Consider the following 57,671-nt stretch of genomic DNA (forward strand, 5'->3'; position numbering starts at 1 on the left):
AGTTAAAACCCTTCACTATAGTGCTCGACAAATTCCAGTTTATCAGGATAAATTTGGAGATTGCAATTTTAAAGTTTATTTGTACCAAACCACCAATTTTCAAGGGATTATGGTGAATATATAGTTTATAGTTGAGCTAGTTTCACTATAGAATTAACTATCGCAACAAGCTAATTTAAAGATAATTGAAGCAAAACTAAGAATACGGTACTTAAGCAACTTAATTTTTATAAAATCAAACAAAAAATTATTTTACATAAATTTAAAAATATAATACAATATTATTGGAAGCGCTACCATAGCATAAGGAGGTCTTTTAATGGCTACCATAAATGATGTTGCAAAAATGGCTGGAGTTGGTACTACAACAGTATCTAGAGTTATAAATAATAGTCCCTTAGTATCTAATGAAACTAAACAAAAGGTCTTAGCTGCAATTAATAAATTAAATTATTATCCAAGTAATTTAGCTCGTGGGCTTGCTACCTATTCAACGCATACCATAGGATTAATAATGGACAATACAATGGATAAAGTATATGCTAATCCTTTCATATATGAGGTTTTTAGAGGCATAGAAAAAAGTGTTTATGAAGGTGGTTATAATCTTCTTTTACTAGGAAAAAATACAAGACAAAATGGAAAATTAGCAGTTGAAAATGTACTTCATGGTAAAATGGTCGATGGATTAATTCTTCAAAACCATTTAATAGTATCTAATTATTTAGATAACATAGAGAAATATAAACTTCCAATAGTTGCAATAGGTAAACTTGACAAAAAATATAATATAAGCAGTGTGGATATAGATAACTTTAATGCTGGGTATATATGTGCACAGCATTTGTATGAAAAGGGATACAAAAAAATTGCATTTGCAGGTATTGATCCAAATAAAATTTTTGCTAATGACAGATATATAGGATATAAAAAATACATTAAAGAAAAGGGATTGATTCCCATTGTCCCAAATGAATCCTTTAGCAATGTAGATTCAATAATTTGTATTGATAATATATATGCATATAAAATCATGTTAAAGTGCAAGAAATTAGGGAAAAAAATTCCTAATGATATTGGAATTATTACCTTTGACAACTATCCTTTAGCTGAATATGTTGAACCACCAATCACCAATATTGAAACAGATTTATATGAAGTTGGAATTCAGGCTGGAAATGAAATATTAAGAAAACTAAAAGATAATTCAAATGATGCTAGAAGTATAAAAGTTCCTGTATCTATAAATATAAGATCTTCAACATAAGGTTTTGAAATAAATTGATATCTTATATTTTACAATAATACCTAGAGGAGGCGAATTATTTAGTTAAAATATAGGTAAATTCCGTAAAGCTTTAAATTTCAAGAGATTATCTATGGTAAAATTAAGATTTCAATTTAATAATATAAAAAATTTTTTATAAAACACTAAAAGGAGGAAAATCATGAAAAAGAGAGCTATAAAATTAGTATCTATGTTTTTATGTACTGCCACTTTAATTGGTTTATCAGCATGTAAATCTACAAGTAAAACCGATAGAAGCAAAAGTAATAGGAAAACAGTTGTTGAGTTTTGGCATTACTGGGATGGAAATAATGGTAAGGCAATAAATGAGCTTGTAAAAAAATTTAACTCAGAAAATAAAGATATAGAAGTCAAACCTGTGTTCATCCCTAATGATCAGCTTATGACAAAACTTCAAATGGCAATTACCTCTAAAACCACTCCTGAATTAGCAGCAGCAGATATATCAGGAATGGCTAAACTTAGATCATCTGGTGCCTTACTTCAGCTTGACCAATATGTAAAGGATAACAACATAAATGTAGGAAGCTTTTATCCATCACTTTTAGAATATGGAAAGGAAAATGGTAAACTTTATTCTCTTCCTGTTAGCACAAACAACCTTGCTTTATTTTATAATAAGGACTTATTTAAAAAAGCTGGTTTAGACCCTAACAAAGCACCGAAAACTTGGGATGAACTTCAATCTTATTCTGAAAAAATAGCAAATAGTATTCCTGGAACTTATGGCTTCGAGTTTTACACTCAAGTAGGTGACAATGGTGAAGGATTAACCTGGCAGCTTCAGCCATACTTATGGCAATCAGGGGCAGATTTTATTAAAAATGGCAAAGCCGCTTTTAATAATGAAAAAGGTGAAAAATCATTAAGCTTTCTAGTAAACCTAATCAATAAAAAATTAGCACCTGTAGGTTCTTGGGATGATTTTGCTAAAGGTAAATGCGCTATGGTAGTGGATGGTTCATGGATGGTCGGAATATGGAAAGACTCTTTAAATTTTGATTTTGGTACAGATATGATACCTACTCCAGCTGGTGGAAAAAACGCTACGAATATGGGTGGTGAACAAATATTTGCTTTTAATAAAAGTTCTGAAGAAAATAAGGCTGCTGCAAAATTTATAGCTTATATGACCAGCAAAAAAACACAAATTCAATGGGATGAAAAAACATTCTTTATGCCTGTAAGTAAAGAAATAGCAGCGGATGCTGACTATGTAAAATGGGTAAAAAGCACAGATGCAAGACTTATGCCTTTTGTTGAACAGCAGCAGTATGCTCATGCCAGACCTTCAATGATGCAGTATCCTGCAGCATCATTAAACTTTGCAAAAGAAATAGAAAAAGCTTATTTTGGCAAAGCAAGCGTAAAAGAAGCACTATCAAATGCCGAAAAAGCAGTTAATAGTGCATTGGATAATTAGTAAAAAGATTAATTACGTTTGAGAGTTATAGCGCAAAAATAACTCTCAAACAATATTTTATATTTATTATCTTAATAAATCAATATATTTTTATACCGATTGAGGTGATATTATGGGAAAAAGTAAGAATCAGAATCTTGTATCCTACACATTTTTGTTACCAGCAATAGTCTTGTTTATGCTATTTAGCGTTATACCCATAGTGTATTCATTTTATTTAAGCACCATGAAGTGGAATGGTTTTAGTATTGACAAAGAATTTATAGGAATAAAAAATTATATTAACATCTTTACCAATAAAAACTTTTATAATTCTCTATTTATTACAATTATCTATACAATCTTAGTAACTTTAGGAAGTATATTAATAAGTATGTTTTTAGCAAATTTATTAAATAAAGAACTGAAATTTAAATCTATTTTTAGAATCGCTTATTTTATACCAGTAATTACTGCTACTGCTGCTGCCGGCGTTGTATGGAAGTATATGCTTGATCCATCTCAAGGTATAGTTAATAAATTTTTAAACTATGTTCATATTTCATCTATTCCATGGCTCACAAATCCTTTTTGGGTAATTATATCTATTTCACTCGTTGGAATATGGAAGCGAATAGGTTATAACATGGTAATATACTTATCTGCCATGCAAAGTATTCCTAATAGTTTATATGAATCTGCCGACATTGATGGTGCTACAAAATTTGAAAAGTTTAAACATATTACGATTCCTATGTTAAAGCCGACAACTTTACTTCTTATAATAATGTGCTTTATTGATTCTTTTCAGGTCTTTGATCAAGTATATGTCATGACTAATGGCGGACCTGTTGGAGCAAGCGATGTACTTGGACTTTACATGTATAGAGAAGGTTTTGCTTCTGGAAATGTTGGTTATGCCTCTGCAGTAGGATGGGTTATATTCTTATTCATATTTATAGCTACTATTGTACAATTTAAAATAAGTAATAAAGGAGGAGAATTATAGTGAAAAAATTTGGTAGTATTTTAACTTATATTATTGTAATTTTAGGTGCTTTTATTATGATACTGCCCTTTTTATGGATGATTACTACTTCATTAAAACCCTTGAAAGCTAGTTATAGTCCTCCTTATTTGATACCACAGAATTTTGAAATAAAAAATTATATAACAGCATGGCAATCTGCTCCATTTTTAAATTATTATAAAAATAGTTTTATCGTATCAATATCAATAACGATTGGTACAATAATAATTTCCGCAATGGCAGCATACCCATTTGCAAGATTAAACTTTAAAGGCAAAAACTTTCTATTTTATCTATTTTTAGGTACAATGATGATACCATTTTATGTTGAGATAATACCTCTTTACAATATAATTCAGAAAATAGGATGGATAGACACGCGCAGAGCGCTTATAATTCCAAGACTATTTAGTCCATTTGGTATATTTCTTTTTAGGCAGTATTTTTTAACCATACCTAAAGAACTAGATGAAGCAGCAGAAATAGATGGTTGTAATAAGTTTTATATATTCTGGAAAATAATTCTTCCGCTTGCAAAGCCAGCTACAGCTTCTCTCGCAATATTTACCTTCTTATTTGGATGGAATGATTTCTTATGGCCCCTATTAGTAACTACAAGGCCTGAATTTACCACTGTTCAAGTAGGAATAGCAAATTTTTCAGGAAAATATGGCACACTATGGCCTTACCTTATGGCCGGCACAGTAACTTCAGTACTTCCTGTATTTATTGTGTTTATATTGGGTCAAAAACAATTTATTGAAGGAATGATGACTGGAGGAGTTAAAGAATGACAAGAGACATAATATATCAAATATTTCCGGACAGATTTTGCGATGGTAACGAATTAAATAATCCTCAAAACTCAAAAAAATGGAACAGTCCAGTTGACAGAGAATGTTTCATGGGCGGCGATTTAGAAGGAATTATCAGCAAGCTTGATTATATAAAAGCTTTAGGGGCTACTGCTATATATTTAAATCCAATTTTTCAGTCTCCCTCAAATCATAAATATGATACTTCTGATTATTTTAAGATAGATGATTCATTTGGAACAGTAAAGGACTTTGAGAATCTTGTTACGGAATGTCATAAAAAAAATATAAAAATTATTATTGATGGTGTTTTTAATCATACAAGTACTGAATTTTTCGCATTTAAGGACATACTAATTAATCAAGAGAAATCAAAATACATCAATTGGTATCACATACTTAATTACCCTGTTGTAGTAACAACTCCCCCGCCATATAAAGCCTGTGGAGGTGCATCATTTTTACCAAAATTAAATACTAAGAATCTAGAAGTACAAAACTATATAATCAGTATTGTGAAATTTTGGGAAGGAAAAGGCATCGATGGAATAAGATTTGATGTTCCCTTTGAAATTGAACCTTCATTGCTAAAAAGAATAAGAGAAGAAACCAAGCTTTATTTGATTGGAGAAATCTGGGGATATGGCGGAGACTACGTTCCAAGATATTTCGACGGGGTTACTAACTATCTACTAAGGGATCTTATTAAAAAAGCTGTAGTTAACCAATGCATTACTTCAAAAATGTTTGTTGATGAATGGAATACTATATATAGCATGTATGGTGATAACATAAATTCTATGGTAAATTTAGCTGGTTCCCATGATACGGAAAGAATATATACTTTATGTCAAAATAACATTAATAAAGAAAAAATTTTTTATGCCTTCTTATTTTCATTACCAGGAATCCCCCTAATTTATTATGGTGATGAGATAGGTCTTAAAGGTGAAAATGACCCTTATTGCAGAGGCTGCATGGATTGGGACAAATATAACTGGAATAAGGAAATATACAATAATATAAAAGAACTAGCTAATATTAATAATACGAATGAAGTTTTCAAAGACGGCAAGGTGAAATTAACCAGTCTAGGAGAAAGAGTTTTAATCATCACAAGATATGATAATAAAAAAAGCATAAGTGTTATTATAAATTTTGGTTTTCAATCAGAAATCATCAATGGATCAGTGATTGAACCTATGAGTTTTAAGTTTATTTAATAAAAGATTAAGCATATTTAATTAATTTCCCCATTATTTAAATATGAAAATCATCATTGAAAGACGAACAGAAGCATCTTTCAATGATGATTTTTTATTATATTTGAAGCTGATATAATTTTTTATACTGCGATTGTTTTTTCATAAGAAATTCATGTGTTCCCTCTTCAACTACCTTGCCACTATCCATAACATATATCTTATCTGCATTTTTAATTGTAAGCAATCTATGAGCTATTACAATTAAAGTTTTATCTTTGCAGGCTTTATCAAGAGAAGCTACAATTAATTTCTCCGATTCTGTGTCCAAAGCTGAAGTTGGTTCATCCAAAAGCATTATAGGTGCATTTTTAAGTAGTGCTCTTGCTAAAGCTATACGCTGTTTTTGTCCACCTGACAAATTTTCTCCATTTTTCTCAATTACAGTTCCATAGCCTTTTGAAAGCTTCATTATAAAATCATGTGCATTTGCTTTTTTTGCTGCATTTATTATTTCTTCTTTTAAAGCTCCTTCTTTTCCATAAGCTATATTTTCTTCAATAGTTGCATTAAACAAATATGGATTTTGTGGAACGTAAGCTATTTTTTCTCTAATTGAACTCAAATCACTACAATGCATATAAATATTGCCCTTATCGGCACTATAAAAACCCAATAAAAGCTTTATTATAGTACTTTTACCACATCCACTAGACCCAACAATGGCAGTCATTTTTCCCTTTCTTGCTGCTAAATTCACTCCATTTAATATTAATTTATCCTCATAAGCAAAATATAAATTTTTTAACTCTATATCAAAACTTTCATCTTTTTCATTTAATAATATTTCTTCTCCTTCCAAAGCTTCTTCCTTAAGCTCCATAAAAGCATTAAGTCTTTTTAATGAAGCTGATGACTTTTTAATGTCCTTCATAAAATTTCCAATGCTTTGAAACACATAATTTGCATTTCCCATAAGCTGTACTACTGCTGCAACAGTACCAACAAGAATATAGCCTTTATATACAATGTAAAGGGCAATAGCTAAAACTCCCATATATTGAAAGCTTGACAAAAATACATTGCTACCTTCAAATAAAGCATCAAATTTTGTAAGCTTCATTGAAACATCATAGCACTTGTCACTTTCTTTTTTATAATAGCTATATACCTTATTTTCCTTAAGAAACATTTTTGTAATCGCACTGCTATTTATTAAATCTATTATTCTTTCTGTAATTTTCCCAATTATTTTTTGCATATTATCATTTAACAAACTGATTTTTAGTGATAATAATTTGTTCACTACTATTGTAGCAATTCCAAATGTAATTATAATTAGTGCTAACTGCCACTGCATATAAAATATAATTGAAAGTGCAGTAAAACTATGTATTACTGCAAAAAAAAGCAATCTTATCTGAGTCACATATGCATCTTCAATATTATTAATATCATTAGTTAAAATTGAAATAAATTTTCCACTGTGCTCTTTATCAAATTCACTAATTTTAATTTTTTCTAATTTATTAAAAGCTGAATTTCTTACTTCATACATAGTTTTTCTAATACACAAATGTCTAATGTAAGAAGCAATAGGATCTATTATTATTCCTATAACAAAGGAGAAAGCTGCAAGTAATAAAGCCTCTCTTACTAATCCCATTTTACCATATATAATGCCATTAAATACATCTTGAGTAATAAAAGCAATTATTAAATTAAAACAAATGGAAGTCACTGCATTTTCCACTATCATTGAAAAAACATATAGTTTTTTTCTTTTTCCCATAAGAGATAAAATTTGATTTAATTCACTATTTATCATATTGCTAAGTCTCCCTTATCTGCACCAAAACTACTTTCATATAATCTTTTATATATTCCCTTATTTTCCATTAATTTTCTATGAGTTCCCATTTCTATAATGCCATTTTTATCAAATACAATTATGTTTGAAGCATTTTTTATAGTTGCTAATTTATGTGCCACAACTATTATAGTTTTATTCTTAGTTATTTTTTCTAAGCTTTCACTTAATATTGCTTCTGCCTTAGCATCTAGTGCTGCCGTTGGTTCGTCTAAAAGTACTATTGGAGCATCTTTAAGTATCATGCGTGCTAAAGCAATTCTCTGACATTGCCCACCAGAAATTCCGCCTCCCCCTTCTCCAATTAAAGTATCATAACCATTTGGTAATTTTTCTATAAATTCATGAGCATTTGCAAGTTTAGCCGCACATATTATTTCCTCCATAGAAGCATTTTCTTTTCCCACAGCTATATTCTCAGAGATTGTAATAGGATAAAGATAACTTTCCTGTGACATATAAGTTATAAATTTTCTTACACTCTTAAGGTTTACGTCTCTAATGTCATTTCCAAATATCCTTATTTTTCCGCTGCTTAAATTGTAAAAACCACATATAAGCTTTAATATTGTACTTTTGCCAATTCCACTGCTTCCAACTAAAGCTGTATAACTTGATTTGGGAGCTTTAAATGAAATATTTTGAAAAATATTATTCTTCCCATCATAAGAAAATACTGCATTTTCAAATTCAATTGGATCACTTTGAAAATTAACTTCTATATCCTTTTTATTATTTTCTTCCACTTTTAAATCCATAATTTCAAATATCCTGCTTACTGCTGGAATAGATTGTCTTGCACTTCCTATAAAGTTTAAAATAATTTCTACTGGCCCTGCAACATAAAAAACAAGAGTAGAAAATGCAAAAAGACCTCCAACTGACATTTCTCCATGAATAGCAAGGTAACCTCCATAAGTTATATATATTAACTGGGGTGCTAACTTAACTATTAAAAAAATTGGTGTTAAATATGCATTTAATTTATCAACTTTAAGCCTTTTAAATTTTATACTTTTTGAAATATCTTCAAACTTTTCAGAAAATATTTTCTCAAGTCTAAATGATTTTAAAACATACCTTCCATTAACAACATCTTGAAGTATATTATTTACCTTTGAGGAATCTTGCATTAATTTTGCTGAATAGGCTTGCGCTGGTTTATTTATTTTGTCATAAATTACAGTTGATAACGGCATTAATATGAAGGTAACTAAATAAAGCTTAGGACTAATGTAAATCATGTAAGTTGAAGCTAAAACTATTAGTACTACATTAAATAAGAACTGCAAAATTCCATTTAGAAATTGAATTAAGATTGGCAAATCATTGTTTACTCTTGAAATTAAATCTCCACTAGAATATTTTTTCAAAACATAGATCGGCAACTTCTGCACATGTGAAATAAGCTTATTTTTAGTATTATAGCTAAATAAGTTGCAAAATTTTTCTGAAAGGTATTTTGAAAAATAAGCCGTAAACATACCCACAACAGTTAATATTATTAAAAAGCACAAATAGTTAATAAAAACACTATTATTTTTATTAGCTACACCATCCATAATCTTCTGAATTCCATATTGAATTCCAACTTTTATAACTGCATCACAAAGTAAAACTATGCTGGATACAAACATAATTAGATAATATGGTTTTAAGCTTAACATAAGTCTCTTTAAATCACTTTTATTCATTTTCATCAATTCTTTCTATAACAAAATAAATATTATCCATAAATTCATTTTCATCTTTAGGGACACTTATCAAATCATTGTTCTTTAAATATTCAACAGCATACTTTTGTAAAATATCAAAAAGTGTGCAAGCATCTTCTTGGATTTCCTTTCTATCTATAGTTTTTGATGTCTTATACAATTCATTTAATACATTGCCCCATATTCTCTTAAACAAATTTACATCCATCATATTTTTTATTACTTCAATTTCTTTTTTTAGCATTCCATATTCTTCTTTACTAAAAACAGTTACATTGGATTTTAAATTTTCTCCTTGCTTTTTAATTATTTTTTTATTTAAAAGCCTATATGCGGTTTCTTCTTCATCCTTATTAAGTATATTTATATGAACGTCATTTTTTACAACTTTAATATAAAGTTTACCTTCCTTTTCTGAAAGCATTTTTTCATTTGCATTTTCCTCATAATTTATAACTTCTAATAATCCAATTCCAGGATACTTGCTTACTGTAAATTCTCTTTGTCCTTCCTTAAATATTTCTTCTTCAAAACCAAGCATACGCCACTTATTTCCATGGGGTCTCATAGGCATTTCACTGTAAATAGTTTGTTCTTCAAAAAAGTCAGATAACATTTTGGGGAAAATAATCCACATAAACCGCTTAAAATCTTTTTCATACCGTACGTATTTCAAATTATATTTTTTTAATATTTCTACTATATTTTTAGATGTAGTCTCAGCACATTCTTTTAACAATGGTTTTATTACTCTCTGGCTCTCCTTTGACAGTATAAGAAAATTCACTCTATACTTATCCTTACTTACTTTTTTCAAAATATCTTCACTTACAAGTGCTTCAATATCTTCTTCTAAGTACACTCTCGGAACTCCAAGCTCTATACTTATATCTTCAATACTTACAGCCTTATTTGCTGCATAAAGAAGAATATTTTGTTTAAGTAAACTTTTTATTTGACCTTTTAAATAAAAATTTGAATATGGAGATATAAATGTTCCTTGTATGATAACAGTTAATCTTCCAGGTGAATAGGTTTTTTCTGTATAATTCTTCATTTTTTTCATTTTCTCCTTTAACATTTTTTTAGCTTCGTGAAGCCTCCATTTTACTGTTGTTACTGGTATGTCCATTTCATCTGCTATTTCACTACATTTTTTATCATGAACATAATAACTTACCACTACTTCCCTATAACTTTTAGAAAGTAGGCTTATTTCTCTTCGCAAGAAGTTGTATTCTTCATTTTTTATAATTTTTTCATCTATATTAACTTGCGATTTTAATTTTTCTGTCCCTATTCCTTCAATATATATAACAGAATTTTTATTTTTTCTTGCAAGCCACTTATAATATGTATACCTAGCTACAGTCCAAAGCCATCCCAAAAGAGCTTCCTTACCTTCATAATGTTTAATTTTTGCATAAGATTTATAGACCTCTAAAAGTATATCCTGCATTAAATCTTCTGCTTCTACACTGTCTTCTGTTCGCTTTACTGCAAAGCCAAAGATTTTTTCTAAATTTTCATTTATAAGTTTATCTATAAATTCCTTATTAATTGTAATTTGATTTTCCATGGAAAAGTCACCTCATATATATAAAATACCAAAAAACAAAAAAAGGATAGGTATTTTAAAAAAAAAATTTAACCTATCCAAAAATTACTTACTTCTTGTCATATATAATTTTTTTTATACTGTGAACAGATAGAAAAAACTCTTCTACCAATTTAGTAATTTTGTCACCATTTTTATATCTTCGTTTTATGGTTTCATTTCTATTCTTTATATATTGCCTGTTTCCAGAGTTTTCTCCCCACTTTTTTCTTTTCTTTAATTCAGCAGGAATATAAATATATTCACCTTGAACATATTTTTGAATTTTCCTAACTAAGGTATCTGGTAAAACAGCATCTGCTTTAACATATTTCACAAAACTCAGCTCCTAATTTATATTTCAAATTAGAAGTGAAAAGCCTGTCTATATGTTCTTATCTTAGTATTAGCAAAAGTACATTAATTCAACTTGGTATAACTAATTTTAAAGAGGAAAATTTATCCATAAAAGAAAGATACGTAAAAAGCCCTAGTGTGCTAATAAATATTGGAATAGTTGGTGATTCTACTGCTGCAACAGATGCAGATAAAGTAGTCTGCATAGAAATGAAAGTTTACGATTTTCCTTTTGAAATAAATGTAGCAATTAATAACATAGCATGATATGGATAGATAAGCTAAAAAGTTGAAATAACTAACGCTGCGAAAAATCTAAAAACTTAACGCTTATCTATCTATAATTATCTCTTATTCTGGGTAGTTAAGTCTGTCCTCTGATATATTTTCAAGAACTTCAGTTAAGTACTTATGTCCCCAATATTTTGCCATTGATAAATTCATATCCAAATAATTTCCGCAGTCTTTTGCAGCAGCCCCAGGTACTTCACCTTCGAAATCTGCCATAAACTTATACATTTCTTTTAATAAATCCACGATATCGCTGGATTTATAATCTCCATGTAAAATCAAATAAAATCCTGTTCTGCATCCCATTGGTCCAAAATATACAGTTTTTGATGCATATTCCTTACTATTTCTTAAAAATGTTGCTCCTAAATGTTCAATAGTGTGAACTTCCGCTGTATTCATAACAGGCTCATCATTAGGACTTGTCATCCTTATATCAAAGGTAGTTATAACAACATCACCAAACTTGTCTTTTCTTGAAACATAAACACCAGGCTTTAATTTTAAATGATTGACTGTAAAACTTGCAATTTTCTCCATGTTAATTCCTCCTTTACATACCTGTATAGTAGCATTTATAAAAATGATTTTCAAGTACTATATATTAAAATTATTTAATACAAAAATTCTTTTAAGTCATAATCTATTTCTTATTTTTACCTTTAACAATTTTAATAAACATATACACTATTAATGATAAAATAGCTGCATATGTAATGATTTCACCAAACTGAGATACCAACGGTACTATGCTCTCCCATGAATCGCCAAACCAGTATCCAAGACCAATATATATACCCGTCCAAAAAAATTCACCAAGCAAGGCAAATAAACTAAACGCAGCTACACTATAATTTACAATACCAGCTGATGCATTCACAAATGGTCCCATAGGGGAAATTAAAAATCTCGTAAAAAAAACAGCTGATTTTCCATGTTTATTCAAATAATTACGTGCTTTTAATATCTTGGGTTCAAAATAACTATTTAATCTAGGAAACTTAATTAATAGCCTGTATCCAATAATTTTCCATAAGAAATATCCCGCACAATCACCAATCCACGCAAAAATCCATACCTCTAATACAATAAGTACTATATTAAATTCTCCAGCATATGCAAATGCTCCACAAGCTATTACTAACATAGACATTCCAATAGGAACTCCAATCCCTTGAAGTATCATTAAAATGCTCAAAAACCATATATTATAATCTCTAAAATATTGTATTAATAATTCCGTAAAGTTACTCATATATTCTACCTTCTGTAGGCTTATGTCTTGAAATTATCTTCATTAAATTTTCTTCAATTTGCTGTGGATTTTTATTATATTTTTTCGACAACTTCCAAATTGGCATATCTTCATCACCTTTTTCAGGTTTAATTTCTAAAGCTTTAAAAATATTTTCTTCTTTTATATTATGCTTTTTTGCCAGCCTCTTTACTGTCATCCACTTGTAAATACTCATATTTCCAAATTGCCTATTTTCCATCGTGGGAGGCTTAATATTTCTAATTTCTCTGTGTAACAATAAAGATTGCCTTGTTATTAAAATTATCATTATAATAATTAATATTGATAGTACACTTAATTTTTCCTTCCTGTTCATAAAGCACCCACTTCATGTTTTTTATAATTATTATAATTCATTATATAATATATTTAAAATATAAAAAATGAAATTTAATTATAATTTTATTTTTACTAAACACTTGGAGGAATAAAAATCATATCGAAAGTTGCAGAACTTGTAGTACCTTTTATGTACTATAAACTATCAATCAAAAATATTGATTATTCTTATTAAAATTATCAATTTTACTAATTTAATCTTATATGATACCATAAATATATAAGAAATATTAATTAAGGATTATCGTACTAAGACTTAATTTATACATGTTTCAAAGCACTATGAGACACGCATAAATTAATAGTTAAGTCGATAACCCTATAAGGGAAGGTGCTATTATGAATAAATTGAAAGTGGGATTAATAGGCGGTACAGGCATGGTAGGACAAAGATTTGCATGCCTTTTAAAAGACCATCCTTGGTTTGAGGTTACTGTCATTGCTGCAAGTAAAAAATCTGCTGGTCTAACTTATGAAGAGGCGGTTAAAAATAGATGGAAGATGAATGAACCTATACCTGAAAGTGTAAAGAAGTTGGTGGTTAAAGATGCTTTAAGCATTGACGAAATATGCAGTGACGTAGATTTTGTATTTTGCGCAATTTCATTAAATAAAGAAGAAACAAGAAAACTAGAAGAAGCATATGCAAAGCATGAAACACCAGTAATTTCAAATAATTCAGCTAATAGATATGCCAAAGATGTTCCTATGGTTATACCAGAAATAAATGGAGATCACACAGCGATAATTGAAACTCAAAAAAAGCGTCTTGGAACAAAAAGAGGCTTTATTGCAGTTAAACCAAACTGTTCAATACAAAGTTATGTTCCACCAATAAGTGCACTACTTCAGTATAAACCTAAAGTAATACTTGCGTGTACTTATCAAGCAATATCAGGTGCTGGTAAAACCTTTAATGACTTTCCTGAAATAGTTGACAATGTAATACCTTTTATAGGCGGCGAAGAAGAAAAAAGTGAAAATGAACCTCTAAAGATATGGGGTAAAATTGAAAATAATGAGATTGTAAACGCTGAAAGTCCAATTATAACAACTCAATGCATAAGAGTTCCTATATCTGATGGACATCTAGCTGCTGTTTTTGTGAGCTTTGAAAAAAAGCCTTCAAAGGAAGAAATACTGTCTGCCTGGGAAAATTATAAAGCTTCAGAAATAGTGACTAATCTTCCAAGTGCTCCAAAGAAGTTTTTACACTACTTTACTGAAGACAATAGACCTCAGACTAAACTAGATCGTGATTTTGAACATGGAATGGGAATAACTATGGGAAGACTTAGAGAAGACAAGGTATATGACTATAAATTTGTCTGCCTATCACACAATACTTTACGTGGAGCGGCTGGCGGCGGAGTATTAACTGCTGAACTTTTAAAAGCCCAAGGGTACCTAACCACGAAGTAACAATACTTCGCTCCCACGGTAGTGCAAGGAAAAAATTCTTCCGTAACTACGGAATTTTAGGTGTAGAAGAAAGATTTGATAATTTAATATGTGAAGCACAAGACACTATCAATTTATTATTGAAGGAAATTACTACTGTGCTAAAAAAGTGGAAAACTACTCTAACAAATTAAAACATTAGAGTAGTTTTTCTATATTTAATCATTCTTCAAAATCACAAACTTTAAGATATGTTGGAATCACAGGAGAACAAAAAAAGAAGTTTATTTACAATCTAATTTAGGATAGTTTATATACATATTAATATGCAAGATTTCATTTTAAATTATAGTAAAAAATGATATTATTATCTATATGCTTACATCGTAATTGTAAAAAATGGTAAAGTAAAAATTATTAATATAATACATAGACAAATAGTAATTTAGGGAGGATATTATAGTGGATATAAATAATGATAAGCATTATATTAGCAAAGATGTCGAAGCAGTTATTACTAGTTTTAATCAGGGTTCTATGATTCTTGAAGCAGTTCGTTCTTTGTGCAACCAAACAACACTACCAGCAAGAATTATCATAGTGGATGATGGATCAACGGATGAGAACTCCATCAATATATTGAATAATATCAAATTGGATTCCAACATATCCGTTCCAGTAACAGTACTGCAGCAGCCAAACGGCGGAGTATCTGCTGCAAGAAATACTGGCATTCGTAGGGCACAAACACCAATGGTGTTGGTACTTGATGGAGATGATAGACTTGAACCCTCGTATATTGAGCAGGTTAGCCACATATTGCGCAATAATCCATCTATGATTGCAGCCTCATCTTGGATGCATACTTTCGGAGTTCTTGATGCAACAGTTTGTCCGTGCGGAGGTAACATAGCTGCATTTCTCGCACGTAATTGTTGCCCGGCAACACATATCCTTCGGCGTGAAGTATGGAAACAGTGTGGTGGCTATGATGAGTCCATGTGCTCCGGTTTTGAGGACTGGGATTTCTTTTTAAGTATGTTGGAAACTATGCCAGATACATATATTGGAATTGTCGAAAGACCGTTAATAGACTATCGTACTGCACCTGACTCGTCAAATGTAAAAAGCATGTCGAAGCGACTTGATCTCATGCGCTTTATTATTGAAAAACATATCAATGCATATCGTGAGCATGTAACTGAAGCGATACTGGGTATTGAATCCACATCTATATCAAGGCTTTACGGATGGGAAAGTGAAATTCTCCATACGATAACTATAAAACATACTCTAAGCAAAGTATCAGATGATTTTATAGATCATCCATCGTATGGTGATGGTGGGATGGCTGCGGCAGTTCGTATTGCGTCATCTCATAAATAAGTGTCATAAGTTCCAATTTGTAGAGTTGAGGTAATATAATTTTAGATTCAGTTATGTCTTATATTTCTTATAGTGTGACTCAAATCCTACCTTTTTCATTTTTAAGGAATATGTTTAAAATATATTTAGAGTAATAATGTTCTTAATTTACCATTCTTAATTTCCGCTGGTAAATTAAGGTAATATATACCCATAATATTAATATATTCGTAACCTAATGGTGATAATTTTTGTATATCAACATCACTTATATCGTAACCAGTAATTTTCAAAGAATCAATGGCTGTTTCAATATAACGTGTATTCCACACAACTATAGCATTAACAATAAGTCCCAATGCACCTAATTGATCTTCTTGTCCTTCTCTATATGCTTGATGAAGTTCTCCTTTTTTACCATAGAATACAGCGCTTGCAAGGCTATGACGTGATTCACCACGATTTAATTGAGTTAGAATCTTACGCCTATAAGTTTCGTCATCAATATATGTAAGATTATGCTGAGTTTTATAAATACGTCCTAATCCTCCAATTGCACGCCCTAACATTGTCGGTTTTCCTCCACTTTGTAGTGTCTCAATAAGCTGAGCTGAAAAACTGTTTTACTGAAGGTGATGCTCGTTGTGATGAGCTTGGGTTAACTTGGTGATAACAAATGTTCAATTACTACGCAACCACAACATGTTTAACATAAATGGTGTAAAAGAAATTAGTAAAATAAATATGCTATAATAAGTGATATAATTAATTGGGAATGGTAGAATAATACGATTTAACGTAGGTATTGAAAATAATTTAAACATAAGAGGTGTAGAGATGAGTGAAATAAATACTTATAGAGATTTTTTAAAATCAAATATAGGGTTAACTGACAATATTTCAGATAGGGAAAAAAAGATACCACATCCACAAATACAAAAAAAACATAGATAAAAGTGATAGTATCATTAATTTACCTTCAATAAATGAATTGTTGATAAAAGATAGAGATAGTTATAACTGCATAAAAAAGAGACGAAGTAGAAGGAAGACACCCATTTAAAACATATTTAGTTATTAATAATGTAGACGGAATAGAAAAAGGTATTTACCGTTTCCTATCCTTGACAAATCAATTAATCTTCTTGTTCTATGATTAAGATTACATGGAAAAGTTAAACAAGTACACATTTGGGCAAAAATTCATTGGACAAGGTGCGGTAATATTTATATGGAGTTGTGTCCCTTATCGTTCAGAATGGGAATATAATATAAGTGCACATAAGGCTATATTACTAGACGCAGGTCATATGTGTCAAAATTTATATCTTACCTGTGAAAGTATTGGACTTGGTACATGTGCAATTGCTTCATATATGCAAAAAGATATGGATAAATTTTTAAAACTTGATGATGACGAAGAATTTGTTATCTATTTAGCACCAGTAGGAAAATATTAAAAACAATCTTTAGATAAATTTATTAATAGTGAATAGAAAAATTTAAGTAAATTAAATCATAACATTCTAACTAGACGTACTAACTCAAAAGGTAGTGCGGCTTTTTTATTCCTACTTTGTCACTGGTTACACGGATACTACCATTAACCCATAATGCATTAACTGTTTGTGAGCTGAATATACATACAAAACTCCAAGAACTAATTAATTATAAATTATGCAATCAAAAAAGAAGCCTTTATTTAAAACCACATAGCAGAAAAAATTCCTGTTGACTATGTATGGTATCATATCCTATAGGGAAAGCGGATATAGAAAAGAATTAAATTGGCTAACTAAATCAACAAATGGTAAAGGATTTAACAATGCACTGCATGTCAAATCCTTTACTTAGTTATATAACATTATTATATTCTTTATTCTATTATTTTTTCATTTGTATTTTCAACATTATTGAAAACTTGCTTATTTGCCCAAAAACTAGCCAAAGTTGGTCCCGAAATATTATGCCAAACACTGAATATTGCTGCTGGAATAGCGGATAATGGTGAAAAGAAGCTCATAGCTAAGGATACTCCTAATGCTGAATTTTGCATTCCAACTTCAAAAGCAACTGCTCTTCTTTTAGCCTCATCCATTTTCATTACTTTAGCTGCCAGATATCCAAATAAGAAACCAAATAAATTGTGAAGTACGACTGCTCCTATTGAAATTGCTGCTGTTGTTATAAGTTTTTTAGAATTGGCCCCCACAACTCCTCCAACTATTAAAACTATAGCAACCACAGATACTATAGGAAGAAACTTTACTATTTCTTTAGAAGCATTTCCTGCAACCTTATTTACTACTACACCAAGAACAATTGGCAATATAACTATTTTTGCAATATCAATAAATAGTTCCAATACTGGTATCGATACCCATTTTCCAGCTAACAAAAGTATTAAAAGAGGTGTAAACAGTGGTGCTAAAAGTGTTGAAACCGAACTTATACATACCGAAAGTGCTAGATCTCCCCCTGCAATAAAGCACATTACATTTGAAGCAGTACCACTTGGACAACATCCAACAAGTATTACTCCAACAGCAATCTCTTTTGGAAGTCTTAATGCAACGCATAAAAGATATGCGATGCACGGCATTATGATATAATGTGCTACTACGCCAATGAGCACATCTTTCGGTCTTGTAAAAACTTCCTTAAAATCTTCTTTTTTAAGAGTCATACCCATGCCAAACATTATAATTCCAAGAAGCAGCGATACTTTTGGAACTACCCACAAAAATGTACTAGGTCTAAATAGTCCTATTGCTGCAACTAAAATTACTAAAAGTGCAAAATACTTATTACATAATTTACTTATCTTTTCTATCACTTAATTAGCCCTCTTTCTATAAAACATTTCTTATTTTAGTACTGCCCCAGTATTAGCAGATGTAACTAGCTTTGCATATCTAGATAAATACCCACTTTTGATTTTAGGTTCTGGATTTACATGATTCAGCTTTCTTTTTTTCAATTCATCTTCACTTACTTTTAATTCAAGTTTTTTATTTGGTATATCTATAAAGAGCGTATCTCCTTCTTCTACAAGACCTATTAATCCACCTTCCATAGCTTCCGGTGATACATGTCCAATAGCTGCTCCTCTTGTGGCGCCTGAAAATCTACCATCTGTAATAAGGGCTACATCTTTATCAAGTCCCATTCCTGCTATGGCTGATGTTGGTGAAAGCATTTCTCTCATTCCTGGACCTCCCTTTGGTCCTTCATATCTTATTACTACAACATCCCCTTTATTTATTCTGTCTCCAAATATAGCATCAACAGCTTCTTCTTCTGAATTGAATACTCTTGCAGGACCCTCATGTACAAGCATTTCCTTTGCCACAGCAGATTCCTTAACAACACAGCCATCAACTGCAATATTCCCCCTCAATATTGCAATTCCACCTTTGTTACTATAAGGATTATCAACACTTCTTATGACCTCATAGTCCTCTACTTTATAATTTTCCACAGTTTGCCCAACGGTTTTCCCCGTAATTGTCATACATTCTTTATTAATTAGATTTTTCTTACAAAGTTCATTCATAAGGGCTGGTATTCCACCTGCCATATGCAAATCCTCCATATGATGTTTTCCACTTGGACTTAGCTTAGTTAAACATGGTGTTCTTCTACTTATTTCATCAAATAAATCTAAATTAAGTTCAATTTCTGCTTCATGAGCTATTGCTGGAAGATGAAGCACCGTGTTAGTAGAGCCTGCCATGGACATATCAACTGTTATAGCATTTTCAAAAGCTTTTAATGTCATTATATCCCTTGGTCGTCTATTGTTTTTAACACAATCCATTACGTACATGCCAGCATATTTTGCAAGTTGATTTCTCTCCCCAGTTTGTGCTAAAGCTGAGCCATTTAAAGGCAATCCCATTCCAAGAACTTCTGTAAGGCAATTCATACTGTTTGCTGTAAAAAGTCCTGAACATGAACCACATCCTGGACATGATCTTTTAGTCTCTTCTTCAAGTTCCTCCTCTGTTATCTTTCCATCACTACAAGTTCCAACCATCTCTATACATGTACTAAAATCTAAAGTTTTATTTTTTAATTTTCCTGATCTCATAGGTCCTCCACTAACTACTACTGCAGGAATATTTAGTCTTGCAGCGGCCATAAGCATTCCTGGAACAATTTTATCGCAATTAGGAATTAAAACTAGTCCATCAAAACCATGGGCCATCGCCATAGCTTCTATAGAATCAGCTATAAGCTCTCTGCTGGCAAGTGAATACTTCATTCCTATATGTCCCATGGCAATTCCATCACAAACTGCAATAGCTGGAAATTCCATAGGCGTCCCTCCTGACATAGCTACTCCAAGTTTTGCAGCTTTAGCAATTTCATCTAAATGCATATGACCCGCAACTACCTCATTTTGAGAATTTACAATACCTATAAGCGGTTTGTCAATTTCCTCCTTGGTATACCCCATTCCATACATTAATGCTCTTGCTGGAGCCGCTTTAACTCCCCTTTTAACAGAATCGCTTTTCATTATATATCCTCCTCTTGAATATTAAATTTTTTGTGATTGTTTTGAATATTATGATTACTTTTTGCAATATAATAGCTCTCTTTTAAAAAATTGCATAAAAAAACAGCCAAAACTCTCTCCTTGGGGCGAGAATCTTAACTGCGCGGTACCACCCAAACTTTTACTTAAAGCAATAATAATAGATGTGCTCATATTTTGTGGTATAAAAACAAAGATAAATTACAAGATTACTTAGATAATTGCAAAAATCTCAGAACATAATCTTTCATTTTACCCTTAATTATTTCTCTATAATAAATTCAATTTCAACTTAACAAATTTTAGTGTATGACATGATGATAATACCATAGTTGTATAATGTCAATAGTTTTTTATTATTTTTCTAAAATTATTTTTTCTACATTATATTCAAAAAAAACGTATAAAAAAAGCATAATTTTAAGCAAAAAATTATTATTTTGAAAGTTTTTAATTGTATTTATTAACATTTTTAAAATAAGAAAACGATTATATCTTATATAATTTTAAATTAATTGAATTTTTCCATAGTTTGCATTAAATTTATTTAATTTTCTCTGTTGACATAAAAAACTTTTTATATTATAGTAATTGCAAACACAAAAACGATGACGGAGACAAGTAAGCAAACATATGCTTTCAGAGAATGGGAGTTTGGTGGGAACCCATAAGCTAAAGTTTGTTGAAAATCACTCCAGAGTTGCAGACTGAAATTATTTAGAGTAAGTTGTGCCGGTAATGCCGTTATAATCATAAGTAATAATTTGGGTGGTACCGCGACAGACATTCGCCCCATAATGGGAGTTTGCCTGTCTTTTTTATACTTTAAATTTCTTTATATAAATTTCATTTTAATTTTAGTGTGTATTATAATTTCTATGTTTCAAGTTGTTCATCTATGCTATGCATTAAATATTTTTGCCTATTATATCCTTTGAAAGTTTAAGAAACGCATTTAGAGCTGGCGATATCCATTTATCTTTGTGATATAAAATTTGAGATATAATTCCAAATTCAGGGCCTGCCCAATTAAGTGCAATCATTCTTCCACTCTCAAGTTCATCCTTAACCGATACTTTAGGAAGCAGTGTTATTCCAAGTCCACTCATGGTAAATTGTTTTATAGCCTGAACACTTCCAGTTTCAAGGACAAGATTAGGTTTTATATTGTACTCATTTAAAATATTTTCAAATGCTGCTCTATAACTACAGCCTGTTTCTGTTAGTATAAGAGGTTCGTTTTCAATATCCTTGGGAAACACCTCATCTTTACCTATTAAATGGTGACCAGGATAGGCTAAAAGCACCATTTCCTCATCAAATTCAACCTCTGATATAAAATCTTCTGAATCTATTTTAGTGCCTAGAGAAAAGGCCACATCAATTATGTTGTTCTTTAAAAAATGTCTAAAATCGGCACAACTTCCGAATTTTAAAGATACTTCAACTTCCGGATAAAGTCTCCTATATTCTTTTAGTATTTCTGGAAGTCTAATTACACACAAGGATTCTGCCGCTCCAATAGTCAATGTACCTGTTGGTTTTTCATCATTAACTGCTACATTTTTAATTTCATAGGATAGCTTTAACATTTGCTTAGCATATGGTAAAAGCCTTTTTCCTTCATGAGTCATTGTTACATTTTTTCCTATTCTCTCAAAAAGCCTCACACCAAGTTCTTCTTCAAGAAGTTTAATTTGATTGGTTATAGTTGATTGAGCATAACCAAGCATATTCGCTGCTCCTGTAAAACTATGGAGCTTACTTATGGTCACAAAGGCATTAAGCTGCTTAAAATCCATATAATCACCATCTTCATCTAATTATTAAATTATATTTATCTCTTTTTATCTTTAACTGCATTTTGGTAAGTATTTATTGTTATATTCTTTAGCCAACCTTTTATACACCGTTTCATAAACCCATAACGCATTTAATAACAATAGGGTACTAGTAACAAAAAACACACTTCTTATTCCAAAATGCGAGGATATTTGTCCGCCAAATACCGATCCAGCAAATGTTCCTAAGTATTGAGCTGACATACTATAACCAAATATTCTTCCTGTAACAGCTTCTGGAGATAATTTTTTTACCAAGGTATTAACAGATGGTATTAACCCAGCTGTAGCAAGACCTAATAAGAATCTAAGCCCCATAAGCTGCCATGGACTCTTTACAAATGCTTGTGGTATAAAAAACACTCCAGCAGCAATAAGTGAGCCCAATATAACTTTTCGTGCTCCTATTTTATCAGAAAGTCTTCCAAGCCTAGGTGCAGAAATTATACTTGCAAGTCCTGAAGCAGAAAATGCTAAACCAGAAATCAATGCCACATGAGAACCATCATGTGACAACTGCTTAATATAAACTGTAACTATTGGCTCTATTGAGTAAAGTGCTAATTGCAGAACAAAAGCAGTTATAAACATTGTTATTAGTATACCTTTATCGGGCAAGATGCTCCAGATCTCTTTAGCACTCATAACCTTCTTATCTGAACGTTTAAAATCTTCCTTTACAAATATTAAAGTTGCTATAAAAACTACAACCATAAGGCTGCCTGTTATAAAGAAAACACCCTGCGGTCCAATTACTTCATCTATAAAACCACCTATTATCGGACCTAACAATGCTCCAGAAACTGAAGCTGTTGAAAGGGTTCCTAGTGCCCATCCAGCATGCTCCTTATCTGCTTGGGTTGCAATTAATGTTATACATGCTGTAGTATAGCCGGTAATTACTCCTTGCAAAAGCCTAAGTCCTATAAGCTGATATATATTAGTTGCAAAACCAGTAGAACCTATAACAATCGACATACCAAGACTTGCACGTAAAAGCATAGGTTTTCTTCCAAACTTATCTGCTGCTTTACCCCATATTGGTGAAAAAATTGCTGACACTATAAATGTGACTCCAAAAGCAATTCCAGATATCTGTTCTATACTATTAGTATTGTGTACCCCTAAATGATTCACGTATAAAGGTAATATAGGTGCAATTTGACTCATTCCAATGGCAGTTATGAACATTCCCACCCAGCAAACCACCAAATTCCTTCTCCATAATTTCATGGATATAATCCCTTCCTTCATTTGTGTAAAATAAATATATGAAAATTATATCCAAATTATAAGCCTTGAATTCCAGTAATACCATGCAATATATTAAACTTCATGGACATTCTTGCCACAAAATTCTTTTGGACTTATTCCTTCTATTTTTTTAAATATTCTGCTAAAATAAAACTCATCCTTATATCCAACAATTTCTGCAACTTCCTTTATCTTTTTATCTCCCTCAATAATAAGTTCTTTAGCCTTATCTATTTTCATTTTATTAAAAAACTCAATTATTGAATAACCCGTAGTTTTTTTAAACACCTTTGATAAGTATGTTGGAGATAAATTTACAAGCTGTGATAATTCACTTAAAGTTATCTTTTTATTTATATTATCTGTCATAAATTTTATAATTATTTTTATCTTTAAAGAATTTGAATAATTTGGTGACCTTACTTCTACAGATCTAAAAATTTTAAATAAAATTCGTTGAAACATTGTCTTAGAAACAAACTCATAACCTGGAAACTTTTCATACCAAACTTCTAGCATACTTCTCATTAAACTCTTAATACTATAATAATTATCTAAAAATTGGACTTCTCGTAATGGCAAATCGTCTTTTTCATACTTTATTTTCCACTTATTGTTGTCAAATTCTACATTAGTAAAACTAAAATGAACTGATATAAAATTTAATGGATCATTTAGATCTGGTTTAATGCAATGAAAAATATCAGGTTTTAAATATAAAAGCATTCCTTGCTCTGCCTTATACATCTTATTTGAAATAGTAACGCTGCCATTTCCTCCAGTTATAAGAATAAATTCATGGTGATTTATTTTTCTAGAAATTGTCTTTAGCAATCTATCTTTATCTGTACAGTCTCTTTTATTACAATAATGAATGCAAAATATTAAATCATTTATATTCATACTTTATTTCATCCATTCATTCCATAAGCCTTCTTTTTTTAAAAATGCATTTAAATTATTGATTAATAAGTCTATTTCTTCTAATATTTTGAAGTCACCTGCTGCTGAAAATTTCAAAATATTACCTACATTTAAATCCATATCTACTGGAACTCTAAGATCTCTTTCTCTTATAATTTTTAGTAACTTTTTCTCACCTGGATGAAGCATTTCATTTACAGCAAAAATTATATCAAAATAGCTTGCAAAAAAAGCTGCTATCCTATGATTTACACTTATAAAGTCATCTCTTTTTAACGCTTTTTCAATTTGATAATAATAGGCAGGCATTTTACTTTTAAGTAAAGGATAATTTTTCTTTAATATATTCTCCTTTAATTCTTTTGGATAGGGTACTGCACACTCATCCTGCAGCTTATTTAACTTGCCAGCTTTGTCGTATAATATAACTGAATTTTTTATATTTGACCAAAAGCAAGTTGTATATCCAGTATCAGCTTCGCATTTTACAATAGTCCTGTCTAATGAATCATTAATCCAATCTAAATTTCTATATATTATTTCAACTTGAACATTGCCCTCTTTTAATGTCCCATCATCTTCTGTCTCCCAAAACCGGTTGTCTAACTCCATATAACTGCAATACTTATCAGTTATTTTTCTTCTTTCATCTACTGATATATCTTTGCTTAAATAAACATACACATCATAATCTGAAAATTTATCGTTTGTTTTAACTGCACGTGACCCTGCTAATAAAATCCCTTCTACTTCCTTTAATTCCGAAAAATCATTAAGCATTTCAATAATATCGTTATTCATTTCTAAATCATCAATTTTTCTAATCATACTGCACCTCTTAAACATAAATATATTTTTATTATACTACAAATAATTTTAATATTTTAGGATATAATCTTAAATAAATAGTCATCAAAATATAATATTTTTTACCGAATTTTGCTATATAATTTGCCTTTTTTTATTTTTTTGTTTAAAATTATGTATAACATATATAGTTTTGTGTTCTTTAAAAATTATGGAGGTGAATATTATGTTAAATGAAAAAATATCGTTTCTATTAAATGATCAAATTAATTTTGAATTTTATTCTTCATATTTTTATCTTGATATTTATAATTATTTTATGAACAAGAATCTTGACGGCTTTGGAAATTGGTTTTTTGTTCAAGTGCAAGAAGAAAAAGATCATGCTATGTTATTTTTTAAATACATGCTCAATAATGGTGAAAAAATTAATTTAAAACCTATAAACTCATCTGATATAAAATTTGAGACCTTCTATGAACCACTTGAAGCAACATTTAAACATGAGCAAAAAATAACCGAATGCATTAACAAAATATATTCTGCTGCTTTTTCTATAAATGATTTTAGAACCACACAATTCTTAGACTGGTTCATAAAAGAGCAAGGAGAAGAAGAAAAAAACTCGGAAGATTTAATGAAAAAATTTGAATTATTCGGTAACGACCCTAAAGGATTGTATTTGCTAGATAATGAACTTAAAGCAAGGGTCTATGCCCCACCAACGCTTATAATTTAAAAGTATTGCGAAGTAACAGTATCTTGATATATTAAATGGAAACTATAAATCTAAGGTGATAATTGTCAAAATTCTAAGAAGTTTCAATAACTCGCTATCGTTCAAACAGATTGAAACTTCTAAGCCTTTTAACAATTATCACCTAAGATTTATTAGCTTTCATTTAAATCATCTCTTCAATACTGTTACTTCGCTAAACCGAAAATGCAAGGTAAATTTTTCTCCGGTTCCCTACGAAAAACACTCTATAATCACTGTTAATCAATAAATCAGTGGACAAGTTCACACCCAAAATTCCGTAGGTACGGAGAAATTTTTTCCTTGTACTGCTGAAGGAACGATTTATAGAACTTTTTTAATGTTGCAAAGCAGTATTACTTCGTAATAATTTTAAGCGGTCTCATCATCTCATTATCTTCATGATCAAGTATATGACAATGCCAAACATATCCTGGTCCTGAGGATGGATTAAATGGGAAAATATTAACTCCAGGCTTAACTAAATCTGGATCAGCGTATTGAGGTGCAAATCTAATTACAATTCTAGTAACTTCTCCAGGGTTTACCCTAATAGTATCTTTCCATCCACCCTCATTCCCATCAGGCAAAATCGGATCTCCAACAAGATATCCTTCAGTTGGAAGAACAACAGTAGGATGATTTAATGGTGGCTCTCCATTAAATTCAAGCCATTTAGTGCTGTAATCATCAACCTTAAATAATTGTCTATTTAAAATTTGAAATTGAACTAAATGCAAATGAATAGGATGTGCATCTCCAGTAAGATTTACAATTTCCCACTCTTCTGTTGAACCTACTACTGGGGTTTCAGAAACTGGTGCTGACCATTTTTGCCCATTAAGTAGGACCTCAAGCGGACCATTTTCACCAGCAACTTCAAACAAAACTAAAGTTCTTTTAGGAACATCTGGTGTAAGTTTCGGAATTACATTTAATTTTTTAGGAAGCTTTAATTTCTTAATTGGTCGGCAATTTAAAACAGTAAATTGCATGATCTTTCCTACGGTATCTGAATCTGGAACCTCACCACTTGGGAATGGTGCATTCGCTGTATTTTGAAGTATAAGCTTCTTCCCAGATGTTATTTTTGAAAAGTCGACTAATATATCTGCTCTTTCTCCTGGTGAAAGAAGGATAGAATTAAGTTTTACTGGTTCTTCTAAGTATCCCCCATCACTACCTATCTGAAAGAACTCCATATCATTAGAAAACTTGAAATTATAAAATCTAGCATTTGAGCCATTTAATATTCTAAAACGATATTCTCCTTTATCTACATTCAAATTAGGCCATGTTCTGCCATTTACCATAATTGTATCTCCAAAAAACTCTGGCTGCCAATATGGATGAATATCTGGATTAATTCCTACATTAGGAAAATTAAAAGAACCATCTATATTAAAAGTTCTGTCTTGAATTACTAGTGGAATTTCATGCCTTTTGTCCGGAAGTATTTTCCCTGGAATATCAAGTGGATTTTTAGGATCTCTTATTATATAAAATCCAGCCAATCCCATAACGACATTAAGTCTTGTAATTCCAAGAGTATGATCATGATACCATAATGTAGTTGGGTTTTGCTTATTTGGATATCTATAAAGGGATGTTATGAACTCACTTCCAATTTTATTTTCTCCTTCAGTGAACCATGCATCCGGATGCCCATCAAAAACTGAACTATTTTCTCCTCCATGAACATGAGTAACAATTGGAACTGGAATTTGAGCTTTAGTGAGTCCTGGTGGAAAAGGTGGAACAGAACTTGATTCAACCATTCCTATATTATTAGGATCTGCCCAGTGAAGTGTTGGATCTACCGGCAAAAGACTTGGTCCATTTAAATTATTAATCCACTGAACATTCATCGTTACACCTCTTACAGCTTCAAAGGTTGCTCCTGGTGCTCTTCTAAAATTATTTATTATTTTACCTGTAATCTTACTAAAAACCCTACCACCATATCCAAAAACTGTGGTCATTGGAAAACCATCTGGAAGTATTTGCTCTTTAAATTGACTTACATAAACTATATAATTATGGCTTATTATTTCGCCAGAACTAGCCTTTTTTACAACTTTAGGCATATAGACTGGAGGAATAATCAACTGACTTATAAATTTAGGTATTTTTTGGGGATCAATAGTAGTCATTTTCTTATCAAAACTCCTTTCAACACTACTTAATTATTGCAGTATTTATCTTCATGTTTAGTCTCATAATATGTTGTAAATATTTTTACTGTTACAGATTTAGGTGATAACCATCCTTCCTTAATATGCGCTATATTAAAATTTTTCTCAAAGTCTAATTAAATATTGATTTATGAAAAAAATGTTTGTATAATTATTTATTGTTAAGTTTAGTATATTTAAACTTAAAGTTTACATATACTATCAATATGAACGAAATTTTATAATTGTGTGGTGGATTATGGAAATAGGAAAGAAAATCAAAAGGCTTAGAATAGAAAGGCAGCTTACTCAAGAAGAACTTGCAAATAGATGTGAACTCTCAAAGGGTTTCATATCACAAATAGAAAGAGATCTCACTTCACCTTCCATAGCTACTTTAACAGATATTTTGGATGCCCTAGGAACTAATTTACCTGAGTTCTTCAAAGAAGATTGTGAAGAAAAAGTAGTTTTTAAAAAAGACGATATGTGTGAAACTTCAGATGAAGCTTTAAAGTACAATCTTATGTGGCTTGTTTCAAATTCTCAAAAGGATTCTATGGAACCTGTCATCCTTACGCTTAATGAAAATGGACAATATCCTGAAGATGAGCCTCATGAAGGTGAAGAGTTTGGATATGTTTTAAATGGCACAATAAATATCAAACTAGGAAATAAAAAATACAAGGTTAAATCAGGTGAGAGTTTTTATTTTAAAGCCAATGTAAATCACCAAATACTAAATCATGGGAAGAAAACTGCCAAAATTATATGGGTAAGTTCTCCTCCTTCATTCTAATATTTCAAAAGAGGTGTTTAAACTAATTATGGAAAGCGATATCATAATAAACTTAAGAAACATAACCAAGAAATACGACAACAATACCGTTCTCAATAATTTAAACCTTGCAGTAAGAAGAAATGAATTTATCACTCTTTTAGGTCCAAGCGGTTGTGGAAAAACAACTACATTGAATATAATTGCAGGCTTTGAAACACCTGATGACGGGAAAATTATTTTTGAAGGAAAAGAAATTAATTCTGCTCCCCCTTATAAAAGACAAATAAATACAGTGTTTCAAAAGTACGCATTATTTACTCATATGAATGTTTATGAAAATGTTGCTTTTGGTCTTAGAGTAAAAAAGCTTCCAGAAAAAATTATAAAAGAAAAAGTAAAAAATATGTTAAAAATGGTTGAACTTGAAAGCTTTGAAAAAAGATCAACGGATTCTTTAAGTGGAGGGCAACAACAAAGAGTTGCAATAGCCAGAGCGCTTGTAAATGAACCAAAGCTCTTACTTCTTGATGAACCACTTGGAGCTCTTGATTTAAAGCTTAGGAAAGAAATGCAGCTTGAGCTTAAAAACATTCAAAAAAAGCTTGGCATAACATTTATATTTGTAACACATGACCAAGAAGAAGCCCTTACAATGTCTGATACCATAGTTGTTTTAAATAAGGGCAATATACAACAAATTGGAACTCCTGAAGATATATATAATGAACCCAGAAATAAATTTGTTGCAAATTTTATAGGCGCAAGCAATATCATAGATGGAGTTATGTTAGATGACTATAAAGTTAATTTTTATGGAATTAATTTCAACTGCGTAGATAAAGGTTTCAATAAAAATGAAGAAGTTGACGTAGTAATAAGACCAGAGGATATAAAAATTTCAGATAAAGAAACAGGAAAACTACAGGGAAAAGTTATTTCTGTTGTGTTTAGAGGAGTTCACTACGAAATTAAGGTTGAGATAAATAATGCTATATGGATAATTCACAATACAAAACATACCATAATTGGAGAAGAAATAGGTATAAATATATTTCCTGATGATATACACATTATGAGAAAGCCTTGTAACCAGTAATGAAAAAGAAAACTTCATTATCTCAATATCCTTATTTAATTTGGAGCATAATTTTTATAGTTGTTCCTATTTTTCTCGTAATATATTTCAGCCTTACAAATAGTGACAGAATCTTTACACTAGATAATTATAAGAAATTATTTAATTCCCTATATATGTTAGTATTTTTTAACTCCATAAAATTAGCACTTATTTCTACAATTATATGCCTTCTTTTAGGTTATCCAGCTGCCTATATAGTTTCAAAAGCTAAAATTAAAACACGAAATATTTTAATGCTTTTACTTGTAATTCCTATGTGGATGAATTTTTTATTAAGAACCTATGCTTGGATGTCAATTTTAGGCAAAAACGGTATAATAAATAAAATATTTGCTTTTATAGGTATTTCTAAAGTGGACATTCTATATACAAATACAGCAGTTATACTGGGCATGATATATAACTTTCTTCCATTTATGATAATTCCTATATATACAGTTCTTATAAAGATAGATAAGGATGTAATAAAAGCTGCTTCTGATCTTGGCGCAAATAGATTTGTTGTTTTTAAAAGAGTAATTATTCCTTTAAGCATACCAGGAATAATGTCTGGTATAACCATGGTATTTATGCCTGCTGTTTCAACCTTTGTAATATCCAAACTCCTAGGCGGTGGTCAGTTTATGCTTATAGGTAACCTTATTGAGTCTCAATTTACAACGGTTGGAGACTGGTATTTTGGATCTGCTATATCAATTTTAATGATGGTTATAATATTAATTTCAATGGCCATACTTTCAAGATTTGATAATACAGAAGATGTTAAAGGAGGTGGCCGTCTATGGTAGGAAAATATATGAAAAAATTTTATTTAACCTTAGTTTATATTTTTTTATATGCCCCAATATTTTTCTTAATTATATTTTCCTTTAATTCAGAAAAATATTCCTCAAACTGGGGACACTTTTCACTAAAATGGTATAGTTCATTGTTAAGTGATGATAGAATACTTACTGCACTTTATTATACAGTTCTTGTTGCTATAGTTTCGTCAATAACATCAACAATATTTGGAACCTTAAGTGCAATATCCATAGACAAGGTGTCTGGAATACAAAAAAAGGCAATACTAAACTTCAATAATATACCAGTACTTAATCCTGATATTGTAACTGCTGTATCCTTAATGACACTCTTTATATTTTTCAAAATACCTTTTGGGTTAATTACACTGATCATATCACATATCGTATTTTCTACACCGTATGTAATATTATCTGTGCTTCCAAAACTTAAGCAGCTTCCAAAAGATATCGTGAAAGCCTCTTTAGATCTTGGGGCTACACCAAGATATACTATGCGAAAAATAATATTACCGCAAATAAAACCTGGCATAGCAGCTGGTTTTTTGTTCGCTTTTACAATGTCTATAGATGACTTTGTAATCAGCTTTTTTAATACGGGAAATGATGTCACTAACCTCTCAATTGAAATATACTCCATGGCAAGAAGAGGTATTAGTCCGGAAATAAATGCATTATCTACGCTGATGTTTTTAACCATCTTAATATTATTGTTCCTTGCAAATGGGAAAGAATTTTTATCTAAGGAGGAAAAGAAATGAAAAATATAAAAAAAATCATATCAATTTCCGCTGCACTAATGATAATTGTTTCAATGTTTACGGGCTGCAGCATAAAACCAGGTTCAGCTAAAGAAACCATTAATGTTTTTAACTGGGGAGAATATATCGATGAAGGTATAATAAAAGATTTCACACAAAAAACAGGTATAAAGGTAAACTATCAAACCTTTTCAACCAACGAAGAAATGTACCAAAAAGTAAAATCTGGCACAAATAAATACGATCTTATCTGCCCATCAGATTATATGATTGACAGAATGATTAAAGAAGATCTTGTACAACCAATTAATTTTAAAAATCTGCCTAACTATTCTAATATAGATAGCAAATATAAAAATTTAAACTATGATCCTAAAAACAAATATTCAGTGCCATATATGTGGGGAACTATAGGAATAATCTATGATAAGACTCAAATTAAAGATAAAATAGATAGTTGGAATATACTTTGGAACACAAAATATAAAGGCAAAATTTTCATGTCAGATGACATGAGAAACTCTATAGGTGTTTCACTCAAGCGTTTAGGTTTCTCTGTTAACTCCACAAATAAAGAACAAATTAATAAAGCAGCAGATGAGCTTATAAAGCAAAAACAAAATATGAATCCAGTTTATATAGGTGACGAAATAAAGGATTCTTTACGAAATGGCGAGAAACCAATTGGAGTTATTTATTCTGGAGATGCAGCTGTGCTTATGAAAGAAAAGCCTGGAAAACTTGAATATGTGATACCAAAGGAAGGTACAAATTTATGGTTTGACAGCTGGGTAATTCCCAAAAACGCTTCAAATAAAGTAGCAGCCGAGAAATTTCTTAACTTTTTGCTCGATGCAAAGGTCAATAAAAAGAATGTAGATTATATTGGCTATGGAACACCTAATAAAGCCACTTATTCTCTCTTAAAAAATGAAGAAAAAAATAACAAAGCTTCTTATCCAGATGATGCTTCTCTCAAAAATTCCGAAGTATTCACAGATCTCGGAAATACCAGAAAGTTTTACAACGATTCCTGGGTAAAAATAACTGCAAAGAAGTAAACATATAAGGGGTTTGGGTCTTCAGACCCATTATCCTTCTTAACAAAATGCTATGCTCTCTTTATATATAAGGGGTTTGGGTCTTCAGACCCATTATCCTTCTTAACAAAATGTTATGCTCTCTTTACATATAAGGGGTTTGGGTCTTCAGACCCATTATCCTTCTTAACAAAATGTTATGCTCTCTTTATATATAAGGGGTTTGGGTCTTCAGACCCATTATCCTTCTTAACAAGATGTTATGCTCTCTTTATATATAAGGGGTTTGGGTCTTCAGACCCATTATCCTTCTTAATAAAATGTTATGCTCTCTTTATGTATAAAGGGTTTGGGTCTTTAGACCCATTATCCTTCTAGAACCTTAAGTAAGCACTCTCCTAAAATTATCACTTAGATTTATTAATTTTATTTAATATTCCAAATGCTGCACATAAATAATATAATGCGAAAGCAAAAATAGGCGCTATTAACTTAACACCTATTTTTTAAGACAATTCAATTATAAATCTAATTCCATTATTCTATATAATCAAATAATAACTTTCCAATTCCCTTTCTTACATTAAGCACTATTTTTTCATTAATTACTTTAATTTCTCCCTAACAGAGTTTAGTTTTTGACTCATAGTTGACTTTTTATCTCTTCTATCATCAATTTTTATGTAAGTTTCTACTCTTTTAGCTCCATTTTCAAAAGGAACCTCATGCATTCTTCTTATAACCTCTAAAATCACATCAAGCTCTCCTTCAAAAATTGTTCCCATTGGAGTAAGTTCATATTTTATTCTAGTCTCATCCTGAAGCACCTTTTCGCAAGCTGCAACATAACTACTTAAACTTGTTGAACTTGTTCCAACAGGTACTATTGTAGCCTCTGCAATTGCCATATCAATCATTCCTTTCTTAAGTTTATTTTTGGGCTTTCACATTAACATTTCCTTTAAATCTATCTAAGCTAACTCTAAGAATGTATTCTCCGGTTTTATTTATTTTTATCTTTCTATTTCCTTTTGAATTTGTCTCAAAGTTCTTTATTACATCTTTATTTATATCAATTAATTGTATTTCTAAATCTCCCTTTTCAACCTTGGAGTCATATTTAATATTAATCTTATCACCTTTTTGTGCTGAAAAACTTACACTTGAATTTTCTGTAATCCTTGAACTGCATCTCCTACTTATACTTGCTTCAGTAGTATTACACCCTGATAATAAAATGAGCAAAGATGATAATAAAAAGATTGTAATCATATCTTTTTTCATTAATATATCCCTCATTTATATATTTATCCGATACCAATGTTACCATATTATAGAAGTATTAACAAGTACATTATGCTTTAAATATTCATATAATGCGCCATAATCAAGACCGTAAAACAACGCTGCAATCACTAAAGCTAAATACAACCTATATTGCCACACACAAAAAAGCCCCCCTTTCGGTTGGCTTTTTCCATGCTTAAAATCCAGTATTTCTGCTATTATTACTTCATCATTTTAGTAAATTATAAGCATTTACTAACCCATGCCCATAATATTCTCCAGAAGGGTCATTATCTAACTTTTCGCAACTCTTATATATTTTTTTAGATATTTCCTTCGGTCCAATATTGCCATATTTACATATTGTAAGTGCTGCTATAGCTGAAACCTTTGGAGTTGCCATAGAAGTGCCCGCAGCAAAAGCATATCCTCCATTAATGTATGAACTTAAACATAAATCATAATAATCAGATCCATCAGCATTTAAAAGATCTCCACCAGGTGCTGTTACATCTACAAAGTTTTCTCCATAATTAGAATATGAAGCTAATTTATTAGTTGGTCCAACAGCTGAAACCCCTATAACACCTTTAACAGTTCCCGGCAATTCATATCCTAATCCTTCATAAGTAAATGACTTATCAGTAGTCGTACTATTTATATAGTTTGTAACGCTTTTTTTATCATGACAATTTAGCGCTTCATTCCCTGCTGCTGCAACTACAACTACATTACGATCTATAGCATATTGGATAGCACGCTTATATATCTCCATATCTGCTAAGTCATTTCCTACTCTTTTTACCTCCCCAGTCTGAGGGTTTTTCCAAAAGCATTTTCCTTTTAATCCATAACCGCCTAAGCTTAAACTAATAACATTAACTCCATCATCTGTCGCTTTAATTATGGCAGCAACTATAATTGATGTATCAGTAGTATCTTCTTTTCCAAAAACTCTGTAAGATTTAATTCCAATATTAGGAGCAACACCTTTTATCCTTCCGTTTCCTGCTATTGTTCCAGCTACATGAGTACCATGACCATTTCTATCTTGTATGTCATTCTTATCTCCCGTTTCAGTATTATCACCATTGTATCCAGATGGCACAAAATTTTCTCCACCCAATATATTTGCCTTTAAATCAGGATGATTCTCATCTACGCCTGTATCTACTATTCCCACAACTACATTATGATTTCCAGTTCCAAGTTTATAGCTTTCTCCATTATTAGTTACTTTTTTTATATCCCACTGATATTTTTCATATAAATCTGCAGTTTCACTTGAAACACTCTTTTCTTCATTATAGTTTACAACCTTTTCAGATGGTAATTTCATTTCTAGTGAAGGAGAAATAGAATCTACACCTTCGCAATTTAAAATCTTTGGTACTAACGCATCACTACATTTAATTTTTAGAGCACCAATTTCGGGAAATTCAGAAAGAACTTGTCCACCATTTTGGGTGACTAGTTTTTCTACATCATAGTTAATACTATGATTACTGAACGTGATTGATAAATCAATATTATTAGTTGATATAGTCTCAGCATTAACAAAATAGTTAGGTTTAGCTATCATACAAATAGTCAAAACAAGTAAGAAACACAGACATTTTTTAATTTTTTTCATTTTGATCCCCCTTTATTTAGTAAATTACTAATTTTACTCTAATTATACATTGTTATTACTTATATGTAAATACATGTATTTATATTGATTATAAATACAAAAACAAAAGGGACTGGCGCATTAACAATCATTTAGTATAACATTTATAAATCTACATTCGTACATAATATTTAATGTTCATTTGTAATCCATTCATTTAGTTTTTTATAATGTTTCCTCATCATTTTCTTGTAAAAAAATTTCTTTTAAGGATTTGATTCCTTCATTCCCTGCCTTTTTCCCTATGTTTACCAAATCTTTAACATTAGAAAAAGCTCTAGCACCATATACTTCAAGCAGCATTGGCAAATTAACACCAGTAACTATATCCATGTTTTTGTTTTCAGTAACTACTCTACTTGCTGCATTAAACGGACTTCCTCCAAATAAATCTACCATAAAAAGTATTCCATCCTTGCAGTCTAATTTTTCTATTTCCCTTTTGTATTTTTTTAAAAGATCATCAGGTCCCTCACCTGGTTTAAAAGTAACCGCTGAAACATTTTCTTGCTTTCCAAATATCATTTCAGCAGATTTTAATATCTCCTGTGAAAAATCTCCATGAGTTCCAACTATTATTGCTACCATGTTTGCACCTCCAATTTATAAATGATGCCTATTTACCATTATTTTCAACAATTATTGTGCCAAGTAAGTGTATAGAAAAAATTTTTTCCCTATTTGCATTAATAAAATAACACAGAAAAATAATATTAAACATTTATTATTTTCCTGTGCTTTTAAAAAGTAAGCTATTGAATTTTATCAAATCTCTTCTGCTAAATAAAATATTCCCTCATCTGTTAATGCTGTATTTAAAGCTTTTTTTATATTACATTTAACTCTTTAATTATATTGGTCTTTTTATATTTAGCTTTTTTAGATGTCCATTATACTTTAATCCATGCTTTGTTTCCACAGAAAAACTTTTACTTTCTATTATATTCACGAGTATTTCTTCTCAACGCCCATCAATTAATTCTTCAGTTGAAATAAAAGGTCCCTTGATTTTAGGGTTTATACTCCAACAGAAACAATTATTTTATACTATCTCCAATGTTGGCCGCACTTATATGAAAACCTCTATTTGAACTTTTTTAGTATTTAGAATAATATTTTCAACCAATTCTTTTAATCTCAAAGCTGTTCCTTCCCCTGTAGAACAAACTATGGCAATAGCCTTCACTGCTTCTTCTTCAACTTTTTTTCCTCAAACTACTACTTCCTAGAGTTAATACATTTACTACAATCAGAGATAAAATATATTAAACTTAATAAAATTTTCTCACCATTCACCTACTTTGTCAAGAATAACGATTTACTTCGATAGTTTTAATTAAAGCTTAAAAAGCATGAAAATTTTATTTATAACATAACTCATTTAAAAAATAAATATACCAGCTAAAAATGATTTTAAGACAATATTCTCAATGCATGTCTATTTTGAAAAAACAAAATCAATATCTTTAACTATAATTTTATCTATATATCCCCCTTGTACCATATCGTTCATTATACTCATAACTGTATCATGTTCTAAAGGTTTCCTATATGGTCTTTCTTCTGTAAGCGCTTGATAGATATCTATGCACCCCATTAATCTTGAATTAAAATCTAGCTCGTCTCCATTTTTTCCATAAGGGTAGCCAAAACCATTTAATTTTTCATGATGGTTTGAAGCCCATTCTGTTATATCTTCGAAACCATTGATTTGTGACAAAGCTGCTCTAGTATAATAAGTATGAGATTTTATCATATAAAACTCATCTTCAGTAAGCTTTTTAGGACTGTCAAGTATACTATTGGGAATAGCAAGCTTGCCTAAGTCATGTAAATTAGCAGCAATAATGAGCTTTATTTTCTGCTCTTTATCATACTCATAATAATCAGCCATAGTAGCAGCTTTTTCTGCAATTCCTTTAGAATGCCTTCTCGTAAATTTTGACTTTGAGTCTATTATTCTTGAAAAAACATCAGTTATATTAAGTATTTCCTCTAAACTTAAATCTAAATAAAATTCATTCATTCTGCTATTTAATGCCATATCTATAAAATTATTTTTCAAATCTAGTATAAAACTTTCATTATTCAATATTTCTAAAAATATGCTGCATATTTCTGGATTAAATATTTTTCCACCCATCTCTTTTACAAAATTACATATTTCTCTTCTGTTATTAGCATCTATTTTATCAAGTTCAAATTTATTTTCCAAATAGTCATTAAAAAATATAATTTGTGATATTAACGGAATTTCAGATCCCTTAAGCCTATAAAATCCGCTTCCATCATATGCTTCATGGTGATACCTTATTATATTTTTCCTTTTCTTTAAAAATGGGTAATTCACGATATTATTTTCCCCTATTATGCAGTGATCTATTCTATGTTCTTCTTCATTTATTTCGCCTTTCAAGCTATTACTGCTTGCCTCACATATACCATTATCATGTAAAATAGCAAGTGAAACTATATCATATAAGTCTTTATTTTTAAACCCCATTTTTTCAGCTATTCTTAAAGATGCGTATGCAACTCTTTTACCATGATTTGTACTTCTTCCTCTTATATCTATTTCAACAAAATCAAGCGCAAGTGAGATAGCCATTAAAAACTGATTTAAGCTAAATTTCATAAATTATCTTTAGTGAGAGAGTATATAACAAGTACCAAACTCTCACTAAAACTCACCTCTTTTCTTTTTATACTATTTTCTATGTATAACATGTTAATAACTTTGTTGACAATTCATCCTATAAGAAGATAGCAAACCAACTTATACTTCGCATTATGCTTAATTTCTACGTTTTTTTGTGTAGGGTATCTTCTTAAATATGCAATAAAGATATTCAGAATCTCATTCTCACCATAAACAAATAATATAATATACAAGGTAATCCGATAGCAGATAGTATTGCAATTGCAGCATATACTTTTTTCTCATCTCGTAATATAAACAATAAAAACTTATACCCTAAAATACCAATCAGCCCACCCAAACAATTTAAAATTATATCATCAATATCTGATGCTCCAATGCCTGAAAGCCCCTGAATGATTTCAACAAACAAACTTACTATAAATATAAACAACAAGTTGGTTATTACTCTTTTATTATTTTTGAATAATGACAAATATGTACCAAGGGGAACAAAAATAACTATATTGCCAACCACATTACTAAAAGCAAATGCTTTTATATTCGCCGATCTGCCAGATATATATTCCATTATACTATAAAAAGGAATGAGATTAATTGACCTATGCTCCAAATGCGAAATTCTTGATAAGAACAATATTTTAATTAGCAAAAGTATATAACAAATGAAAACACCATATAAAAAAACTGTTTTAATTCTCTCTCGTTTATTCATAATACCTCCATTTTTCATTTTATCCCTGCTTATTCTCTAATATTTAGTTTATAAATGATCTTCAGGCAGTATATTTATTCACAAATCAGCGCATTCATAAATATTATGTTTATATAGTTATTTTTTAGGAGTCAAAAATAATGTTTTATTGTTTATATCCATATACTAATGCTTATAGAGCTGCATATCGTATACTTATAAATACAAATACTCACAGACTTACCTTATTTAATAATAATTCCATTTACAAAACATATACGGTTGCCACAGGAAAACCATCTACACCAACCCCTAAAGGAACTTTTAAAATAGTTAACCGTGCTATAAATCCCGGTGGTCCCTTTGGCGCAAGATGGCTTGGCCTAAATGCACCAAACGGAGATTACGGAATCCATGGTACAAACAATCCCTCTTCTATCGGAAAGAGTGTTTCCAATGGCTGCATACGAATGTTTAACGAGCAAGTTATTGAACTTAGTAGCCTTGTCCCTATAGGGACTTTGGTTACAATAATATAAAAATTGCGAAATAATACTGCTTTGTAACATTAAAAAGATTCTATGTAACCAATTAAATTTTTGTACTATATATGATATAGCTATTAAATTCTATTGTCTAATTATGTTTATTATCTCAAAATGGCATCAGCAATAAGCTTTAGATTTTCTGCAAAAACAGAAAATCATCCTTCACTCTACTTTTTACTCTGTATTTAAGTTATTTGGATCTCATAAAGTATATAGCTTGGCTTTTGCTTTTGCCATTACGTACAGTTTTATAGGTTATATTTCTTGTGTGATAACAGCTTCCATACTCATTTAACTGGTTATCGCATATATACGCATCTTTATGAGAAGAATCCGCCCACTTCATAAATATATAAGTATGATCTGGAGTTTCATTTACATTTCCAGAAGGAGCTGCAAAACAAATATCACCTGGTTGAAGCTTGTCTAAATCATAGTACTTTCTATATCCTTCCTTTTGTAAAAACTTCGTAAGCTGAGTTGTATTTCCAACGCTTTTAGGCACATCAAGTCCAGCTGCTCTAAGTGCACCAGATACAAAATAAACACAGGTATTAGTATAGCTTCCATTATTTAATCTAGCTGCCTCATCTATATTTTTTCTTCTATTAGAAGTAACACTTAAATAACTTACAGTTGCTGCGGAAATTTTTTCAAAAGATTTTCTTTTTAAATATGAACCAACTATTTTAAACGCTGCTATTACGACAATTAAAGTTAAAATTATAATAACATATTTTTTGTTATCCTTTATTTTAATCATAAATTGTTTCCTCCTCACTCAAGCATGGAAGTTCTATTTTAAAAGTGGTTTTAGAAACGTTACTTTCTACACTAATTTTTCCATTATGTAATTCTATTATATTTTTTGTTATAGCAAGTCCAAGACCTGAACCACCCGTTTCACTAGATCTTGATTTATCAACCCTATAAAATCTTTGAAAAATATATGGTATATCTTTACTCGGTATTGGCTCTCCATAATTTGTAAATTCAAGAGTTATCTTAGAAGCATTTTTATTTAATGCTATATCCATAAACTTGCTTGTCTTGGAGTATTTTATACAATTAAATATCAAATTTTCAAAGGCTCTTGCAAGATTAATGAAATCACCTAAAACATACAACTGTTCATCCGATATAATTAATCTGCACTCTATATTGGCTTTTTTAAAATTCACTGTGTGTTCAATAATTAGCTGCTTAATTAATTCTGTAACATTTACTTTCTTCTTAGAAAGCTTAATTCCATAATCATTCAAAGTTGTAAGTTCAAAAAGATTATCAATTAAAAGCTTCAATCGATTTGTTTTATTTAAAGCTATATTTGCATAAGTTCTAAGGGTAATTTCGCCATCATATTCATCATTATCTATAAGTTTTAAATAACCTAATATTGATGTAAGTGGGGTACGAAGATCATGTGAAATGCTCGTTATTAAATTTATTTTCGTTTGTTCTGCCTTCTTTTGATTCTCTAAAGCTAAGTTAAATTTATCCATAACTTTATTAACATTTTGAGAAAACCTCCCTAAATCATCTTGTGAAATATTTTGAATTCGAGTTTGAAAATTTCCATTTGCTGCAGTTTTTACAGTATTATCTATCTCTAAAAATAAAGCTACCTTTTTTCTAAATATCAAATGACAGTATATAGCCAAAATTGCAGCAAATTCAAAATACCCCATTATACTATATAGTGAACTTAAAGCATCTCGTGCTCTAATCAGTTTAACAAAAATTGAATATGAATATAATCTAAGCAGCTCTTCAACTATATTGCTAACATACTGAATTACACTTTCAGTTATAATCGTAAGTACTAATGCTATTACTAGCAGCAAAATAATTTTAAATTCCGTTCTATAGGCATCAAGTTTTTTTGATTTCATGGTTTTTTCCATAATGCACCTCTCTATTTTCACTTTAAACATGGAAGTTCTATTCTAAAGATAGTTTTTGAAATGTTACTTTCAACATATATTTTTCCATCATGTAATTCTACTATATTTTTTGTTATTGCAAGCTCCAAACCCGAACCATCCGTCTCATTATCTTCTGATTTATTAGTTCTATAAAATCTTTGAAAAATATATGGTATATCCATAGGTGGTATTGGCTCTCCATAGTTTGTAAATTCTAAAATAACTTTAGAAGCATCCCTACCTACTGATATATCTATAAACTTACTACTTTTTGAATATTTTACACAATTAAAAACCAAATTTTCAAAAGCTCTTACAAGCTTAGTGCTATCGCCTAAAATATGTAATTTTTCATCAGTCATATTAAGTCTGCACTCTATATTTGCCTTTTTAAATTTTGCTTTATGCTCTATAGCCATCTGTTTTAATAACTCTACAATATTTATTTCATTTTTAGAGATTTTTGTTCCATAATTATTTAAAGTTGTAAGCTCAAAAAGATCATCTATTAGAGCCTTTAACTTTTTTGTTTTGGTTAAAGCTATATTTACATAAATTCTAATTGTAAACTCATCCTCATCTACAAAATTTAGATCTCTTAGTATTGATGTAACTGGAGCACGAAGATCATAAGAAATACTTGTTATTAAATCTATTTTTGTCTGCTCTGCTTTTTTTTCTTGTTCCAAAATCAAACTAAATTTGTTCATAACTTTATTAATATTTTGAGAAAGCTTTCCAAATTCATCTTGTGAATTATTATGAATGCGAACTTTAAAATTTCCGTTTGCCATATCTTTTGCAATGCTGCTCATCTCTAAAAAAGCAACGACCTTTTTCCCACATACTATATGAAAATATATTATAAGAATTAAAACAAATTCTATCTTTCCAAATCTATTTATTGTAGATGTAAGAAAATCAGGGTATTTCAAATTACATAACTGTAATATATTTTTTATTACACGCCCAATAAAATCAATTAGCAAAATACCTACATATGAAGATATTAATCCTATCAGAATCATCAAAACCATTTTAAATTCAATTATATAAACATCACGCTTCTTTGATTTCATGCTCTACCTCCCACAAATAAGCTTTTAGAGATTACTTCTTCGTCTAAAACTCCAACAACTTTAATCAAGTTTTTCAATTTTATAACCAACTCCCCAAACGGTATGAATAAGCTTTTCTCCTTCAAGGCGGCCTTCAATTTTATCTCTAAGATTACTTATATGAACCATAACAGTGTTATTAGATTGAAAATATTTTTCCTTCCATACTCTCTCAAATATTTCTTCTGCACTAAAAATTGTTCCAGGACTGTTTGCTAAAAGGAAAAGTATATCAAATTCTCTTGCAGTTAAAGCAATCTGTTTATCACGTGCAAATACAGAATGAGTTGATTTTTTTATAGTTAAATCCCCTAATTGCAATAAATCGTCATCACTTTTTTTCTCATCTTTTTTATCAAATAAATAAGTTCTTCTAAGAAGAGTTTTTACACGAACAACAAATTCTAGTTCATCAAAAGGCTTTGTTATGTAATCATCTGCTCCAGTTAAAAGACCTGCAATTTTATCATTATTTTGAACCTTAGCACTAAGCATTATAATTGGTATACTAAGGCTTTGACGTATTCTTTTGCAAACCTCAAGCCCATCTATGCCAGGCATCATAATATCTAGAACTACAAGCTGAGGCTTCTCTTCCTCTACCATTTTTAAAGCCATGCTTCCATCCGCTGCTTTAATAACTGTGTAGCCTTCATTATTTAAATATATTGAAATTAAATTAAGAATTTCTTTATCATCATCAACAATTAAAATTTTTTCCTTCATTTTATCACCTCAGATAAACATCATTAAAGATAAACCACCCTGAAACTTGAAATTTATTTGTGCAAAAATGCTGTATTCTTGGCATTTTAGTGCACATGAACTTCAATAGTTAACCCAATTTATCTATATGTTAATTATAAACTAAAATTTAGCTATTATGTCTGAAGTAATTATAAACAAATCTTAAGAATTATAAAGTTTACTTTCAAAAATAAAATGGCAGAGAACATAAAGCCTCTGCTATTTTATATTACTTTAATATTAACTTATTTTTTACTAACAAATTCAACAATTGCATCTGATAAGTTACTTGCAAGGTTCCCAAGTATTTTATCATCTAACAGTCTTGCTCTATCACTGTCGTTTGTTAAAAAACCAGTTTCAACCAATACACATGGATATTTACTTAATCTAAGTACTCTAAGTCTGTCTCTGATTACTCCATCATCTTTCCAACCATCTTTGTGAACTGTATGCTTTAATACTATATTTGCTAATTTAATTCTTTCATCTTTCTGAAATCCATTTTCATCATAGTAATAAGCACCTATCCCTTGATAATTGTTAGGATTCTTTTCCATACCATTCAGATGAATAGACATGAATACATCTGGTTTATTTTTGTTAACAAAAGCCGCTATATCATTAAGTGCTTGCCCTTCGTCCTTATCTCTTGTTAAAACTACATCAATACCGCTATACTGTAAATCACCTCTCATAAGTTTCACTATTTTTAATGTTATATCCTTCTCGTGAATATTTCCAACACTTTGCCCAGGATCAATACCTCCATGTCCTGCATTCAGTACAGCCTTATATTTAAAAGGCTTTTTAACTTTACTTACTAATATAACAACCTCATTGTTATTCTTTTGATTATTTATATATACAAAATTATTACTTTTATATTTAGTTCTTATTATTAAATTATACTTCCCATTGTCGGTAGTTAAATATAAATCCTTTAAACTTGTACTCTTAACCTCTGAATTTAATTTCAGTGACACATTTTTATCAAAATTAAGTTCTAAATAACTCATCTTTTGTTTGTATGGAACATCACTAATTTTACTAGGAAGCGTTATTATATATTTTTTAAATATATCATTTTCTTCTATGTTTATATTTCCATTTTTATCTCTAATAATCTTCACACTATTTTTTCCGTTTAATAGTGAATCTCCATAAGCTACTGTTCCAACTTTTTTATATGATTTATTATCTATAATTAAAATAGCCAATAATAAAATTATAAGCAATCCAAGCACGCAAATTGATATAACAGCACATTTTTTGTTTAGTCCCTCACCACCTATTTTTAGGTTCATTTTTTTCTTCTCCCTTGTATGTATTAACTTTTTATATTTATAATTATAATATATATCCTAGATAAAAAGAAGCATTTAACTGAAAGTATAGAAAAATAATTATCTTCCATATTTTTTAGTTTATATTGTCTACTTCAATATGTAAATGTGTTAAATTTTTAATTATACTATCATTTTAAATTTAAAATTTTCCTAGGAATTATATGCATTATAGTGAATTTTACTTAATATATTGTAATATTCTATTCCAATTTCAAAAATTTTTGTTTTCTTTTTAACAATTTTGGATTATAATAAGCCTATAAAGAGAAATTCATTCAATATAGTATTTTCTCAAAAAAAATATATATGAAAATATATAATTTTGGAGGTATATATATGTTAGTATCAGTAAAAGAAATGGTAAAAAAAGCTAGAGAAGGTAAATACGCTGTTGGTCAATTTAACATTAACAACTTAGAATGGACTAAAGCAATACTATTAACAGCTCAAGAAAATAATTCCCCTGTAATCTTAGGTGTTTCCGAAGGTGCAGGAAAATATATGGGTGGTTATCATGCTGTTGTTGGAATGGTTAATGGTTTAATTAAAGATTTAAATATAACTGTTCCAGTAGCATTACACTTAGATCACGGCAGCTACGAAGGTGCTTTCAAAGTAATCGAAGCTGGATTTTCTTCAGTAATGTTCGATGGTTCTCACTATCCTATAGATGAAAACATCGAAAAGACAAAAGAAGTTATAAAAGCTGCTAATGCAAAAGGACTTTCTGTTGAAGCAGAAGTTGGTGCAATTGGCGGTGAAGAAGATGGAGTTATCGGCGGCGGTGAAGTTGCAGATCCTGCTGAATGCAAAAAAATTGCTGATTTAGGAGTTGACATACTTGCAGCTGGAATTGGAAATATACATGGTGTATACCCAGCAAACTGGAAAGGCTTAAACTTCGAAGTTTTAGCTGAAATAGAAAAAACTGTAGGCGAAATGCCATTAGTTTTACACGGTGGTACTGGAATTCCTGATGATATGATTAAAAAAGCTATATCACTTGGAGTTGCAAAAATAAATGTTAATACTGAATGCCAATTAGTATTTGCAGAGGCTACTCGTAAATACATTGAAGCTGGAAAAGACAAACAAGGAAAAGGCTTTGACCCACGTAAATTATTAGCTCCTGGCTTTGAAGCTATTAAAGCTAAAGTTAAAGAAAAAATGGAATTGTTTGGTTCGGTAAACAGAGCTTAATTAACATCATATATAATTGCAAGGAAAGGATAATTATTATCCTTTCCTTTTCTATATTCTAAGCACATTTAAATTAGAAGCTTTTTTCCTATTTAAAGATAAACCACCTAAAAATTTAAATTGGTATATTAACATCTCTAATTATTTTTTATATTCACTATTCTTTTGTTTAATTTTTATATATAATGATATACGTGTCTATATTTTAGAGGAGGTTACCAATATGAACTTGCTTTCCTTATTTTTCGATAAGAAATTTTTTAAATCCGCTATAACTTTGGCACTTCCAATAGCTCTACAAAACTTTATTTTGTCTTCTCTTAACTTAGTTGACAACATAATTATTGGTGGACTTGGTGATACTTCCATAGCAAGTGTTGGACTCGCTAACCAATATTTCTTCCTTTTAAATCTTGTGCTGTTTGGTGTAATAAGTGGTGCATCAATTTTCACCTCACAATACTGGGGAAAAAGAGATACAACTAACATAAAAAGAGTGCTCGGGCTTTGTATAATAACTTCTGTAATCGTTTCCGGTATATTTATGCTGGGTGCACTTCTTATTCCAAACTACATAATAGGTATTTTTTCTAGAGACAAAACTGTAGTACATATTGGTGGAAATTATCTTAAAATAATATGTTTTAGTTACATAGTCACAGGTATTTCATTTACTTATTCTGTTATTTTGAGGAGTATTGGACAAGTAAAAGCTCCAATGATTGTAAGCATAATTGCTCTTGGGATAAATACATTTCTAAACTTTTCTTTAGTTTATGGAATAGGGGCTTTTCATGGAATAGGAGTATATGGCTCAGCCATAGCTACCTTAATAGCTCGCTTTATTGAATTTTCAATGATGCTTTGTACAGTATACAAATTAAAGTTTCCTATTGCAGGTTCCTTTAGTGAGTTGTTCGATCTATCACTTGCCTTTATAAAAAGATTCTTCAAAATAGCTATACCGGTTATTTTAAACGAAAGTATATGGGCCTTAGGCGTTACAGTTTATGCTGCAATATATGCACACATGGGAACTGACGTAATAGCTGCCACAAATATAGCAGCTACCATAGATAGACTTTCCATGGTGGTTTTTTTCGGTTTTGGTAATGCTGCTGCAATAATGATAGGAAACAAAATAGGAGAAAAGAAAGAAAAAGAAGCATTTCTATACGCAAAAAGATTTATAATTATAAATCCAATTATAGGCGTACTTGTTGGAGTAATCATTTACACAGGAGCTCCAATACTACTAAATGCTTATAATGTTTCACCAAATGTGCATGAGTACTCAAAACAAATTCTTCATGTAATAGGCATATTTTTATGGGTTAAAGTATTTAATTATACCAATGTAGTTGGAATTCTGAGAAGTGGAGGCGACACAAAGTTTTGCTTATTTTTAGATATGGGAGGAATGTGGCTTGTTGGAGTTCCTTTAGTGGCCATCGCAGGATTATACTGGCACCTTCCTATAGGACAGGTTTATATCTTTGTGTTTATGGAAGAAGTATCGAAGTTAATAGTTGGTCTTCCTAGAATTCCCTCAAAAAAATGGATTAATAATTTAGTTGGGAAGGAAACATAAACTGGGTTTTGAGTTTAGCCCCTTACCCTTCTAAGACCGCAAACAATTTCTTTCTCTGCAACAAACATTAATAGATTTTGTATTAGTAGTAAAAACTAAGGCCTGCTTCATTTTAAAATTCAATACATATATAACTTAAAGTCCCATATTCATAATATCTTGAAAAGGCGTATAATATAATAATTTACTTACTTTTGTCAAGTAAATATGGTAAAATAATTACAGGAGGATGATGTTAATGGATAAAATTCATCTATGTCCTCATTTTGAAGCTGCATTTGAAATTCTTGGCAAACGCTGGACAGGATTAATTATACGTTCTTTATTAAGTGGTGCTAAAAGATTTTCCGATATACAAGAAATAATTCCATCTCTAAGTGCTAGAATGCTTACAGAACGATTTAAAGAATTAGAGGAACATGGAATAATTATAAGAAAAGTATATCCTGAAATGCCTGTACGCATTGAATATCAACTTACTGAGAAAGGTAAGGATCTTAAAAAAGCTATGGATGAAATTCAAAAATGGGCTGAGAAGTGGACATAAAATAATAATATTTTTGAACATTAAATAAAATCTAAACTTAAAATTCTGAAAACCATAAGAAAATTTAATTTCCATTGCCAATTAAGCATATTGAATATTCTAATGGTTTTCAAAATTTCATTATATAACATTGCTTATATTATATATTCTTACATGGTGTTTTTCTACAAAATACATTTGTTCTTTTATTTTCAATATGATAAACTATTCATATATATGCAAATTTATTAATACTGACAAAAAGGAGATTTCACATGAATTACTTTTCATTTAGTGCTATTGTATTATATTTAATTATTCTACTCACAATAGGCTATTATTCCTACAAAAGAACAAATGATATTTCAGATTATGTTCTTGGTGCTCGAAGCCTTGGACCTATGGTAACAGCTTTATCAGCCGGTGCAAGTGATATGAGCGGATGGATGCTTATGGGGCTTCCAGGAGCAGTTTACTCAACAGGTCTATCAAGTTTATGGCTTGGTGTTGGCTTAACAATTGGAGCATATTTTAATTATCTTTTGTTAGCTCCGCGTTTTAGAGTTTACACTGAACTAGCTAATGATTCTGTAACAATTCCTGACTTTCTTGAAAACCGCTTTAAAGATAAATCAAATATGTTGAGACTTGTATCTGGAATCATAATCTTAGTTTTCTTTACATTGTATGTTTCTTCAGGTGTCGTAGCCGGCGGAAAATTATTTAAAAATATGTTTGGACTCACATACACAACTGGTGTTATAGTTACCCTTTCTATAGTTGTAATCTATACATACTTTGGAGGTTTTTTAGCAGTAAGTCTTACAGACTTCTTCCAAGGTTCACTCATGTTTGTTGTATTAATCATGGTTCCTATGGTAACATATTTAAATTTAGGTATAAGTCCTGAAACTTTCGTAGCAAAGGTAAAGCATATAGATCCTTCTCTGTTTGATCTATTTAAGGGAACAAGCGTCGCATCAATTATAGGTTTTCTAGCTTGGGGACTTGGTTACTTCGGTCAGCCTCATATTATTGTACGATTTATGGCAATTAAATCAGCAAAAGAATTGAAATCTGCAAGAAGGATTGGCATAAGTTGGATGGCAATAGGTTTACTTGGAGCGATCTCAAGCGGACTTATAGGTTTAGTATACTTTACTCAAAATAAAATAACTCTTAAAGACCCTGAAACAGTATTCCTTCGTCTAGGAGCAATTTTATTTCATCCCTTTATAACTGGAATTATACTGTCAGCAGTTTTAGCTGCAATTATGAGTACACTTTCTTCTCAACTTTTAGTATGCTCAAGTTCCATAACAAAAGATTTCTATATTACATTTTTTAATAAAGAGGCTTCTCAGAAAAAACAAGTAATTATTAGCAGGCTTGCCGTAGTTGGAGTTGCTGCTGTTGCAACAGTTTTTGCTTACTTACCAAACAAGACAATTTTAAATATAGTTGGTCAAGCTTGGGCTGGATTTGGATCTGCCTTTGGTCCTGTTCTTCTAATCAGCCTTTATTGGAAAAAAATGACCAAGTGGGGAGCTTTATCTGGTATGATTGTTGGTGGACTTACAGTTATAATATGGATTGTTTCTGGTCTATCCGCATACTTATATGAGATGATACCAGGATTTACTTTTTCACTTGTATCAATAATAATTGTAAGCAATTTAACTCATAAATCTGCTATTGATATTGACAGCGAATTTAAACTTATGGAAGAAAGGTTAGCAAAGTAAACCTACGCGGGGTTTGGGCGAAAGCCCATTATCCTTCTAGAACCTTAATTAACTTCTGTTTTTATTATGTCATCAAAATTTGGTTTATTGCTACAGAAATATACACGGGGTTTTGGCGTAGCCCATTACCCTTTTTAATAATTTTTCAAAAGTATCCGTCTTCCTATAATCTACTCTTTCCATTTTCTTTTATTAAAATTTCAATGAGTCTTTAATCTATTTCTATAATTTAAACTCCTTACACACCCATATGTCCCTGTATCAATGACTCTAAATATTAATCTATCAATTTGTTTGCCAGAACACTCTAAATCGAGTCTCCTTTCACTGGCTTGCCTTTCTATACGGCACTCCAAATCATCCTCCAATATCAATAAAATATTAAAGTAGAGGCAACTTATATAAGTTTGATTAAGCCATCTTTAGATGCGTCCATTGTCACATTCATTGGTTTTACCGGTTATAAAACTAGAATATATACAAGATGGTGCAAAAATCCTAAGTAAAGGTATTTGGTAATAAAAAATTATTTGCTTGACAATTAATTTTTTACATTATACAATTTACTTAAAATATTAATTTGATTAATATATGTGCATTTTATTAGCTGTTTTATATAATTATAATTATAAAATCAGGATTATTTTTCACATTCATAATTATCCACATGCATTTAATATTGCGCAAATACTTATTCAATTAGAGGGGGACTATTCAATGAATTATCTATCAGATACAGCAAAAAACTTTCCATCATCGGGGATTAGAAAAATGTTCGAACTAGCACAAAAATATGATAACCTTATAAACTTATCTGTTGGAGAACCTAATTTTGAAACACCTGTGCACATTAGGAATGCAGCAAAAAAAGCTCTTGATGAAGGTTGTACCCATTATTGTCCTAATGCTGGTTTAAAGGAACTCAGGGAACTTATAGCTCAAAAGTATAATAAGCTACTTGATGCAAGTTACACTTATAAAAATGTTATTATAACCGTCGGGGCATCTGAAGCACTTTTTCTATCCTTAGCAACTACTTTAAATATTGATGATGAGGTCATAATTCCAGAACCTTTTTATCCAAATTACGAGGGTCCAATAGCACTAAGTCATGGGAAAATAGTATTTGTTCACCTTGATAAAAATAATGATTTTAAACTTAATCCTTGTGACATAGAAAAAGCAATAACATCAAAAACCAAAGTAATAATACTTAATTCTCCAAATAATCCACTGGGGCGTTTTATCGAAAAGAATGATATAAAAAAAATATGTGAAATAGCTAAAAAGCATAATCTAATAATATTATCTGATGAAGTTTATGATCACATAATGTTTGATGAAAATAAATTTTTTAGTCCTGCTCATCTTGAAGAAATGCGAGAACAAACTATCATTGTAAACAGCTTTTCAAAAACCTTTGCCATGACTGGCTGGAGAATAGGTTTTCTTATTGCAAATAAAGAAATTGCCACTGCAGCATCTAAACTTCAAGGAGGCGTCGTATCCTGCGTTCCTACCTTTATACAAAATGCTGCGGTAACAGCTCTTAAAAATCCCATGGACAGCAGTGACAACATGGTTGAAGATTATTATAGAAGAAGAGATATATTAATAGATGGTCTTAATTCTATTAAAGGTATTAAATGCTTTAAATCAACATCTACTTTTTACGCTTTTGCTGATATAACAGCCTTTGGACAAACTTCAGAAGAGTTTTGCACAGAACTTCTTTTAAAAGCAAAAGTAGTTTGTGTTCCAGGCTCCGCCTTCGGTGAATCTGGTGAAGGATATATGAGGCTTTCCTTTGCTAATTCAGACGAGAACCTAATAGAAGCAGTAAAAAGAATCCGTGAGTTTGTAGATAATGCGAAGTAACAATGCTTCGTCACATACACATATGCGGGGTTTGGGTTTAAACCCATTATCCTTCTAGAACAATATAAAATCACTTTTAATAATAAATTCTATAAATCTAAGACTAAAAAATCCTAAAATACTAAGATATTTCAATAACTCGCTATCGCTCAAATCTACTATCTTAGCTTGTTTTTTGCTTTGCCTTCTCGCTCTTTTTTTATGATATAATCATACACTGATGTATCTTTGGTTGGAACTCTGCACTTTATGCTTTTCATTATCTCATAACCTGTTTTTCTAAGATATCTTGATCCTCTGTCCCATAAAAATTACCTGACTGATAAGGCGGAGGATCTATTCCTGCATATGCAACAAGCGCATTGTAATTATAGTATTTCCTTACGTCTCCTACTTCTGCTATAATTCTTGGCGCTAATTTTTCTCCTACACCGTTCATATTAGATACAACATTATATTCTGGCAGTGACTTTGCAAGTTCCTTCATTTATGTTAATATTAAGTTCAAAGATATTCCAACCGAATGGATACCTTTTACCGTTTCTGAGATAATCATTTTGGTGGTTGGCATCTCAGAGGACATAGTTGTGATACTATTTTTAGCGAGAAGATATATTTCATTTGATTTCTTCTCACTAAATTGGTATCCTTCTTTTTTGCACCATTTTTCATAGCTTTCAGCAAACTTTTTTTCACTGAGCTTCTTAATATTATCATAGTGCCAGTATTTTTCTGCAAAATCTGCTGCTTTGCCTTTTGCAAAATTAGCTAAATTTGAAGCCAAAAGATATTTTTATTACAGTTGTTACAAATTCTATAATCATTGCTGATGAATTAAGAAAACAAGATAATATTCGCATCATTATTACAGGCGGCGAAATGGATGGTAAGGGAAATTGCTATGATCCATTTACTATAGAAACTATTAAAAGAATGCGTTTTGATAAAGCCTTCTTAACTTCAGCTAGTATATCTGCTGAATTTGGTTTATCTATACAGCGAAGTAATCATGTTGAATTTGTTAATGCAGTTATTAATAGTTCAAAATGTTCCGTCGGATTGTATCCTACCGAAAAAATAGGATTTGAATCGATTATAAGCATATGTGCCGCGAGTAAACTTGACATTCTTATAAATGATTGGAACACAGCTGAAGATGAATTAAAAAAATTTCAAGAGCAAGAAATAGAGATTATTGTTGTAGAAAAAAAATAATATTTTTATCAAAGTGTAAGAAAAAATGTTTAATATTGGAGGCATTTTATGGAACAATATATTATAAAGGGTGGAAAAGCTCTTCAAGGTAATGTAAAAATTAGTGGAAGCAAAAATGCAGCAAAAGGAAATGTACTAATAAAAAATGTTATTCCAAAGCATTTAGAAGCTATCTCAGCTAAACTAATTGAAATAGGAGTTAATGTTACGGAATTTGATAATTCAATCCATATTAGTGTAGATGGTCAATTAAAACATGCAAATGTAAAAACTTTACCATACCCCGGATTTACAACTGATTTTCAGCCACAAATTACGACTTTATTAGCTATATCTTTAGGTAACAGTACTGTTACTGAAACGATTTTTGAGAGTCGTTTTGGATATGTTAAATATTTAACTTGCATGGGTGCAAATATTAAAGTAGAAAATGGTACAACAGCCATAATTGATGGTGTTCAAAAATTAACTGGTGCTCAAGTATGTGCTTTAGATTTACGTGCTGGTGTTGCAATGATAATTGCAGGATTAGTAGCAGACGGATATACTACTATTCGTCAGATTGACTACATTGAACGTGGATATGAAGGCATTGTTAATAAATTATGCTCTTTAGGTGCAAACATTGATAAAATTCCATTAAATGATAAAAGAGCAATTCAAAAATTTAATTGGTTACAAAGATTCACACCTAAAATTCCGTAGGTACGGAGGAATTTTTTCCTTGCACTACTGTGAGAGTTAAGTAACAATGCTGAAGGAACGATTTAAAAAAGTCCTAATAAATCTTGGTTGAAAAATTGTAAAATGCTTAGATATTTCAATTGTCTGAACATTTTTTCAGCGAGTATAAACATATACGGGGCTTGGGCTTTGCCCATTATCCTTCTTGAACTCAAAGCAAGAACTATTTTAAAATAGCCACCAAGATTTATAGGACTTTTTTAACGCGACGAAGCATTGTTACTTCACAATATCGCTATTTTTTATGTTTTCAATGGCTTTTAAGATGTGCTCTTCATCTTGAACAAGAGCCATTCTTACAAAGCCTTCTCCTTCATCTCCAAAACTGCTTCCTGGAACGACAATAACTCCTGTCTTTTCCATTAAATCTAATGTAAACTTAATAGAAGATTGATACTTTGAAGGAATTCTTGCCCATACAAACATGCTACCTGCTGTCATATCTATATTCCATCCTATTTTATTTAGCCCGTTTATAAGTAAATTTCTTCTGGTTTCATAAGTATTTCTAACAGTATCTATGTACTCCCTTGAACCTGAAAGTGCTTTTGCTGCTACTTTTTGAAAAGGTAAAAACATGCCATAATCCACATGAGATTTTAGTGTTTTAAGCTGCTTTATCATATATTTATTTCCTATAGCAAATGCAATTCTGCAGCCTGGTATACTGTATGTTTTTGAAAAAGAATTAAACTCTATTCCAACTTCTTTTGCACCTTCAATCTCAAGAAAACTGCCGCCAATATTTCCGTCAAATACAAGTTCACTGTATGCATTATCGTGAAGTACAGCTATATCATATTTTTTTGCAAAATCGACAAGTTCCTCATAAAACTCTCTAGGCGCTATTGACGCAGTTGGATTATTAGGATATGATACAACCATCATTTTAGCCTTTTTAGCCACTTCTTCATCTATTGCATCAAAGTCTATTAAAAAATTATTTTTCTTAAGCAGTGGCATTTTATGTATCTCTGCGCCTGCAAGATATGGTCCAACAGAAAAAATAGGGTATCCAGGATCTTGGGTTAAAACCACATCACCTGGATCAATCATCGATAAAGCAACTTCTGCGAATCCACTTTGAGATCCCAAAAGAGAAGTCACCTCATCTTTTTCAATCTTAACATTGTACCTATTTTTATACCAATCAATAACAGCTAAAATTAGCTCTTCACTATCACTTATAGCATATCTGTAATTCTCAATTTTTCCAGTTTCATATTGAAGTTCTTCTACAACATGTTTATCCGGAGGTATATCTGGAGTTCCAATACTAAAATCAATAACTTCTTTACCACTTGAAATAAGCTCAAGTTTTTTATCATTAAGTTTCGTAAATATAGCAGAAGACAATGCTTCCATTTTTTTAGAACAATACATTTTGTTCTCCCCCCATGTATTCCTTAAATTTATTCTGCACTCTTAAGTGATTCTACCATATCTATTTTATCAAATCTATTGTACATTGCCAAATTTACAATAATGGAAAATAACATTGTAAGTAAAATAGAATATACAAAATATATAGGGCTAATTGTTCTCAAAAACATCATCACATCAGTTTCTGCTGTTACAATAACAAAATTCTGAAGAAATATTCCAAAGAATATACCTACTATACTTCCAATAGCCGTAAGTATTATGTTTTCTCTGTATATATAAGCCGCAAGTTCATTGTTGTAGAAACCTAAAAGTTTTATGGTAGCAAGTTCTCTTCTTCTTTCATTTATATTTATATTTGTCAAATTGTATATTACTACAAAGGCAAGAACTCCAGCAGCCGCTATTAATATAAGTACAACTGAATTTATACTCTTCATGCTCTTGTTGGAATCAAATTGTACATTATTCTTAAAACTTACTGAACCTACATCTTTAATTTTTGATAGAATTTTAGAGGTATTATTTTGTGAATTTGTAGAAGTACTTTTTAGCAGCCCATAAAAGCCATTAAATTTAGCTTTTTCACCTGATATTTTTTTATAGTACTTAGGACTTACATAAATATAATGTTGTATATAATGTTCTGTCACAGCGGATATTTTAACTTTCATGGTCTTACCATTAACCATTACATCAAAAACATCTCCAACCTTTTTTCCTGTAAGTTTCGAAAGCTTTTCTGTAACAATTACCCCATCATCAGAAAGTTCCAGAGCCTTATTTTTTTTGTTAAGTCCTATATACTTGTTTAGTTCATCTTTGTTTTCTGGCACAACCATATACGCATCCATATTGCTTGAATTCTTATTTTTTACAGTTACATTTTTAGAATAAGTGAATAACTCTGATTTTATGTTCGAATCTTCTTTTAATTCGCTTTTTATTTTTTCTTTTTTTGCGTAATCAATTTCATTTTTTAAATTAGTCTGAATATCATATTTATAAATATTAGTGAATTGTTTTTCTACTGCACCTCTTATTCCGCTTTTAAGTTCAAAACCTGTTATCATAAGCCCAGTGCATGCTGCAATTCCTATAACCGTCATAAAAAGCCTTTGTTTGTATCTAAATATATTCCTTGCTGTAACTTTTCTTGTAAATTTTAATCTATTCCATATAAATGTAATTCTCTCAAGCAATATTAACTTTCCTGCTTTAGGCGGCTTTGGTCTCATAAGAGATGCTGGAACCTCTCTTAATTCCTCCATTGTTGATGCTACTGCTGCAACTGTAGTGAAAAATATGGCTATAATAGATGCTTCAACAGCAAGAATTACATTAAATGGTGTTATAGCCTTTGGTATTGCATAAAGAGAACCATATGCATTAATTATAAGCGGTGGAAATAATCTAAATCCAAAAGAAATACCTATTAAACTTCCAATCAAGCTTGCTAATAGTGCATATATAAGATAGTGAGATATTATTGTTCCTTTAGAATATCCCAAAGCTTTAAAAGTTCCAATTTCTATTCTATTTTCTTGAACCATTCTCGTCATAGTTGTAAGACTTACTAATGCTGCAACAAGAAAAAATATTAAAGGAAATGCCTTTCCAATATTGTCTATTCTATTGCTGTCCTGTCTATAGCTCTCATAACCAATATTTTGACTTCTTCCAAGCACATAAAAATCGGGACTTTTAATATCTTTAAGCTTATCCTTATTGTCAGCAATATCTTCTTCAGCATCTTTAAATTTTTTATTTGCTTTAGCTTCTTCTTCCTTTAAATTTTTAGTATTATCATCAATTTCTTTTTGTCCGGCTTCAATTTTATTTTTAGCCTCATCAAGCTTTTCCTGACCTTCCTTTTTTGAAGTTTCAAGCTGAGCCTCAGCATTTGATATTTTTAGTTTATTTGTTTCAAGCTCTTTTTTTCCTTCTTCTAATTTAGCTTCACCATCATAAATTACTGCTTCATTAGCCGCAATTTGCTGTTTTCCTTGACTTAATTTGGCTTCGCCTGCATTAAAATTATTTTTAAGCCCTTCAATATCAAAATAACTGCTTATCTGAGACAGTGACCCATCATTTTTTAATGCATTATATATATCATCAAAGGTTTTTCCATTTATATCATTTTCATAAATTCTATTTAACACGTTATATTGGTATATATATGCTGTATTAGTGGGGTCGCTTTCCAGCTGCTTTTTAGCACCTTCAACCTTTTCTTTAATTGCACTATTTATTGAGTTTGCAGCTTGAGCTTTTCCTTCACTTAATTGTGCCTCTCCATAACTTATCTGCTTTTTAGCTGCTTCAAAACTAACTTTACCATTTTCTATATCTTTTGACTTTAAATTTATTTCCGCCTCTGCGGCTTCAATTTGTTTTTGACCATCTGATATTTGCTTTTGTCCATCTGCAATTTTATTATTAAAAAGTGCTTCATTTTTATTAAGCTCATTCTTCCCATTATAGATATTTTGCTGTGCATCTGAAAGTTTTTTATATCCTTCCTTAAATTGATTATCTGCTTCTTTCTCAGCTTTTTTCAGCTTATCTTCAGCA

55 protein-coding genes and 1 other annotated feature (1 of these 56 running past the window's edge) are annotated in these 57,671 nt (G+C 30.5%); of the genes, 23 read left to right on the forward strand and 32 right to left on the reverse strand.

Features of this window, described 5'->3' with window-relative positions; genetic code table 11:
- Positions 1-319 precede the first annotated feature (319 nt).
- The 5 genes from LQK79_RS10335 to LQK79_RS10355 all read left to right on the forward strand — a co-directional run bounded on the left by LQK79_RS10335 (position 320) and on the right by LQK79_RS10355 (position 5,779).
- Positions 320-1,267 carry a LacI family DNA-binding transcriptional regulator gene (locus LQK79_RS10335; protein ID WP_053243215.1) on the forward strand — a complete coding sequence of 316 codons (948 nt, stop codon included), beginning with the start codon at positions 320-322 and terminating at the stop codon, positions 1,265-1,267.
- A 181-nt stretch (positions 1,268-1,448) separates the two neighbouring features.
- A complete protein-coding gene (locus LQK79_RS10340; protein ID WP_053243214.1) occupies positions 1,449-2,732 on the forward strand; it encodes an ABC transporter substrate-binding protein in 1,284 nt (427 codons plus the stop codon).
- 112 nt (positions 2,733-2,844) lie between these two features.
- Entirely contained in the window at positions 2,845-3,720 is an 876-nt protein-coding gene (locus tag LQK79_RS10345) for a carbohydrate ABC transporter permease (RefSeq protein ID WP_053243213.1), read from the forward strand.
- Positions 3,720-4,535 carry a carbohydrate ABC transporter permease gene (locus LQK79_RS10350; RefSeq protein ID WP_231016483.1) on the forward strand — a complete coding sequence of 272 codons (816 nt, stop codon included), beginning with the start codon at positions 3,720-3,722 and terminating at the stop codon, positions 4,533-4,535. Before LQK79_RS10345 ends, LQK79_RS10350 begins: the two co-directional genes overlap by 1 nt.
- A complete protein-coding gene (locus tag LQK79_RS10355) occupies positions 4,532-5,779 on the forward strand; it encodes a glycoside hydrolase family 13 protein (RefSeq protein ID WP_053243211.1) in 1,248 nt (415 codons plus the stop codon). The genes LQK79_RS10350 and LQK79_RS10355 overlap by 4 nt, the downstream gene beginning before the upstream one ends.
- Positions 5,780-5,876: 97 nt before the next feature.
- Here the strand turns inward: LQK79_RS10355 and LQK79_RS10360 are convergent, their stop codons facing one another.
- The 4 genes from LQK79_RS10360 to LQK79_RS10375 all read right to left on the reverse strand — a co-directional run bounded on the left by LQK79_RS10360 (position 5,877) and on the right by LQK79_RS10375 (position 11,277).
- Positions 5,877-7,586, reverse strand: a complete 1,710-nt coding sequence (locus LQK79_RS10360) for an ABC transporter ATP-binding protein (protein ID WP_053243210.1) — start codon at positions 7,584-7,586, stop codon at positions 5,877-5,879.
- Positions 7,583-9,322 (reverse strand): ABC transporter ATP-binding protein, encoded by a 1,740-nt coding sequence (locus LQK79_RS10365; RefSeq protein ID WP_231016484.1) that lies wholly within the window; start codon positions 9,320-9,322, stop codon positions 7,583-7,585. The genes LQK79_RS10360 and LQK79_RS10365 overlap by 4 nt, the downstream gene beginning before the upstream one ends.
- Positions 9,315-10,922, reverse strand: a complete 1,608-nt coding sequence (locus tag LQK79_RS10370; protein WP_231016485.1) for an RNA polymerase sigma factor — start codon at positions 10,920-10,922, stop codon at positions 9,315-9,317. Before LQK79_RS10370 ends, LQK79_RS10365 begins: the two co-directional genes overlap by 8 nt.
- A gap of 88 nt (positions 10,923-11,010) precedes the next feature.
- Positions 11,011-11,277, reverse strand: coding sequence for a CD3324 family protein (locus tag LQK79_RS10375; RefSeq protein WP_053243571.1), 267 nt, complete (start codon positions 11,275-11,277; stop codon positions 11,011-11,013).
- A 35-nt stretch (positions 11,278-11,312) separates the two neighbouring features.
- On the opposite strand from LQK79_RS10375, the gene LQK79_RS10380 reads away from it, so the two are divergent.
- The gene (locus tag LQK79_RS10380; RefSeq protein ID WP_053243570.1) at positions 11,313-11,564 is read left to right on the forward strand and encodes a hypothetical protein; all 252 of its coding nucleotides are present in this window, start codon (positions 11,313-11,315) and stop codon (positions 11,562-11,564) included.
- Between the two features lie 84 nt (positions 11,565-11,648).
- Here LQK79_RS10380 and LQK79_RS10385 read toward each other — a convergent pair whose 3' ends face one another.
- The 3 genes from LQK79_RS10385 to LQK79_RS10395 all read right to left on the reverse strand — a co-directional run bounded on the left by LQK79_RS10385 (position 11,649) and on the right by LQK79_RS10395 (position 13,201).
- Positions 11,649-12,128 carry an S-ribosylhomocysteine lyase gene (locus LQK79_RS10385; RefSeq protein WP_053243569.1) on the reverse strand — a complete coding sequence of 160 codons (480 nt, stop codon included), beginning with the start codon at positions 12,126-12,128 and terminating at the stop codon, positions 11,649-11,651.
- 103 nt (positions 12,129-12,231) lie between these two features.
- Positions 12,232-12,843 (reverse strand): DedA family protein, encoded by a 612-nt coding sequence (locus tag LQK79_RS10390; RefSeq protein WP_231016486.1) that lies wholly within the window; start codon positions 12,841-12,843, stop codon positions 12,232-12,234.
- The gene (locus LQK79_RS10395; protein ID WP_053243567.1) at positions 12,836-13,201 is read right to left on the reverse strand and encodes a hypothetical protein; all 366 of its coding nucleotides are present in this window, start codon (positions 13,199-13,201) and stop codon (positions 12,836-12,838) included. The genes LQK79_RS10390 and LQK79_RS10395 overlap by 8 nt, the downstream gene beginning before the upstream one ends.
- Before the next feature lie 362 nt (positions 13,202-13,563).
- Between LQK79_RS10395 and asd the strand changes: the two genes are divergently transcribed.
- Both asd and LQK79_RS10405 read left to right on the forward strand, forming a co-directional pair.
- Positions 13,564-14,646 (forward strand): aspartate-semialdehyde dehydrogenase, encoded by a 1,083-nt coding sequence (gene asd, locus LQK79_RS10400; RefSeq protein WP_231016487.1) that lies wholly within the window; start codon positions 13,564-13,566, stop codon positions 14,644-14,646.
- A gap of 441 nt (positions 14,647-15,087) precedes the next feature.
- The gene (locus LQK79_RS10405) at positions 15,088-16,011 is read left to right on the forward strand and encodes a glycosyltransferase family A protein (protein ID WP_231016488.1); all 924 of its coding nucleotides are present in this window, start codon (positions 15,088-15,090) and stop codon (positions 16,009-16,011) included.
- Between the two features lie 125 nt (positions 16,012-16,136).
- Here LQK79_RS10405 and LQK79_RS10410 read toward each other — a convergent pair whose 3' ends face one another.
- Positions 16,137-16,592, reverse strand: a complete 456-nt coding sequence (locus LQK79_RS10410; protein WP_278279702.1) for a Tn3 family transposase — start codon at positions 16,590-16,592, stop codon at positions 16,137-16,139.
- Between the two features lie 564 nt (positions 16,593-17,156).
- Between LQK79_RS10410 and LQK79_RS10415 the strand changes: the two genes are divergently transcribed.
- Positions 17,157-17,450 carry a SagB/ThcOx family dehydrogenase gene (locus LQK79_RS10415; protein ID WP_053242674.1) on the forward strand — a complete coding sequence of 98 codons (294 nt, stop codon included), beginning with the start codon at positions 17,157-17,159 and terminating at the stop codon, positions 17,448-17,450.
- A 416-nt stretch (positions 17,451-17,866) separates the two neighbouring features.
- Here LQK79_RS10415 and LQK79_RS10420 read toward each other — a convergent pair whose 3' ends face one another.
- From LQK79_RS10420 to LQK79_RS10445, 6 genes are all read right to left on the reverse strand, one after another.
- On the reverse strand, positions 17,867-18,826 hold the full coding sequence (locus LQK79_RS10420) for a bile acid:sodium symporter family protein (RefSeq protein WP_053242673.1): 960 nt from the start codon (positions 18,824-18,826) through the stop codon (positions 17,867-17,869).
- 30 nt (positions 18,827-18,856) lie between these two features.
- A complete protein-coding gene (ilvD, locus tag LQK79_RS10425) occupies positions 18,857-20,515 on the reverse strand; it encodes a dihydroxy-acid dehydratase (protein WP_231016489.1) in 1,659 nt (552 codons plus the stop codon).
- Positions 20,516-21,132: 617 nt separating this feature from the next.
- Positions 21,133-21,331: a binding site (T-box leader), on the forward strand.
- Positions 21,332-21,441: 110 nt separating this feature from the next.
- Positions 21,442-22,335, reverse strand: coding sequence for a LysR family transcriptional regulator (locus tag LQK79_RS10430; protein ID WP_053242672.1), 894 nt, complete (start codon positions 22,333-22,335; stop codon positions 21,442-21,444).
- Between the two features lie 51 nt (positions 22,336-22,386).
- Positions 22,387-23,607 (reverse strand): multidrug efflux MFS transporter, encoded by a 1,221-nt coding sequence (locus LQK79_RS10435; RefSeq protein ID WP_053242671.1) that lies wholly within the window; start codon positions 23,605-23,607, stop codon positions 22,387-22,389.
- 93 nt (positions 23,608-23,700) lie between these two features.
- Complete coding sequence (locus LQK79_RS10440) at positions 23,701-24,531, reverse strand: AraC family transcriptional regulator (protein ID WP_231016490.1); 831 nt, start codon at positions 24,529-24,531, stop codon at positions 23,701-23,703.
- Positions 24,532-24,534: 3 nt separating this feature from the next.
- Positions 24,535-25,380 carry a DUF4037 domain-containing protein gene (locus LQK79_RS10445; RefSeq protein WP_231016491.1) on the reverse strand — a complete coding sequence of 282 codons (846 nt, stop codon included), beginning with the start codon at positions 25,378-25,380 and terminating at the stop codon, positions 24,535-24,537.
- A gap of 205 nt (positions 25,381-25,585) precedes the next feature.
- On the opposite strand from LQK79_RS10445, the gene LQK79_RS10450 reads away from it, so the two are divergent.
- Positions 25,586-26,098, forward strand: a complete 513-nt coding sequence (locus tag LQK79_RS10450) for a ferritin (protein ID WP_053242668.1) — start codon at positions 25,586-25,588, stop codon at positions 26,096-26,098.
- 374 nt (positions 26,099-26,472) lie between these two features.
- On the opposite strand, the gene LQK79_RS10455 is transcribed toward LQK79_RS10450, so the two are convergent.
- Positions 26,473-28,269 carry a multicopper oxidase family protein gene (locus LQK79_RS10455; protein ID WP_231016492.1) on the reverse strand — a complete coding sequence of 599 codons (1,797 nt, stop codon included), beginning with the start codon at positions 28,267-28,269 and terminating at the stop codon, positions 26,473-26,475.
- Between the two features lie 280 nt (positions 28,270-28,549).
- Between LQK79_RS10455 and LQK79_RS10460 the strand changes: the two genes are divergently transcribed.
- Genes LQK79_RS10460 through LQK79_RS10480 form a run of 5 tightly spaced genes read left to right on the forward strand, consistent with a single transcriptional unit; the run spans position 28,550 to position 32,834 of the window.
- The gene (locus tag LQK79_RS10460; protein ID WP_053242666.1) at positions 28,550-29,089 is read left to right on the forward strand and encodes a helix-turn-helix domain-containing protein; all 540 of its coding nucleotides are present in this window, start codon (positions 28,550-28,552) and stop codon (positions 29,087-29,089) included.
- 28 nt (positions 29,090-29,117) lie between these two features.
- Positions 29,118-30,167, forward strand: coding sequence for a spermidine/putrescine ABC transporter ATP-binding protein (gene potA, locus LQK79_RS10465; RefSeq protein WP_053242665.1), 1,050 nt, complete (start codon positions 29,118-29,120; stop codon positions 30,165-30,167).
- The gene (locus tag LQK79_RS10470) at positions 30,167-30,997 is read left to right on the forward strand and encodes an ABC transporter permease (protein ID WP_231016493.1); all 831 of its coding nucleotides are present in this window, start codon (positions 30,167-30,169) and stop codon (positions 30,995-30,997) included. The genes potA and LQK79_RS10470 overlap by 1 nt, the downstream gene beginning before the upstream one ends.
- Entirely contained in the window at positions 30,991-31,773 is a 783-nt protein-coding gene (locus tag LQK79_RS10475) for an ABC transporter permease (protein WP_231016494.1), read from the forward strand. Before LQK79_RS10470 ends, LQK79_RS10475 begins: the two co-directional genes overlap by 7 nt.
- Positions 31,770-32,834: an ABC transporter substrate-binding protein gene (locus tag LQK79_RS10480; protein ID WP_231016495.1), complete on the forward strand. Its 1,065-nt coding sequence runs from the start codon at positions 31,770-31,772 to the stop codon at positions 32,832-32,834. Before LQK79_RS10475 ends, LQK79_RS10480 begins: the two co-directional genes overlap by 4 nt.
- A gap of 584 nt (positions 32,835-33,418) precedes the next feature.
- On the opposite strand, the gene LQK79_RS10485 is transcribed toward LQK79_RS10480, so the two are convergent.
- From LQK79_RS10485 to LQK79_RS10510, 7 genes are all read right to left on the reverse strand, one after another.
- Positions 33,419-33,721: an MTH1187 family thiamine-binding protein gene (locus tag LQK79_RS10485; protein WP_231016496.1), complete on the reverse strand. Its 303-nt coding sequence runs from the start codon at positions 33,719-33,721 to the stop codon at positions 33,419-33,421.
- Between the two features lie 22 nt (positions 33,722-33,743).
- Positions 33,744-34,097, reverse strand: a complete 354-nt coding sequence (locus tag LQK79_RS10490) for a hypothetical protein (RefSeq protein ID WP_053240926.1) — start codon at positions 34,095-34,097, stop codon at positions 33,744-33,746.
- 39 nt (positions 34,098-34,136) lie between these two features.
- Positions 34,137-34,259 carry a hypothetical protein gene (locus tag LQK79_RS20875; RefSeq protein WP_269144108.1) on the reverse strand — a complete coding sequence of 41 codons (123 nt, stop codon included), beginning with the start codon at positions 34,257-34,259 and terminating at the stop codon, positions 34,137-34,139.
- Positions 34,260-34,329: 70 nt separating this feature from the next.
- Complete coding sequence (locus tag LQK79_RS10495; RefSeq protein ID WP_231016497.1) at positions 34,330-35,733, reverse strand: S8 family peptidase; 1,404 nt, start codon at positions 35,731-35,733, stop codon at positions 34,330-34,332.
- Positions 35,734-35,937: 204 nt separating this feature from the next.
- Positions 35,938-36,360: a PTS sugar transporter subunit IIA gene (locus LQK79_RS10500; protein ID WP_231016498.1), complete on the reverse strand. Its 423-nt coding sequence runs from the start codon at positions 36,358-36,360 to the stop codon at positions 35,938-35,940.
- An 850-nt stretch (positions 36,361-37,210) separates the two neighbouring features.
- On the reverse strand, positions 37,211-38,407 hold the full coding sequence (locus LQK79_RS10505; protein WP_231016499.1) for an HD-GYP domain-containing protein: 1,197 nt from the start codon (positions 38,405-38,407) through the stop codon (positions 37,211-37,213).
- A 214-nt stretch (positions 38,408-38,621) separates the two neighbouring features.
- The gene (locus LQK79_RS10510; RefSeq protein WP_231016529.1) at positions 38,622-39,146 is read right to left on the reverse strand and encodes a VanZ family protein; all 525 of its coding nucleotides are present in this window, start codon (positions 39,144-39,146) and stop codon (positions 38,622-38,624) included.
- Positions 39,147-39,286: 140 nt separating this feature from the next.
- Here LQK79_RS10510 and LQK79_RS10515 point away from each other — a divergent pair, with 140 nt between their 5' ends.
- Complete coding sequence (locus LQK79_RS10515) at positions 39,287-39,664, forward strand: L,D-transpeptidase (protein ID WP_231016500.1); 378 nt, start codon at positions 39,287-39,289, stop codon at positions 39,662-39,664.
- A gap of 199 nt (positions 39,665-39,863) precedes the next feature.
- On the opposite strand, the gene LQK79_RS10520 is transcribed toward LQK79_RS10515, so the two are convergent.
- From LQK79_RS10520 to LQK79_RS10540, 5 genes are all read right to left on the reverse strand, one after another.
- Positions 39,864-40,436 carry a peptidoglycan amidohydrolase family protein gene (locus tag LQK79_RS10520; RefSeq protein ID WP_231016501.1) on the reverse strand — a complete coding sequence of 191 codons (573 nt, stop codon included), beginning with the start codon at positions 40,434-40,436 and terminating at the stop codon, positions 39,864-39,866.
- On the reverse strand, positions 40,429-41,577 hold the full coding sequence (locus LQK79_RS10525) for a sensor histidine kinase (protein WP_231016502.1): 1,149 nt from the start codon (positions 41,575-41,577) through the stop codon (positions 40,429-40,431). Before LQK79_RS10525 ends, LQK79_RS10520 begins: the two co-directional genes overlap by 8 nt.
- A 17-nt stretch (positions 41,578-41,594) precedes the next feature.
- Entirely contained in the window at positions 41,595-42,677 is a 1,083-nt protein-coding gene (locus LQK79_RS10530) for a sensor histidine kinase (protein WP_231016503.1), read from the reverse strand.
- Positions 42,678-42,737: 60 nt separating this feature from the next.
- On the reverse strand, positions 42,738-43,442 hold the full coding sequence (locus LQK79_RS10535; protein ID WP_231016504.1) for a response regulator transcription factor: 705 nt from the start codon (positions 43,440-43,442) through the stop codon (positions 42,738-42,740).
- A gap of 266 nt (positions 43,443-43,708) precedes the next feature.
- A complete protein-coding gene (locus tag LQK79_RS10540) occupies positions 43,709-44,770 on the reverse strand; it encodes an N-acetylmuramoyl-L-alanine amidase family protein (RefSeq protein ID WP_231016505.1) in 1,062 nt (353 codons plus the stop codon).
- Positions 44,771-45,148: 378 nt separating this feature from the next.
- On the opposite strand from LQK79_RS10540, the gene fba reads away from it, so the two are divergent.
- The 4 genes from fba (at position 45,149) to putP (ending at position 49,874) form a co-directional block, all read left to right on the forward strand.
- Positions 45,149-46,012: a class II fructose-1,6-bisphosphate aldolase gene (gene fba, locus LQK79_RS10545; protein WP_231016506.1), complete on the forward strand. Its 864-nt coding sequence runs from the start codon at positions 45,149-45,151 to the stop codon at positions 46,010-46,012.
- A gap of 223 nt (positions 46,013-46,235) precedes the next feature.
- Positions 46,236-47,603, forward strand: coding sequence for an MATE family efflux transporter (locus LQK79_RS10550; RefSeq protein ID WP_053243390.1), 1,368 nt, complete (start codon positions 46,236-46,238; stop codon positions 47,601-47,603).
- Between the two features lie 238 nt (positions 47,604-47,841).
- A complete protein-coding gene (locus tag LQK79_RS10555) occupies positions 47,842-48,150 on the forward strand; it encodes a winged helix-turn-helix transcriptional regulator (RefSeq protein ID WP_231016507.1) in 309 nt (102 codons plus the stop codon).
- A 254-nt stretch (positions 48,151-48,404) separates the two neighbouring features.
- Positions 48,405-49,874, forward strand: coding sequence for a sodium/proline symporter PutP (gene putP, locus LQK79_RS10560; RefSeq protein WP_231016508.1), 1,470 nt, complete (start codon positions 48,405-48,407; stop codon positions 49,872-49,874).
- A gap of 200 nt (positions 49,875-50,074) precedes the next feature.
- Here the strand turns inward: putP and LQK79_RS10565 are convergent, their stop codons facing one another.
- Complete coding sequence (locus LQK79_RS10565; RefSeq protein ID WP_231016509.1) at positions 50,075-50,230, reverse strand: hypothetical protein; 156 nt, start codon at positions 50,228-50,230, stop codon at positions 50,075-50,077.
- Between the two features lie 361 nt (positions 50,231-50,591).
- On the opposite strand from LQK79_RS10565, the gene LQK79_RS10570 reads away from it, so the two are divergent.
- Complete coding sequence (locus LQK79_RS10570; RefSeq protein WP_231016510.1) at positions 50,592-51,752, forward strand: pyridoxal phosphate-dependent aminotransferase; 1,161 nt, start codon at positions 50,592-50,594, stop codon at positions 51,750-51,752.
- 259 nt (positions 51,753-52,011) lie between these two features.
- Here the strand turns inward: LQK79_RS10570 and LQK79_RS10575 are convergent, their stop codons facing one another.
- Positions 52,012-52,239, reverse strand: coding sequence for a transposase (locus LQK79_RS10575; RefSeq protein ID WP_231016511.1), 228 nt, complete (start codon positions 52,237-52,239; stop codon positions 52,012-52,014).
- Positions 52,240-52,536 carry a hypothetical protein gene (locus LQK79_RS10580; RefSeq protein ID WP_231016512.1) on the reverse strand — a complete coding sequence of 99 codons (297 nt, stop codon included), beginning with the start codon at positions 52,534-52,536 and terminating at the stop codon, positions 52,240-52,242.
- Between LQK79_RS10580 and LQK79_RS10585 the strand changes: the two genes are divergently transcribed.
- Positions 52,527-52,967: a DeoR/GlpR family DNA-binding transcription regulator gene (locus tag LQK79_RS10585; RefSeq protein WP_231016513.1), complete on the forward strand. Its 441-nt coding sequence runs from the start codon at positions 52,527-52,529 to the stop codon at positions 52,965-52,967. The genes LQK79_RS10580 and LQK79_RS10585 overlap by 10 nt on opposite strands.
- Before the next feature lie 48 nt (positions 52,968-53,015).
- On the forward strand, positions 53,016-53,672 hold the full coding sequence (locus LQK79_RS10590) for a hypothetical protein (protein ID WP_053243367.1): 657 nt from the start codon (positions 53,016-53,018) through the stop codon (positions 53,670-53,672).
- A gap of 258 nt (positions 53,673-53,930) precedes the next feature.
- On the opposite strand, the gene LQK79_RS10595 is transcribed toward LQK79_RS10590, so the two are convergent.
- Together LQK79_RS10595 and LQK79_RS10600 are read right to left on the reverse strand one after the other, a co-directional pair.
- Positions 53,931-55,094 carry an aminotransferase class I/II-fold pyridoxal phosphate-dependent enzyme gene (locus LQK79_RS10595; protein WP_231016514.1) on the reverse strand — a complete coding sequence of 388 codons (1,164 nt, stop codon included), beginning with the start codon at positions 55,092-55,094 and terminating at the stop codon, positions 53,931-53,933.
- Positions 55,095-55,123: 29 nt separating this feature from the next.
- On the reverse strand, positions 55,124-57,671 hold the 3' portion of the coding sequence (locus LQK79_RS10600; RefSeq protein ID WP_231016515.1) for an ABC transporter permease. The gene runs 803 nt beyond the window's last position; only the last 2,548 of its 3,351 coding nucleotides appear in the window; the start codon falls outside the window, past its right edge; the stop codon is at positions 55,124-55,126.

Source organism: Clostridium guangxiense (assembly GCF_021043395.1).
Classification (GTDB): Bacteria; Bacillota; Clostridia; order Clostridiales; family Clostridiaceae; genus Clostridium_S; species Clostridium_S guangxiense.

Coding starts and splice junctions, on each gene's coding strand:
- asd (WP_231016487.1), top strand. CDS start 13,564: ATGAATAAATTGAAAGTGGGATTAATAGGCGGTACAGGCATGGTAGGA.
- LQK79_RS10590 (WP_053243367.1), top strand. CDS start 53,016: ATGGAACAATATATTATAAAGGGTGGAAAAGCTCTTCAAGGTAATGTA.
- LQK79_RS10535 (WP_231016504.1), bottom strand. CDS start 43,442: ATGAAGGAAAAAATTTTAATTGTTGATGATGATAAAGAAATTCTTAAT.
- LQK79_RS10475 (WP_231016494.1), top strand. CDS start 30,991: ATGGTAGGAAAATATATGAAAAAATTTTATTTAACCTTAGTTTATATT.
- LQK79_RS10435 (WP_053242671.1), bottom strand. CDS start 23,607: ATGAAATTATGGAGAAGGAATTTGGTGGTTTGCTGGGTGGGAATGTTC.
- LQK79_RS10360 (WP_053243210.1), bottom strand. CDS start 7,586: ATGATAAATAGTGAATTAAATCAAATTTTATCTCTTATGGGAAAAAGA.
- LQK79_RS10525 (WP_231016502.1), bottom strand. CDS start 41,577: ATGGAAAAAACCATGAAATCAAAAAAACTTGATGCCTATAGAACGGAA.
- LQK79_RS10440 (WP_231016490.1), bottom strand. CDS start 24,531: ATGAATATAAATGATTTAATATTTTGCATTCATTATTGTAATAAAAGA.
- fba (WP_231016506.1), top strand. CDS start 45,149: ATGTTAGTATCAGTAAAAGAAATGGTAAAAAAAGCTAGAGAAGGTAAA.
- LQK79_RS10530 (WP_231016503.1), bottom strand. CDS start 42,677: ATGAAATCAAAGAAGCGTGATGTTTATATAATTGAATTTAAAATGGTT.
- LQK79_RS10450 (WP_053242668.1), top strand. CDS start 25,586: ATGTTAAATGAAAAAATATCGTTTCTATTAAATGATCAAATTAATTTT.
- LQK79_RS10550 (WP_053243390.1), top strand. CDS start 46,236: ATGAACTTGCTTTCCTTATTTTTCGATAAGAAATTTTTTAAATCCGCT.
- LQK79_RS10515 (WP_231016500.1), top strand. CDS start 39,287: ATGTTTTATTGTTTATATCCATATACTAATGCTTATAGAGCTGCATAT.
- LQK79_RS10370 (WP_231016485.1), bottom strand. CDS start 10,922: ATGGAAAATCAAATTACAATTAATAAGGAATTTATAGATAAACTTATA.
- LQK79_RS10340 (WP_053243214.1), top strand. CDS start 1,449: ATGAAAAAGAGAGCTATAAAATTAGTATCTATGTTTTTATGTACTGCC.
- LQK79_RS10345 (WP_053243213.1), top strand. CDS start 2,845: ATGGGAAAAAGTAAGAATCAGAATCTTGTATCCTACACATTTTTGTTA.
- putP (WP_231016508.1), top strand. CDS start 48,405: ATGAATTACTTTTCATTTAGTGCTATTGTATTATATTTAATTATTCTA.
- LQK79_RS10355 (WP_053243211.1), top strand. CDS start 4,532: ATGACAAGAGACATAATATATCAAATATTTCCGGACAGATTTTGCGAT.
- LQK79_RS10505 (WP_231016499.1), bottom strand. CDS start 38,407: ATGAAATTTAGCTTAAATCAGTTTTTAATGGCTATCTCACTTGCGCTT.
- LQK79_RS10490 (WP_053240926.1), bottom strand. CDS start 34,097: ATGAAAAAAGATATGATTACAATCTTTTTATTATCATCTTTGCTCATT.
- LQK79_RS10495 (WP_231016497.1), bottom strand. CDS start 35,733: ATGAAAAAAATTAAAAAATGTCTGTGTTTCTTACTTGTTTTGACTATT.
- LQK79_RS10395 (WP_053243567.1), bottom strand. CDS start 13,201: ATGAACAGGAAGGAAAAATTAAGTGTACTATCAATATTAATTATTATA.
- LQK79_RS10335 (WP_053243215.1), top strand. CDS start 320: ATGGCTACCATAAATGATGTTGCAAAAATGGCTGGAGTTGGTACTACA.
- LQK79_RS10385 (WP_053243569.1), bottom strand. CDS start 12,128: ATGGAGAAAATTGCAAGTTTTACAGTCAATCATTTAAAATTAAAGCCT.
- LQK79_RS10540 (WP_231016505.1), bottom strand. CDS start 44,770: ATGAACCTAAAAATAGGTGGTGAGGGACTAAACAAAAAATGTGCTGTT.
- LQK79_RS10575 (WP_231016511.1), bottom strand. CDS start 52,239: ATGAAGGAACTTGCAAAGTCACTGCCAGAATATAATGTTGTATCTAAT.
- LQK79_RS10485 (WP_231016496.1), bottom strand. CDS start 33,721: ATGGCAATTGCAGAGGCTACAATAGTACCTGTTGGAACAAGTTCAACA.
- LQK79_RS10480 (WP_231016495.1), top strand. CDS start 31,770: ATGAAAAATATAAAAAAAATCATATCAATTTCCGCTGCACTAATGATA.
- ilvD (WP_231016489.1), bottom strand. CDS start 20,515: ATGAAAAGCGATTCTGTTAAAAGGGGAGTTAAAGCGGCTCCAGCAAGA.
- LQK79_RS10365 (WP_231016484.1), bottom strand. CDS start 9,322: ATGAATAAAAGTGATTTAAAGAGACTTATGTTAAGCTTAAAACCATAT.
- LQK79_RS10455 (WP_231016492.1), bottom strand. CDS start 28,269: ATGACTACTATTGATCCCCAAAAAATACCTAAATTTATAAGTCAGTTG.
- LQK79_RS10510 (WP_231016529.1), bottom strand. CDS start 39,146: ATGAATAAACGAGAGAGAATTAAAACAGTTTTTTTATATGGTGTTTTC.
- LQK79_RS10520 (WP_231016501.1), bottom strand. CDS start 40,436: ATGATTAAAATAAAGGATAACAAAAAATATGTTATTATAATTTTAACT.
- LQK79_RS10555 (WP_231016507.1), top strand. CDS start 47,842: ATGGATAAAATTCATCTATGTCCTCATTTTGAAGCTGCATTTGAAATT.
- LQK79_RS10390 (WP_231016486.1), bottom strand. CDS start 12,843: ATGAGTAACTTTACGGAATTATTAATACAATATTTTAGAGATTATAAT.
- LQK79_RS10470 (WP_231016493.1), top strand. CDS start 30,167: ATGAAAAAGAAAACTTCATTATCTCAATATCCTTATTTAATTTGGAGC.
- LQK79_RS10415 (WP_053242674.1), top strand. CDS start 17,157: ATGGAAAAGTTAAACAAGTACACATTTGGGCAAAAATTCATTGGACAA.
- LQK79_RS10460 (WP_053242666.1), top strand. CDS start 28,550: ATGGAAATAGGAAAGAAAATCAAAAGGCTTAGAATAGAAAGGCAGCTT.
- LQK79_RS10445 (WP_231016491.1), bottom strand. CDS start 25,380: ATGATTAGAAAAATTGATGATTTAGAAATGAATAACGATATTATTGAA.
- LQK79_RS10595 (WP_231016514.1), bottom strand. CDS start 55,094: ATGTATTGTTCTAAAAAAATGGAAGCATTGTCTTCTGCTATATTTACG.
- LQK79_RS10500 (WP_231016498.1), bottom strand. CDS start 36,360: ATGGTAGCAATAATAGTTGGAACTCATGGAGATTTTTCACAGGAGATA.
- LQK79_RS10430 (WP_053242672.1), bottom strand. CDS start 22,335: ATGGATTTTAAGCAGCTTAATGCCTTTGTGACCATAAGTAAGCTCCAT.
- LQK79_RS10570 (WP_231016510.1), top strand. CDS start 50,592: ATGAATTATCTATCAGATACAGCAAAAAACTTTCCATCATCGGGGATT.
- potA (WP_053242665.1), top strand. CDS start 29,118: ATGGAAAGCGATATCATAATAAACTTAAGAAACATAACCAAGAAATAC.